Below are 57,258 nucleotides of genomic sequence, written 5' to 3' on the forward strand. Positions count from 1 at the left end.
AGCTCGGCGTCGGATTCCAACACCGTCTCCACCATGCGCACTGCTCGCTGCCGGAACTCCGGCGGGTACTGACGTGGCATAGCTCCATCCTCCTACAAAGAACGGAACAAAACCTGGGGTACTTCAATGCGGCGGGCGCGGGGAACGAGTGGGCTGGTGCCGCGCGGTGCGGGTGGTGGCGGGTTACCCGGTTTGTCTGAATCGCGCTGTCCGCCAGTGTTTTCAGGCCGTTCACCGGCTTCGGGCCCACCGCTGTCTGTGGGACCGTCGGTGCCATCGGGCCCGCCGTTGTCCTCGGAATGACCACTGTCTGCGGGACCGTCGGTGTCCGGGTCGTCGTCGTTCGGCCTGTCGATATCGCCGGTGGTGTTCTCTACTATGTCGCGGTTCTCGGCTGCGTCGTCGTCCGGTGTTCTGTCGTCGTCGACAGGCTCTTCCTTTTCGGGCTCGTGCACCTCGGATGCCTGCCCGGTGGGCTCCGGTTGTGCTGCAGCCGTTGCTGTTTCATCGCTATCGCTGTCGCTATCGCTGTCGCTATCGCTGTCGCTATCGCTGTCGCTATCGCTGTCGCTGTCGCCGTCGCTGTCGCTGTCACTGCCGTTGGTGGAGTTGTGGTGGGCGCGTGCGAGTTCGAGGGCCTCGGTAAGGAAGGCTTGCCAGTGTGCGTCGGTGGCGAGTAGGCGTGCGGTGTCGGCGTCGAGGACGGTGCCGTCGGAGAGGGTGGCGGGGGTGTCGGTGAGGCGTAGCAGGGTTTCGAGGTCGACGATGACCTGGATGAGTGGTTTCGGCCGGGCTGGGGTGCGGTCGGCGGTGGCTGCTGCGGGGCATTCGTCGGTGCGGCAGGTGCAGGCGAGGGCGTCTTCTTGGTGCATGAGCGCGACCAGGGCGTCGGCGCGGAGTTGCCGTTTGGTGCGGGGATCGCGGTCGCAGACGGTGGCGGCGAATTGGTCGAGGATGGCGTCGATTTCGGCGGCTTCGACGGCGGTGATCTTGGCGAACAGTGATGCGGTGCCGTCGGTGTTGCGGCGGATGTTGACCGAGCGTTCGTCGGCGTCGGCGCGGGCGCGTGCGGCGGTGGCTTCGTCGGGGTTGTGGTCGAACCAGTGTCGCCAGATGTTGTCGCGGAGTGAGCGTGGGGTGCAGCGGTGGGCGGCGGCGAGGATGTCGGGTTCGAGGGCGGCGACGGTGTCGTCGCCGGCGCGGGAGAGGGTGAGGGCGATGGTGCGGACGCGGGGGTAGTCGAGGTCTCCGGCGGTGAAGGCGGCGTCGATGGCGGGCAGTCGCTGGGCGAGTTCTTCGCCGGTGGTGATCATGTCGCGGGTGATCTGGCGGGAGAGTGAGAGTGCTACGGACGCTTCGGTTTCGGCGGCGAGGCGGGCTTTGTAGATGTCGGGTTCGGCGACGCCGTATTGCTGTGGTCCGGTGGGGGTGTCGTGTTCGAGGCCGTAGTCGTAGATCGCGGCTTCGGTGGAGATCCGTAGGTCGAGGAGGTCGTGCACTCGGTGCACGGTTGCGGCAGCGGCAATGTTCTCCTGGCGGCGCAGGTCGGTGAGGGTGGTGAGCATGTCGGATGCGGACGCGTCGGCGTCGCGTCTGATTTGTTCGAAGCCCCCCGGCATGTCCATGCCCACCATGATAGTCGAACGCATGTTCGAACGCAACCAAAACCGCGCATTCCAATTCTTCGAATCTTGCCGCGCCCCAACCGGTTACCACCGCGAGGTCGAGTATCGGTCGTGCGTGCGAATGTATAGCGGGCTATACATTCGCGCGCACGGGTAGGACCGGCCACAAGAAACGATTGTGGCTACACAACAGCAGGACCTCTACCGGGAATGCCCCTCGCCGACGACGGTGGAACCATGACCGCAGCCGTTCTCGCCGACGCGCCCCTGGGATTGTTCCGCGACCTCGACCGTCCTGGCCGCGTGCTGGAACACCTCACCCCGAACTGGTTCGCATCCATCATGGGGACCGGCATCGTCGCGAACGCCGCGTCTACGCTCCCCCTGCACTCTCCGATTCTGCATTCTTTCGCCACCGTGGTCTGGGGAGTCGCGGCAACCGCCCTCGTCGCGCTGACAATTGCCTTCACCGCGCACTGGATCCTGCATGTCGACAACGCTCGCGGTTACGTCGCGCATCCGGTCATCGGCCTGTTCTACGGCGCAATCCCGATGGCGCTGTTGACCGTCGGCAGCGGAACAATCCTTCTCGGCAAGGATCTACTCGGCATCACTGCGGCTCTCTGGATCGCCGGAACGCTCTGGACCATAGGAACTCTCGCAGGAATCGCGACCGTGCTGTGGATTCCGGTTCGCGCGCGGGGGCACCGTCTGCCCGCGTTGCTGATGCCCGTCGTGCCTCCGATGGTGTCGGCGACCGGGGGAGCAATTCTGGCGCAACACATCCCGAGCGGCACGGTCAGGACTGAATTCCTCGCCCTGTGCTATGTCCTGTTCGCGCTCAGCCTGATCCTCGGTGCGCGGATCATGGTCACGGTCTGCGGTGAGCTCGTGCATAGGAGAATGCCACCCGTGCAGGCGATTCCGACGATCTGGATCACGCTGGGCCTCGTCGGCCAGTCGGTCACCGCAGCCAATCTCTTGGCCGCCGATGCGGACAGCGACTGGCTCCACGACATCGGCATCGCCTACGGGATATGCGCAGGCGCGTTCGGCATCGTCATGTTCGCCGTTGCAACCTGTCTGACCGTGACAGCTGCCCGCAGCGGCCTCCGGTTCTCCATGGCCTGGTGGAGCTTCACGTTCCCGCTCGGCACCTGCGTCACAGGCGCGACCGCACTCGGGGTCACGTTCGGCGCACTCAACATCGTCGCAGTCGGCCTCTATGCACTGCTCGTCACGGCATGGGCAATCGTTGCCTGGGGCACCGTGCGCGGTACGGTCAGTGGCCGGATATTCCTACCGACGTGAGCACTGGGATACAGTCGAGCATCGACTCCCACCAGGCCATCACCCGCACCCTCCGCGCCGCCGGATGCGTGTACGCCGAGGACGAGGCCGCACTTCTCCTCCAGGCGTTCACCGGTGATCGGCTCCTCGAGATGGTGTCCCGACGCGTGGAGGGCACCCCCTTGGAGCAGATCCTCGGGTGGGCAGAATTTCGTGGACTCCGTATCGTCGTCGAACCCGGCGTCTTCGTGCCCCGACGTCGCACGGAACTCCTCGTCGAGGAGGCACTCGCGCTCCGGCCGACGACCGTCGTCGACATGTGTTGCGGATCCGGGGCAGTCGGGGCGGCGCTCGAACACGAGCTCGGGCACCTCGACCTCCACGCCACCGACATCGACCCCGTCGCCGTCCGGTGCGCTCGCCGCAACATCGGTGCGGGTCACGTCTACGAGAGCGATTTGTATTCTGCTCTGCCGCAACACCTTCGAGGCTACGTCGATGTCATCGTCGCCAATGCGCCCTACGTCCCCACCGACGCCATCGCCTCGATGCCGGCCGAAGCGCGTGATCACGAACCCCGCGTCGCGCTCGACGGCGGATTGGACGGACTGGACTGGCACCGCCGCATCGCCGACGACGCCCGGCAGTGGCTCACCGACCGCGGTCATCTCCTGATCGAGACCAGCGTCGGTAAGGCGAAGGTGACCGTGCAGATCATGCGCGGTGCGGGGTTCGACGCACGCATCGCCCATTCGGACGAACTCGACGGGACCGTTGTCGTGGGCGAGGTCAGGACTGCGCGAACCGGTCGAACATGAACCCTTGACCTCCACCTATGTCGAGGTTCTACGGTTTCAGGCATGAGCATGGAAGTCACTGCGTGGAATCAGCTGTACCGGACGATGCATGCGTCGTCCGGTACGGCCCGTTTCAATGCCGACACCGCCCGCAGAATCCTGGACTTCGCCCGTCCGCACAAGACGAAATTGTTCGGCTTCGTGCTGCTCAGCGTCGTGCTTGCGGTCCTCGCGGTCGCGACGCCGGTGCTGGCGGGACGCGTGGTCAATGCGATCGTCGACGGTGAATCCTTCGACATCGTCCTTCGGCTCGCGCTGCTCATCGCGCTCATCGCGGTGGTCGACGCCGGCTTCGGTCTGCTGAACCGGTGGCTGTCGTCGAACATCGGGGAAGGCTTGATCCTCGACCTGCGCACCGCCGTGTTCGACCACGTGCAGCGCATGCCGATCGCGTTCTTCACACGCACTCGCACGGGCGCACTCGTGAGTCGACTGAACAACGACGTCATCGGCGCGCAGCGTGCGTTCAGCGACACGTTGTCCGGCGTCGTCTCCAATCTCGTGACGCTGGCCCTGACGCTGGTCGTCATGATCGGAATCTCCTGGCAGGTAACACTTCTCGCGCTCCTGCTGTTGCCGGTCTTCGTGATCCCGGCGAGTCGGATGGGTCGTCGACTCGCACGCTTGCAGCGGGAGGCAGCCGCGCACGACTCGGCCATGAGCACGCAGATGACCGAGCGCTTCTCGGCGCCGGGCGCGACGCTGGTGAAACTGTTCGGGCAGCCCGAATTCGAGTCTCGCGAGTTCGCCGTCCGAGCGTCCCGGGTCCGCGACATCGGTGTGCGCAGTGCGATGGTGCAGACGGTGTTCGTCACCGCGTTGACGTTGGTCTCGGCACTGGCTCTGGCCGTCGTCTACGGGCTCGGCGGCTTCTACGCTCTGCGCGGCCAGCTCGACCCGGGATCCGTTGTGTCGCTGTCGCTTCTGCTCACTCGTCTGTACTCACCGCTCACGGAACTGGCGAGCGCACGCGTCGAGGTCATGAGCGCCCTGGTCAGCTTCGAGCGCGTCTTCGAGGTTCTCGATCTCGTGCCCCTCATCCAGGACAAGCCGGGCGCTGTCGCGTTGCCCGACGCGCCGGTGTCGGTCGAGTTGAAGGACGTGCGATTCGCGTACCCGTCGGCGGACAAGGTGTCGCTCGCGTCGTTGGAAGAAGTGGCGGCGTTGGACACGCGTGGCGGTGAGGAGGTTCTGCACGGGGTGTCGTTCCGGGCCGAGCCGGGACAGATGGTCGCTCTCGTCGGCACATCCGGAGCCGGAAAGTCGACCATCGCGCAATTGGTCGCTCGTCTCTACGACGTCGACGACGGCTCGGTGCGGTTGGCCGAGAACGATGTCCGTGATCTGACGGCCGAATCGATTCGCGACGCGGTCGGCATGGTGACCCAGGACGGGCACCTGTTCCACGACACGGTCCGCGCCAACATCGTGCTGTCGCGTCCCGACGCCACCGAGGACGAAGTCTGGAACGCGCTTCGACGGGCCCGGCTCAGCGATCTCGTGCAGTCCCTACCCGACGGGCTGGACACCGTCGTCGGCGAACGCGGTTACCGGCTGTCCGGTGGTGAGAGACAGCGTCTGACGATCGCCAGACTGTTGATCTCCCGGCCGAAGGTCGTCATTCTCGACGAGGCGACGGCGTCACTGGATTCGACGTCGGAAGCCGCGGTTCAGGCCGCCCTCGGTGAGGCGCTGGCAGGCAAGACGTCGGTGGTGATCGCACACCGGTTGTCGACCATCCGCGCTGCCGACACGATTCTGGTCGTCGAAGGCGGATCGATCGTCGAACGTGGAACGCACGAGGAGCTCCTCGCGGCGGGTGGCCGCTACGAGGAGCTCCATCGGACGCAGTTCAGGACGGATTCTCAGTTGGCCGGTGCGGGAACGACCGTCGACGGGTCGTTGTCGGACGCGGCTGCCAACATCGGTGCGAAGCCGTCGATCGCGTAGTTCAGCGACAGCGGGCTCGAGTAGCCGAGAGCCGACGGCAGGTCCTCGCTGAACGCACCGATGTAGGCGGTGCGATCCTGCGAGACGACGTTCAGTGCAGCGAACAGCGGATCGGCAAGCAGCTGTTCGCGACTGGCGCCCGCCATCACGAGAACGTCGGTATCGAGCTTGTTCAGATTCTCGGGACTGATCGTCTCGGTGACCGCGGGGATCTCGAAGCCGAGATCCTTGAAGAACAGAGCGCGGATGTCGTCCGCGCCGAGCACGAGGTAGGTGCCGTCGCCCATGTCGAAGCCCAGAGTCAGCGTCTTGCCTGCGAACTGCGGGTTCTCGTCCTGGGTCGTCTGGAACTTCGCCTCCAGCTCGGCGGTCTGGTCGGCGGCTTCCTGCTCCTTGCCGAGCGCCTTGCCGATGACCTCGAACTCCTGCTGCCACGTGGCCGCGGGGACGTCGTCGTAACCGCCGATGTCGGCAATCGTGGGTGCCATCTCGGACAGCTGGTCGTACTGGCCCTGCTCGATGAACGAGTACGGGCCGAGAATGAGGTCGGGCCCCGCGTTCGCGATCTGCTCGAGGTTCAGTTCCTCGGAGCCGACCTCGGGGATGTCGGTGCCACCGAGAGCTTCCTGCGCCCAGGGACGGTTCCGGTAGTCGTAGCTGAGGTTGCCGCGCGTCGCGACGGGCTTCACGCCGAGTGCGAGCACGAAGTCCTGCTCGTTGAAGCCGATGGTGACGATGCTCGACGGTTCGCTGTCGACGGTCGTCTCACCGAAGTGGTGGGTGATGGTGACGGGGAAAGCGCCGGACTCGTCGGAGTTGGTCGACGACGAGCTGTCGTCGGACGAACAGCCGGCGACGAGCGCGACTGCTGCAGCGCCTGCGGCGATGCGGAGGTAACTGGTGCGCACTGTGGGACTCCTCGCGTAAGTACGAAATGCGAGGTTAGCCTAACCGATCCCCGAGGTCATCGAAATTTCAAGGGCCGGAAGCGAGGGACGCCCTGGGTCACTTGGGGTGACCGAGGGCGTCCTTCGCTCGTGTGGTTGCCAGTTCAGCAGTTGCTCGGCGCAGGAACGCCGTTCAAGCGGGCGTCGATCCATTCGAGAGCCTGTGGGAGCCCGAGCACCGCGGCGGTGAGGTGATCGTTACTGGGCACCTGAACCTCGGTGACCGGGACACCTGCGGCGCAGTAGCGGCCGAGGGTGTTGGTGATGGACGAGACCGGGATGAGTGCGTCCGTCGGACTGTGCCACTCGAAGTAGGGAGCTTTCGGAACGCCCGGGTAGAGCTCGACGCTGTTCTCGTTGACCGCGTCGACCATCTCGGGGCTGTCGATGAGGCTGAGCGAGTCGGCGACGAGCGTCGCGCTCTTGCCTGCGCCGACCCGAATGATGTCGTTGGTGCACGCGTTCTGCACCTCGGCGGCCATCTGCCGGCCCAGCGGGTTCAGCTGCTCGCTGATCGGAATCCGAGTCGGATACTCCCGCTCGAGTCCGAGCGCCGCAGCGAATGCGAGGCCGAACACCGGATGCGGATTGAAGCCCAGATCGCGAGCCATGCGTTCGAGGTTCATCGGGGCACCGCCCGCAGCGCTGCCGACGATGTTCAGCTCGGGTGCGTAGTCGTTCTGCAGTGCGGCCGCCCACGCCGTCGCCATGCCGCCGCCCGAGTAGCCGGCGAGCGCGACTCGGCTCTGCTGCACCTGAAGCGGATCGAAGCGTTGCGTCGCACGGATGCTGTCGAGGACGATCTGGCCGCCCATCTTGGCTGCGCCGTACGCGCTGTTGGGGCCGAGGTGATCGGCGATCGCGACGGTCCATCCACGCTGAAGGGCAACGTTGAGTGCCGGAGCCTCACGGATCATCAGGTTGGGATCGGACGTCCAGAGTGCCTGTGAGGGAGCGCATTCCAAGCCCAGTGCATTGATGATGTGTTGGTACGACAGCAGAGGCCCGTTCGGTGCCTTGTTCTTCGGAGCCATGACCGTGTTGACCGCGGCGATCGGATCGCCTGCGGAGTTGGTCGACCGGAAGCGCAGCTGCCACACGTCGACGTCGAAGAAACCGGGAGGTGGCGGCATCGGCCTGCTGGAGATGATGTCACCGGGGTTCAGCGCATCCAGACCAGGAACCGGAGCGTAGAACACATCGGCAATGGGCGTGGGCTCCAGCGGAATCGCCGTAGCAGGTGCTGCGGTCATCAGAGTCGAACACATGACCGTGGCTGCGGACACGACCGCTGCCCCGATCAGTTTGTAAGCGCGCATGGCGTCAAATCCCTCCCGACAAAGCTTCGTTTTCCCGTGCGGGAGACACAGTCCGACCGCACCCCCCCCTGCAGCGCCCGATCGAGAGAACGCCGCACCAGGTGCGATATAGAAAAAGTGACCCCGCTCGTTACGCTCCCCCCGGAAACGATGTTCGAAAGGGTACGCAGCAAGAGATTTTATGGCAACCGCGAGAGGGCTCGAGCGCGCGCCTAGGAATTGTGCTCGATCACTACGTCTTCCGGCTTCTTGTCCTCACGAATACCGCGCCAACTCGGATGCCTCAGATGCATCGAGTCGGTCCATTCGAAGAACCGGACCTCACCGACGAGTAGCGGCGTCACCCACACCGCATCCTTTCGGTCGGCCGTCGGGAGGGTCTCTGCGAACGGCGAGCTGTCGGTCTGCAACGGAGACAACTCCGTGCTCAGACGGTCGAGTGCCTGTTCGCTGAAACCGGTTCCGACGCGGCCGAGATAACGCAGGCCACCCTCGTCGGGAACACCGACGAGCAGCGAGCCGATGCCGCCTCCCCGGCGCCCGCGGCCGCGTCGCCACCCGCCGATGACCACTTCCTGGGTGCGCCAATTCTTCGACTTGATCCAGGTTTTCGCGCGTTTCCCGGGTTGGTAGATCGAGTCGGACCGCTTGGCGACGACGCCTTCCAGTCCTCGCTCGATGCTCGCGGCCGCCGCCTCGGACGCCGTCGACGGCAGTAGTTCCGGCACGATGACCGATTCGAGGCCCGTCGTCAGCAGCTCCAGGAGTTTGCGTCGATCCGAATACTTCTTGCGCAGCAACGACGTTCCGTCGAGATGCAGCAGGTCGAACGCGATGAAGTCGACGTGCTTGCCGGTGCTGTTCTGCAGCAGTTCGAAACTGGAGATGCCGTCGGCGTCGAAGACGACTGCTTCACCGTCGACGATGGCCTCGTGGTCCTTCAGATCGTCTGCGAGAGCCTGAAATGCACGGAAGCGGTCGGTCAGGTCCTTCCCGGTCCGGGACGTCAGCTTCATCTCGCCGTACGAGAACTGTGCGACGACGCGAAAGCCGTCCCACTTTCCCTCGAAGGACCATTCGCCGTCGGGAAGGCCGAGGACGTCGCCCGCGGTCGCGAGCATCGGCGCAACATTCTTCGGGAGATTGCTTTCGGGTACGCCATTGTTCGACGGATGTTCATCGTCGGGCGACGGAGACTGCTCCTTCATCAGATGCATCAGCCATTGATCGCCCTTGGTCTTGATGAGAGCGAAACGGCCCTTCGCCTTGGCTCCCGACAGGACGACGATGACTTCGTCGTCGCGCCATTTCTCGAGTTCGTACGTACCGCTGTCCCAGATCGTCACCTCTCCGCCGCCGTACTCGCCCTTCGGGATGCTGCCCTCGAACGTCGCGTATTCGAGGGGGTGGTCCTCGGTGTGTACGGCGAGGCGGTTCTGCGTCGGGTCGTCGGGAATGTTCTTCGGCACGGCCCAGGAGACGAGGACGCCGTCGTGTTCGAGTCGGAAGTCGTAGTGCAGGCGTCGGGCGTGATGCTCCTGGATGACGAACGTGTCGTCGTTCCCGCGCGGTTCTCCTCCGGTCGGTATCGGCTCGGGCGTCTTCGTGCGGCTGCGCATGCTGCGGTACTTCGTGAGTTTGTCGGGCTCGGCGGGAGCGGTCTCGACGTCGTCCAGCGGTGGGTCCAGATCGGCGAGGAGGTCTCCCTGGTCCTGATAGCGCTCGAGCACTTCCTCGTACCGCAATTGTGTGAGGCCGGGGGATTCGAGTTCCTCCCACGTCCGGGGCGCGGCGACGGTCGGTTGCGATCGCGCACGCATCGAGTACGGCGCGACCGTCGTCTTCTTCCCGTTGTTCTGCGACCAGTCGACGAAGACTCGGCCGGTCCGCTTCGCTTTGGCCATCGTCGCCGTCACGCGGTCGGGTGAGCGCTCCTCGAGAATCGTCGCGACGTGCTTCGCGACGGTCGATGCTCCCGACGACGTCAGTGGCTTGTCGAGCGGAACGTAGAGGTGAATGCCCTTGCTGCCGCTGGTGACCGGATAGGCGGTGAACCCGATGTCGGTCATGAGGCCGCGGATTTCGCAGGCGATCTCGGCGCACCGGGCGAGGTCGACGTCGTCGCCCGGGTCGAGGTCGAAGACCATCCTCGTGGCCAGCCCCTGCGCATCGCCGTCGAAACGCCACTGCGGGACGTGTGCCTCGATGGCGGCCTGCTGCCCGAGCCACGCGAGATCCGCGGCTGTGGAGAACAGCGGATACACGACGACGCGATCGGAGTGCTGCATGTCGCGTCGTTCCAGCCAGTCCGGCGCCGACGATGCGAGATTCTTCTCGAAGAAGGACGGCTGATCCACCCCGTTCGGCCACCGCTTCCGCGTCACGGCACGGCCGGCCAAGTGCGGGAGCATCGCGGGTGCGATCGAGGTGTAGTACTCGATGACCTGGCTCTTCGTCGTGCCGGTCTCGGGGAACAGCACCTTGTCCAGATTGGTGACCGAGAGCTTTCGGCCTGCGATCTCGAGCGTCGCCATTTCCCCAGGCTAGTCACTGGTCAGGTTTGGCCGCGCGCGAGAAGTGCCAATCTCGGGGGTATGGCGACGATCCGAGTGACCGTGAACATGCCCGAAAATCCTCAGGGTGCCTGGGACAAGGCGTCCGCGCTGAACCGCTTCGACGAATGGATGACGATCCACGGTGGTTGGTGCAGCCCGCCTCCCGCGACGATCGAGAAGGGCACCGAGGTCGAGTCGATCGTGAAGGTCAAGGGCTTCCGGAACACCATCAAATGGACGTTCACCGAGTACAAGGAGCCCGAACTCATCGAGATGTCCGGCCGCGGAAAGGGTGGCATCAAGATCGCGATGACCATCCACGTGCGCGAGAACCACGAGGGCGGCTCCACTCTGACGCTCGACGCCTACTTCGGCGGCGGGGTCCTGTTCGGGCCCGTCGGCAAGGTCGTCGCCAAGGCCCTCGACACCGATGTCAAGCAGTCGGTGGACAATCTCGCTGCACTCGACACGTGAGTGCGAATACATAGCGTCTTGGGGTCGCTCCGCAGGCTCCTCTCCTGCCCGCTATACGTTCGCGCTCACAGGCGGCGGGTACGCCGTATCCACCAGAGCCCGGCGATCGGGAGCACCACGGGGATGAAGACGTATCCCTGACCGAAGTGCGACCACACGGTCGCGTCGGGGAAATCCTGAGGCTGGATGTAGCTGAGCGCACCGATGGCGAGGACGCCGACGAGCTCGATGATGCAGGACACCGTCACGACTCGGCGCGACGCCTCGGTCGCGCGTGCCAGCCCGACCGTCGCCACGATGTAGATGACCGCCGCGAGCGCCGACAGGATGTACGCGAGCGGGGCGACGTCGAAGCGTGTCGTCAACTGCACGATCGACCGTGAGGTGGCGGCGACGGCGAACACCGCATAGACGGCGATGAGGAAGCGACCGAAGCCGGTGCGGGTCGCCTCCTGAAGGCGGTCGGGAGTATCAGGCATATCCGGCCCATATCTGGCTGAGACGCAGCACCATCGCTGCGAGGGTGGTGACGGCGACGAGCAGCACTGCGGTGCCGCCGCGTGAACGATCACCCAGTGACCACCACGTACCGATCGGCAGCAGCAGGAGTAATCCGATCAGGTAGGCGCCGAACGTCAACCGGTGAATGTCGCGGTCGGAGGTGAACATCATGACGAATCCGATGATCGCCTGGAGCAGGACGACGGCCTCGGTTGCGGAGATCGTCCAGAACAGCGCGCGGTCCGATGCGTTCTTCAGGAGCACCGGCTTGCCCAGCACGAGCTTGACGAGAACCCAGAGGCCGACGGCCAGTGACATCACGTACAGCAAGCCGGTGACGGCGCCGATCATCGTTCCCTCTCGGTGGCCTCGGGTGGTGTGGACGCATCCCAGGGTATCGGGGTGCGCGTCGCCCCAGCGGTGAGGCCTTCGAAACAGTGCGTTATTCCGGGCGTGACCACTCGGAAATGGATGTCGCCTGTACTGGTCACATGGCCGAGGAGCACCTCCGACGCCGTCCTCTTCTCCTCACGCACACGACCCTCAGGAGCCGACGCAGTGTCCGACATCGACAAGACAATCGCCGAGAACATCCAGAAGTCGCTCGGAGAGATTCCGCACCCCTCGTTGCCCAAGGGCAGCAACATCTACGGTTCCACCAAGATCTTCCCGGACTACAAGGCAGAGAACGGCGAAAGCTACTTCACGTTGGTGCACGGCATCGCGCACGAGTCGTCGGTCAGCTTCGTCGCCGTGCTGCAGGCAACGCGCGCTCTGCGCAAGGGTTTCGAGTCGGCCATGTACTTCTACGGCCCCGGCGCGATCAATTGCCTTGCGACACGGGGATTCCCGACGACGGGCGATTCCGGCTTCCCGGGTGAGCAGAACATCAACGACTCGCTCGCGACGTTCATCGCCGAGGGCGGAACGGTGTTCTGCTGCCGCTTCGGTCTCGCACTGCACGGTGGCCGCGAAGAAGACCTGATCGAGGGCGTCATCCCGGCGCATCCGCTCGACGTTCAGGACGCGCTCATCCACTACGCACGCAAGGGCGCCATCATCAACTCGACGTACATGGTCTAGGAGCTTGTTATGTCTGTCGGTGTGCGAGTAGATCTGGCGCTCCTCGGGATTCGAGGTACGCCACCGGTCAACAGAACGGCCGGCGCCGGGCCCAGCGACGACGGGCATGTCCGAATCGATGGCCTCGGCGCGGCCATCCCTCGAAACCCGTCGAGCCCGTACGTTCTCGACGGAGACCGAATATTGTTCGACGGCAACGACATCGGAGTGGACATAGAGGCCGTCTCCCGGCCGAAATTCTACGATCTCGAGACCGCCGACGGGATTTCCTACGAGAAGATCGCCAAACTGCACGGCTCCAGCGTCCTCGCGACGACGGTCATGCAGACCTGCATCCGGTACGACCCCGAACAACGGTGCCGCTTCTGCTCCATCGAGGCGTCACTCGACGCGGGGGACACCATTGCCGTCAAGACGCCGGCGCAGCTGGCCGAGGTCGCCGAAGCCGCCGTCCGACTCGACGGCGTCACCCAGATGGTCATCACGACCGGCACGTCGGCGGCGAAAGACCGTGGTGCGCGGCACATTGCGCGTTGTGTCGCAGCGATCAAGGCAGCTGTTCCCGATCTGCCCATCCAGGTGCAGTGCGAGCCACCCGGCGATCTGCAGACCATCACCGATCTGCACGACGCGGGTGCCGAATCCATCGGGATCCACGTCGAATCGCTGGACGACGACGTTCGCCGAAAGTGGATGCCGGGCAAAGCAACAGTCCCGATGGACGAATACCGGGCGGCATGGGCCGAAGCCGTCCGCGTGTTCGGACGAAACCAGGTGTCGACCTACCTTCTCGTAGGCCTCGGCGAGGACCCGGACGAATTGGTTTCGGGTGCAGCCGAACTCATCGAGATGGGTGTCTACCCGTTCGTTGTTCCGTTCCGGCCGCTCGCAGGAACGTTGGCCGTCGACGTCGACCGTGCGGTCGCACCGAACCGTGACGTGTTGGAAGACGTGACGCGCCGCGTCGCCAAGGAACTTCAGGCCGCGTCGATGCTCGGTACGGACCAGAAGGCAGGCTGTGCTGCGTGCGGTGCCTGCAGTGTTCTCCAGAATGCGGGTGGCTGATGTACACCGACTTGGCCGGGACCGCGGTCGCGACGTCGCAGGCCCCGTTCCTGATCCACGAATGCGGTAACGCAACCGAACTCGACGCGTATCGACGCCTCAGACGCGACATCTTCGTCACCGAGCAGGGTCTGTTCACGGGTTCGGATCATGACGACGTCGACGACGACCCGCGTACCGTCGTCCTGATCGCCCGCAGCGCCGACGGCATCGTCCTGGGTGGTGTCCGCCTTGCGCCCTGCACGGCACGGGATCTGGGATGGTGGGCAGGCAGTCGTCTCGTCGTCTCGTCCGACGCCCGCGCATCCGGCGTCGGACCTGCATTGGTCCGAGCGGCGTGTGCGCACGCCGAGAGCCACGGCGTCCTGAGATTCGACGCGACGGTCCAGAGACAGCACGAGAAGCTGTTCACCAGGCTCGGCTGGGTCCGGCGCGGCGACCTCGACATCCACGGTGCACCGCACGTCTCGATGAACTGGCCGATCGACCGGATCGAACGACTGGTGTCGGCGACCAAGGCCATGCTCGCGGGGGTACTTGCGCCCCTGAAGGCGCAGCCACTGGGGCTGGGCGCCAGAGGCTTTCGCGGAGACGACGGGGTCCCGGTGCCCGGAAGCGACGTCATCGCCGCATGTGACGCGATCATCCCGTCGATGGTCGATCGGGATCCCGAGTGGGCCGGATGGTGTGCGGCGCTCGTCAACTTGAACGATCTGTCGGCCATGGGTGCCCGAGCCGTCGGCATGCTCGACTCGGTCGGAGCGCCCACACAGTCCAGGCTCACGCGCATCATCCGGGGTCTTGCCGATGCGTCGCAGGCGTGGCGGGTTCCGGTGCTCGGTGGCCACACCCAGGTCGGGGTTCCGTCGTCCCTGTCGGTCACGGCGCTCGGCAGCACGCCGTCGCCGGTCCGCGCCGGCGGTGCTGCTGCCGGCGACGTCCTCACCCTGACCGCGGACATCGAGGGCGGATGGCGTCGCGGATATCAGGGACAGCAATGGGATTCGACGTCGCGACGCACGTTCGGAGAGCTCGACGAGATGGCGTCCTTCGTCGCCCGCACCGCACCCAAGGCGGCCAAGGACGTGTCGATGGCCGGTCTCGCCGGTACGACGGGCATGCTCGCCGAAGCGTGCGGTACCGGAGCCGTACTGGATGTCGCCTCCATCCCCACGCCGACCACTGCCTCGATGGGCGAATGGATCACGTGCTTTCCAGGGTTCGCGATGATCACCGCGGACCGTCCCGACGCGTCGCTCGCGTCGTCGGGACCTGCAGTCTCCGCTCGCTGCGGAGAGCTCACCGACATTCCGGGCGTCGCGCTGCGATGGCCCGACGGAATCACCACTCGCGCAGTCGCATCGACTGTGACCGGATTGGGAGAAGCATGAACATCCACACGAACACCGTCACGATTTCCGTGGCCGCCGCCGAGTTCGGCCGCGACATGGAACAGGGCTACAGCACCATCGCGGCGCTACTCGAGGAAGCGCGTCACCGCGGAAGCCAACTCCTGGTACTTCCCGAGGCCTGCCTCGGTGGGTATCTGCCGAGTCTCGGGGGCGGGGACGAGTCGGAGGAATCGCGGCAGCGTCGGCTCCGAAGCTTGCCGCCCGCACTGGAACTCGACGGTCCCGAGTTGAAACGCGTCATCGACATGGCCGGTGACATGGTGGTCACCCTCGGGTTCTGCGAGAAGGACGGCGATACTCGCTACAACGCGGCCGTGACACTGAACGGCGACGGCATCCTCGGTTCGTACCGCAAGGTGCACCAGCCGCTCGGTGAAAACCTCTGCTACGACGCGGGCGACGCCTACGAGGCGTTCGACACTCCGGTCGGACGCATGGGCATGCAGATCTGTTACGACAAGGGATTTCCCGAAGCAGCACGGGAACTCGCACTCGACGGCGCCGAGATCATCACCTCCATCTCGGCTTGGCCGACCGCACGGACTGCGACGACGTCGAACATGGAGGACGATCGCTGGAAGCAGCGCTTCGACATCTACGACCGCGCCCGGGCATTGGAGAACCAGGTGATCTGGGTGGCCGCGAACCAGGCAGGCACGTTCGGTTCGCTTCGTTTCGTGTGCAGCGCGAAGATCGTCGGGCCGGGCGGTGAAATCCTCGCGGGCACAGGCGTCGAGCCGGGATTGGCAACGGCAACTGTCGACGTGGAGGGCCTTCTCGGTGCGGCGCGCGGAGGCGGTATGTACAACCTCCGCGATCGCCGTCCGTCGGTGTACAAGACGATAACGAAAGAGCCGGTCCATGCCTGAGATGAGATTCCAGGTCCGATGGCCGGATGGACGTGAACAGTCCTGCTACTCACCGTCGTTGGTGATGCACGACTACCTCGAACCAGGCGCGGAGTACCGGGTCGACGAGTTCGTCGAGCGGACGTCGGAAGCGCTCACGGTGGCCGGTGATCGCGTGCTGGCGAAGTTCGGGATGCGCTGTACGTCCGCCGCGCAGCAGATGGAGGAAATTCGCGACGTCGGTGCCGCATATACGGACGGCGGCGCCGTGAAAATCCTGAGTATGACGGGAGCTGAGTTGCTGTGAGAGAGACACATGAGGTGGTCGTCGTCGGCGGTGGGCAGGCCGGTCTGTCCATCAGCTGGCACCTGACACAGCGCGGAATCGAACACGTTGTGCTGGAGGCGAATACGATCGCACACGAGTGGAAGGATTCCCGCTGGGACAACTTCACGCTCGTGACACCCAACTGGCAGTGCGTGCTCCCCGGGTTCTCGTACGACGGTGACGATCCCGACGGTTTCATGAAGCGTGACGAGGTGTACGACTTCGTCCGGCGGTATGCACGAAGTTTCGACGCCCCCGTCCGTGAGCACGTCACCGTCACGTCGACGCGGCAGGGAATCGGGGGTGGCTTCGACATCGAGACCACCGCGGGGCCGATGCACGCGGACCAGATCGTCGTCGCCATCGGCGGATACCACGTCCCGACCATTCCGCGGTTCGCCGAAAAGCTCCCGAAGGACGTCCTTCAGATCCACTCGTCGCAGTATCGGGGTTCGCACCAGTTCCCCGACGGCGACGTACTCGTCGTCGGCACCGGACAGTCCGGCGCCCAGATCGCCGAGGACCTGCATCTCGACGGTCGCCGCGTGCACCTCGTTGCCGGTACCGCGCCACGCGTCGCACGCTTCTATCGTGGCCGTGATTGTGTCGCGTGGCTGCACGACATGGGCATCTATGATGTCTCCATCGAGGATCAGCCCGGTGGCGTCGGCAAACGCGAGAACACGAACCACTACGTGACGGGTCGCGACGGTGGTCGCGACATCGACCTGCGTGCGTTCGCGACCGAGGGCATGCAGCTGTACGGCAGGCTTCTCGGCGTCGACGACGGTGTCCTGCAGTTCGCGCCGACGCTGGAGGCGTCGCTCGATGCGGCCGACGCCGTGGCCGAGAGCATCAAGGACAACATCGACGCGTACATCGCGCGTGAGGGCATCTCCGCGCCCACCGAAGAGCGATACACGCCGGTATGGCGTCCGGAGGTCGAGACCACCGAACTTGATCTGGCCGACGCGGGTATCACTGCCGTCGTCTGGTCCGTCGGCTTCCGTACCGACTACCGCTGGCTCGAGGTCGGTGCGTTCGACGGCAAGGGACATCCCACGCACAATCGTGGCGTCAGCGCGGTGCGTGGCCTCTACTTCCTCGGGCTCCCGTGGCAGCACACGTGGGGATCGGGTCGGTTCGCGGCCGTCGCGCGTGATGCCGAGTTCCTGGCCGATCAGATCGGTCTGGAAATCAGTGCGGCACAACCGGACAAGTCGATGGTGTAGCTCGGTGACGTCCATCAGGATAGGCGCTCTGGCAGCACATTTCGGTCGCGATGTGCCTCGCGCGGTCTCGAAGATCACGACGATCGTCGAAAGCGCGAAGCGCGACGGAATCGACCTGCTCGTGCTGCCCGACGCCTCCCTCGGTGGATACATCGACAGCCTGCGCAACCCGGACGTGTCCGAGCTTCCGCCGACGCTCGACATCGACGGCCCGGAGATCGGCGCGATCATGGCAGCGGCCGGTGACCTCACGGTATGCATCGGATACACCGAACTGTCGAACGGGTTGCGCTACAACGCTGCTGCGTGTCTGACGGGTGACGGTGTACTCGGCAGTCACCGCAAGGTCCATCAGCCCGTGGGTGAGTCGCTGGCGTACGCGGCGGGCGATCGCTTCGAGGCCTTCGACACCCCTGTCGGTCGCATGGGCATGCTCATCGACTACGACAAGACGTTTCCGGAATCCGCTCGGGCACTTGCATTGGACGGTGCTCGCATCATCGCAGCGTTGTCCGCGTGGCCGGCGAGCGTCACCGACCGGGCGTCGAGTCTGCCGAACGACCGCCAGTCCCGCCTCTTCGACCTGTACGACGCGGCCCGCGCGGCCGAGAACCAGGTCGTGCTGGTGTCGTCGAACCAGACGGGCGTGATGGGGTCGTTGCGGTTCCTGGGGCAGGCGAAAATCGTCGGCCCGGGCGGTGACGTCCTCGCGAAGACATGGTCCAAAGGCGGACTTGCGGTGTGCGACATCGACGTCGACGCCGAAGTAGATCGTGCCCGGCGGGTGTTGCATCACCTGAAGGAGCGCCGGGTGGATGCGTACGGGGGCGCGTCGACATGCGAATAGCACTGCTCACGTACTCGTCGAAACCCCGCGGAGGCGTGGTGCACACGTTGCACCTTGCGGAAGCGTTGGCGCGCACCGGTGTCGACGTGACGGTCTGGTCCCTCGGACGCGGCGGCGACAACGCGTTCTTCCGGCGGGTCGACCCGTCGGTCTCGATCAGGATGGTTCCGTTCGAGGCGCGAGACGACGAGTCCGTCGGTGACCGTATTCTGCGGTCGATCGATGTTCTGGGACAAGCGTTCTCGAACTCCGATTACGACATCGTGCACGCGCAGGACTGTATCTCTGCCAACGCCGTCGGGCCGTGCATCCGGACCATTCACCACCTCGACACGTTCACGACGCCCGCGCTGGCGGCATGCCACGAACGTGCCGTCGTCGAACCGTACGCCCGCATCTGTGTCTCGGCAGCGGTGGCCGAGGAGGTCCACCGGGGGTGGGGCGTCGAGCCGACGGTCATCCCGAACGGTGTCGACGCGGGGCGGTTCGAAGCAGCGGCGGCGTCGGGCGGCACCGAGTGGCAGCAGAAGCTCGGCCGTTACGTGCTCGCGGTCGGCGGTATCGAGCCGCGCAAGGGATCGATCGACCTGCTCGACGCGTTCGCCCGCCTGAATCGTCCCGACCTGTCTCTCGTCTTCGCCGGCGGGGAGACGCTGTTCGACTACCGCGACTACCGTCGTCGATTCGACTCGTACGCAGCGCAGTTGGGCATCGAGCCGGTCATCCTCGGAACCGTCGACGACGACGAACTACCGCACCTCGTCGCACAGGCGTCGGTGCTGCCGTTCTTCTCGACGAAGGAGGGATTCGGACTCGCCGCGATGGAAGCGCTCGCAGCCGGGATTCCCGTCGTCGCACGGGATCTGCCGGTGTTGCGCGAGGTGTTCGGCGACGCGGTCAAGTACGCGTCGGAACCGAAGTCGATGGCCGATCAGCTCGCAGCAGCACTGGATCGGCCGCGTGACTCGCAGGCTGGACGGTTACTCGCCCGGAGTCTCACTTGGGACGCTGCGGCGCAGAAGCACCTCGACTTCTACCGGTCCTTCTTGTTGCGGCGCAACGCATGAGGCTTGAGCTTGTGGAAACCGCGCACACGTAGCGATCGAAGCGACTTGACATAGAATTCGGCGTCCTCCTGAAGAATCTCGGCCATCGTTGTGTCCACGAGGACGGTACCGGGGTGTGCCGAACTGGTCAGTCGCGCAGCGATGTTGACCGTGGAGCCGTACAGGTCGCCGTAGCGGGCGAGGACGGGCCCCCAGGCGAGCCCGACGCGCAACTCCGGCATGTCCTCTTTCGCCTCGTAGGCGTCCTGCAGGTCGAGCGCGATGTGCGCGGCGTCCTCGGCGGTCTGCGCGCTGAACATCACCTCGTCGCCGACGTTCTTGATGATCGAACCACGTCCGCGCGCAATGATGTTGGAGGCGATCGACTCGAATTCCTCGAGCAGTTCGGTCAGTTCGTCGACCCCGATGCGGCGCGTCAAGCTCGTGTACCCGACCATGTCCGCGAACCCGACGGCCACGGTGCGACTGGTAGTCTCCTCGCCCGGATCCGCGATGGACCGGCCCGCCGTCGCCGCGAGGTGGCGTCGCCACGTGTAGGACTGCAACGCTTCCAGCGTCGGGACGGTTTGTGCGGCAACCTCTCTGGCGTTCTTGCGCACTGCGTCGACGTCGGCGCCTTCGGTCGACCGGTCGTGGATATGGCTGTTGACGACGCCGACCTGCCACTCCGTCAAGCGCGACATGGCCTGCCCGAGCGTGCGCGCGATCGCGACTTCCATGTCGGGTTCGATTACGTTCTGCTCGGTCAACCCGGTCAGCAGGCGCAGGGCGTCGAGATCGGCGTCGGTGTAGACCACTGCCTCGGGATCGGTGTGCAAGGGAAATCCCATGGCCGTCCACAATTGGACGACGCGCTCGAGGGGAATTCCCGATTTCTCGACGATGTCCATTCGAGTGTATTTCGGTGTTCCCCCGAGGAGAGTCTTCTCGATCTCCCGCTGTACTACGAAACTGATGTCACTGTCAGGCATGTCCCAACGTTCTGTCGAAGAAGGATCGGACGTCGTCGATGTAGCTGTCGATCTTCTCGGGGACCCAGTCCTCGGTGGAGATGGGTTCCCCGACGGTTACTCTGACCGTACCCGAATGGGCGGTGAAGTCCTTCTTCCACATGACGTCACCTGCGTTGTGGATGACGATCGGGACGATGGGAACGCGCGCCTGCATCGCGAGGTGGAATCCGCCCTTCTTGAAGCGGCCGAGACGAGACGTCGGCATCCGTGTTCCCTCGGGAGCGATGGCGACGGAGATACCGGAGTGCAGCTTCTCGATGGCGGGCTTCATCGCTTCCCGTGCCTGCGCGGGGTCGCCGCGATCGATGTAGGCGACGTCGAACATCGCGCCCAGCAACGCGAACCGGATGTCATGCCCCAGTTCGCGTTTGGCGACGGCGGTGATGTCCTTGCGAAGGATCGACGCCACGATGACGGAGTCCGCGGTGCTCTGGTGGTTGAACATGAACACCGCCGGTCGGGCCGACCACGCGTTCTCGGTGCCGGTGACGTCGAGCTTGATGCCCGCGATCGTCAGGGCTATGTCCGGGGCGATCGTGGAGGTGATGTTGGCGCCGGTGCGTCTGCTGCGCGTCAGCAGGCCAAGTCCGAGGCCGAGACCTGCGCTCGCGAGCACCGATCCGAGCGCGGCCGTGCTGCGCACTGCCGACACGAGGTCGGTTCCCCGCTTCGGGTTCTGGAGCCGGAGGATCGGCCAACCGACCCGCGTGGCGTGCCGCGTCATCTCGTCGTCGGGATTGAGCGCGACGGGCAGGCCGACCTCGGACAGGAACGGAATGTCCTCGCCACCGTTGGAATAGCCGAAGCATCCGGCGAGGTCGAGGCCCTCCCCCGCGGCGTAGTCGGCCACCGCCTGTGCCTTGCGCGGACCCCACAGCGAACTGCCGACGAGCTCGCCCGTCAGAACGCCGTCGACGACGACCGGTGTGGTGCAGAGGAGTTCGTCGACCATGAGGTCTTCCTGGACCGGGATCGCCTGGTACGGCGTCGCCGACGTCGCCATCACCACGCGATGGCCTGCACGCCGATGAGCCTCGACGAGAATGCGAGCCTCGGGGTAGATCATCGGCGCGATGTCGTTGCGGAACAACGCGTATGCCTGTTCCATCAGGTCTGCTTCGCGACGGCCTTCCAATCCCCTGACGGCCTTGCCCATCAGATTGTCGACGGGCGAGCTCTTCATCCGCATCTCGACGACGGCACTCGAGATCTCCCACAGTTCGTGCACGGTGACGTCGAGCGTCTTGAGTCGTTCGAGAAACACCGCTTTCGCGGAGAACCCGTTGATCAAGGTGCCGTCGAGATCGAAGAACGCAGCGGTGTCGGGTCCGGTAGGTGCGTCGGCGATGGCGCGTAGTTGCTCGGCCAGATCGATCATCGAACCTCGTCCCCACTCTCGTCGGACACCGTGTCGTCGGCCATCGGGCCCGGAACGTTCAGCGGGTCGACGTCGTCGAGCATGCGGTGCGCCATGTCGCGGATGACGCGTGCCTTGCGTGCCCACTCGTTGATCTCGCGTGCGAAATCTCGTCGACGCTGCGCAAGGTTCTCCCCGCCGGGGTCGACGAGCTTACGGTTGTCGGCCAATTGCAGTGCGGTGTCGAACAATTCGCCCGAGATGGCCTCGCTGTGATCGAGTTGCTGTCGCAGTCGCCTGGCCTGAGCGGCACCGAGGCACTGCGCAATGAACGACGGCTTGTCGAGTTCGGCGTCCACCGGGAGGAGCAGGAGTTGGTCGGCGACGACCTGGTACGCCTCGAGAATGGGCTGCAGCACGCGGTGCGCGAGGTGTAGATCCTGCATCTCGATCTGGCGCGCCGCATACTCCGGATCGGCGAGATTGTCTCGCCAGTCGGGATCGATCAGCGCGACCTCCGCCTCCAGTCGCTGCCCGAAGTCCTTCTTGTCGCCGAAGAAGAACTCGAACTTCAGCAGATCCCGCAGTTCGAGCGCAGCCTTCCACATCGATTCCGGCGTCGACGCCTCGGTCTGATCTCGGTCGGGAAGCACGACGAGTTCGCCGATGGCACGCATGACGAAGTAGTGAATCGCGTTGTTGCGGAAGAACGCGGCGACGAGATGCTTGTCCTGCGCCAGGTAGAAGACCGGTTCGGGTCCGTCGTCGAAACGCTTCACGACGCCCGCGTTGACCTGGGCGACGACGGCACTACGCACGACGTCGACCTCGCTGATGTCGACGCCTCCAGCCGTCGGGAGGCCTCGTTTCTGCATGTAGCGTGCGAGCGGCGAGATGATCGCCCACATCTCGTGCACGTTGAGCGCACGATCCTCGATGCCCAGCAGCGCCATCGTGACGAGCGCAGCGGGCGTCACCGGAGTCGTGTCGTTGATGGCGTGGGCGACCGTCAGCGCGATCTTCTGGACCGCGACGCGTTTGTCGTCGTTCTCGGCGAGGATCGATCGCACCGAGATGGGTTCGGCGAACGTCAGATACACGTTGCCGCGCAGCTTGCCCTGCGCGCGGATGTACCCGATCAACATGCGGATGCCCTCGGCCTGCTTCTGTGCCCCGTGCGATTCGGCGGCCATCGCGCCGACCTCGTGCAGGCGGTCGTACGTGATGGACGTCGGGACGAGATAGACGTCCTCGGCGTCGCTGCTCTCGAGCGCGTCGACCAGATAGGTCAGCAGACCGAACCGCGGTGGTCGCAGTTTGCCCGTGCGGCTGCGTCCGCCTTCGATGTACCACTCGAGGTTGAAACGTTTGCCGAGCAGGAAGCTCATGTACTGCCGCAGTGTCCACTTGTAGATCTCGTCGGAGAACTTGCGCTGGATGAGTACGACGCCGCTGCGTTTGGCGATGGGTCCGAGCGGCCAGAAGCCGACGTTGATGCCGCCCATCACGTGGTTGAGGGGAAGGCCTTCGGTCAGCAACGCCGGACGCAACACGAGGGGGTCGAGGTACGAGCGGTGGTTCGGCAGAAACACCAACGGATAGTTCTTGTTGAGTTCGCGGACCTTCGCCAGGTCGGTGCGGTCGACGTCGACGCGGTACGCGCGGGAGAAGTAGGCCCCGAGCGTTCCCCACATCTCGACGGCTCGACGGGTTTCCGTGGCCACCATCTCGTGCAGGATCTCGTGCACTCGACGGTTGACGTCGGCGACGCTTTCGCCGACCTCGGCGGCGAGTTCCGCGATGCCGTCGTGAAACTTCTTCTGTTCCGTCATGTCCTCGACGACGAACCGAGGAATCTTGTACTCGGAGCCGATGACGTCGCGTTCGGCCTTGTCGAGTGCCAGCGTGGCCTGCCTGCAGATGAACGACGACAGCGACTTGCCGCCGGTGCGATCGAAGCGAGTCTCGAGTTCGGTGAGTGTTGCCGGAGCACCGATCAGCACCTCGGAACGGTCGGGGTCGTCGCCCTGCACCCAGCGTTGCCACACCCGCGTGGGCTTGGAGTTGCCGCGCGGCGCGAACATTCGACGCAGCAGCCCGTTGCGCTTCTTCTCCGTGAGCGTGACGCGCAACGGAACGAGAAGAGGATCGTCGCCGACGGTGCGAACCGTCTCGACGATCTGATGTGCGCTCTCTCCGAACAGAACTATCGACGGCGGCCGCGTCTCGCCGTCCGGAGTGGTCGAATCGATCCACTGATTCAAAGCCTGGACCTCGAGGGTCGATGCCGCGTCGAGAAGATAGACCGGCTGGCCCTCGTACGTTTTGCTCTGCGCGCCGGCATCGACGTGATACATCGAAATCCCTCCCGTTCCGCACCCCGTAAACAGGTACGCCGTCAGGTTACGCGTGACGCGGCCCACACGAAGGAGGTTCGTCGTTGATGCCGACGTGCGGCGAGTATGGGACAGTATTCGCAAACACTTTCGAGAGAGGTTCGCCCGATGCCACCGCGTAGACGTTCGACCGCGAACGAGTCCCTGACGCCCGAGAACCTCGAAACGCTGGCGAATGCGCTCGCCGCAGGCAAGCGGGCGACGGTGTATCTCATCGAGGCGACGCCGAGTCTCGGGCTGCCGGAAGGTACGTCGGCACGCGTGGTGTCGATCGCGGGCAACACCGTCACGATCAGTCCCAAGGGTGTCAACGACGAACTTCCGTTCGAGGCCGACGAACTCCGCATGACGCGCAACCCACCCGGCGGTGCTCCCAAGCCTGCTGCGCCCGCAGCGCCGAAGCCCGAGATCGCCGAATGGATCGAGCCCGCGACCGAACCCAAACCCAAGCCTGCAGCGAAGCCGGCGGCGCCGAAGCCGGCCACGCCGAAGCCGGCCGAGGTCTCCAAGCCCGCCGCGTCACCCAAACCCGCCGCGCAGTCCGCGCGGAAGGGGAAGAAGGGACCGGACAGCGTCAGCGTCACCATTCATGCAGGCGCCGACAACGACTGGTCCGTGACGGTCACGCATGGAGCGCGCAGGCCGGGCAAGGCGCAGCCGGTGTCGCCCGAGTCGGTCTCGCGCGCCGTTCGGGAGCTGGGTGACGACAGCGCTGTCCAGGCCGTCGAGGCCGTCATTTCCCATGCCAGGGAGGAAGCTGCGCAGCGAGTGGCCGAGCTGAGTCGTCAGCTGGAGGAAGCGCAGTCGATGCTCGCAGCCCTCGAAAGCGGCACACAGTAGAAGGCGCCGAACCGAACGAACCGGACGAATCGCTGCTCCGCGCCGGATAACGAGACGGACACCGATGCCCTAGTCGTGACGAGAACGTTGACCGACATGGTCGTCCCGAGGTCGCAGTTATTGCTAGGGTTCTGCGGACACCGCTGGAGAGGGAATTCATGTTGAAGAAGTTCATGCTCGTCGCCGTGGCCGCCGCAGCCGTCGCGGCAAGCGTCGGCGTCGGGACCGCATCTGCTGCAGCCCCGGCGGTCCTCGGAGGTGGATCCGGGATCATCGTCGACAGCGCCGCAGAGTGCACTCTGACGACCATCGGCAATGATTCGTCGGGTCGTCTCGTCGGCCTCACGGCAGGTCACTGCGGCAACGCAGGCGCGACCATCGTCCCCGAGTACGACCCGAGCGCAGGAGTCGTCGGACGCATCGCCTTCTCCAACCCGGAGTACGACTTCGCGGTCATCGAGTTCGACCGTTCGAAGGTCATCCCGACCAACCACGTCGGCAACGTGACCATCACACAGGTCGGTCCGCCCGCGCTGTTCCCGAACATCGTGTGCAAGGAAGGCCGCACCACCGGTAACACGTGCGGTATCGCCTACGGCGACATCCTGCAGTCGCAGGAAACCTGGTCGCAGCTGTGCGTCGTCGAAGGTGACTCGGGTAGCCCGGTCGTCGTCGGCACCACGCTCGTCGGAATGGTCAACGCATACCTGGGTGTTGCGTGCTTCGGCCCGCAGGTCGGTACCAACATCGATGCGATCCTGCGCCAGATCAACGCAGGCAACGCAGTGGGAGCCGGATTCGTCCCGATCCCGTAGCGGGTCTTTCGGCCGAAGGGGCCGTCGTGTTGGTACTCCAACGCGGCGGCCCCTTCGTCGTTGGTGGGCGGTTGTCGTGGGTGGGGCGGTGTCGTTGGTGGTTAAGTGTCGTTGTTTGTGATCGGTGACAAGAACGGGGCGTGAAATCCGCTGCGGCAGTGAGATGTAACCGCCCACTGTAATGGCCACCACACCGATTTGCACGCGTCGACGCGCCCTCCATAGGCTTCGTGCCTCTGAGCTTTCGGTGCTTCTGGGCTTTCGGTGCTTCTGGGGGGAAGACATGACTTTGCTTGCGATGACGCCTGTCCACGAGATGGAGAAGCCGTACGCCGGACGGTGGGCAGCGCTGGGCGTGTTGTGCCTGAGCCTGCTGGTCGTCGTCATGGCGAACACGTCCCTCCTCGTCGCGGCTCCGGCGATGACGGTGGATCTCGACCTCAGCAGTGCGGACCTCCAGTGGGTCATCGACGGATACACCGTCCCGTACGCGGCACTGATGCTGCTGTTCGGTGTGATCGGAGATCGGTACAGCCGACGCGGCGCACTGCTCATCGGGTTGATGATGTTCACCGCCGGATCGCTCGCGGGCGCATTGACGGAGGCGACGGCAGGTGTCGTACTCGCCCGCATCGTCATGGGCGTCGCTGCCGCCGTGGTCATGCCTGCCACGCTGTCGCTTCTGGTGGCCACGTTCCCGAAGCACGAGCGGGCGACGGCCGTGACCATCTGGGCGGCGACGTCGGGATTGGCGATCGCGATGGGTCCGTTGCTCGCCGGATGGCTCCTCGAAAGCTATTGGTGGGGTTCGAGTTTCCTGCTCAACGTGCCGATCACGGTCTTCGCGATCATCGCGGCCGTCCTCGTCGTTCCGCCGTCACGTGCCGCGGACACCGGTCGGATCGACTGGCTCGGCGGTGTCCTGTCGGTGCTCACCGTGTCGGCGACCGTCTACTCGATCATCGAGGGATTGCACTTCGGATGGAGCGTCGGGCCGGTCTATTTCGCCGTGATCGGCGTTCTCGGAGCGGCGGCGTTCGTCGCGTGGGAACTGCGACACCCAAACCCGCTGCTCGATGTCCGCGCGTTTCGCTCCCGCGTGCTCTCCGGCTCCGTCCTCGCGGTCCTGCTGTTCTTTCTCGTCACCTTCGGCGCGATCTACTATGTCGCACAACATCTTCAGTTCGTACTCGGCTTCGGGCCCGTGTCGACGGGAATTCACCTGCTCCCGCTTGCCCTCGCGGTGTTCGTGGGATCCGGTATCACCCGGTTGCTGACGCCCCGGCTCGGCATGAAGTACACCGTGACGGCAGGGATGGTGCTCGGCACTGTCGCCGTCTGCACGATGATCGGACTACGTTCCGACGCAACGTATGTCGACTTCCTCCCGGCGCTGACGATTCTCGGCCTCGCGATCGGGCTCAGCGTGTCCCCGTGCACGGACGCGATCATGGCGCAGTTTCCCGACGGTAAGCTCGGCGTTGCGGGCGGACTCAACGACACGGCACTGGAACTCGGGGGTTCGCTCGGAATCGCGATCCTCGGTTCGGTTCTGGCGACGACCTACCGCGATGGCGTCGTCGATTTCCTCGCGGACTTTCCTGGCCGCACGCCGAGCGGTGAGCCGACGGCACAGGCGGCCCAGGCGGTCGAGGTGTCAAGCGATTCGGTGGCCGGTGCCGTCATCGTCGCAGATATGTTGCGGGACAACCCATTTCTTACCGGTTACGCAGATTCGCTGGAGGACACCGCGGTCGAGGCCTATGCTGCCGCCGTCAGCCACACATCGGTGATCGCGACGGTGGTGTTCGGAGTCGGCGCAGTGCTGGTGGCAATCCTTCTACCGGCGCCGCGGAAGCGTCGGGTCGTGACGGTGACGCCGATCGTCGACGAGGGAGTCGCTCACGAGATCGCCGAGTTGGAGGAGATGCTGGGGCAACCGTCGGCACCGAGCCCGTCCGTGGCGGAATCGCTTGTCGACGACGAACTCTCACGCCCGAGCATCTACCAGCTCGCGGCGAAGGTGTTCGAGCTCGAAGCGGCGGAGAAGACAGAGGCGCGGCTCGCCGACCACAGCGACCGCGTCACTATCCACCAGCTGGCGCTTGCCGACATCGCCCGCAGGAGGCGCGAACTCGCGGAGGAGGAGCTCGACGCGGCACTCGACCTCGCCGAACTCCCCGTCATGCGTCGGGCGCCGAGACCCGTCAGCAGGCCTGGGCAGCTGAACATCTACCAGTACGCCGACTCTCGGCACCGTCACGACACCGAGATCCAGGAGCGGTCGAGCTCGATGTGGGCGATGCCGCTGTAGTTCCCTTTCCGGCATCGATGGCACGCGATAGCCGTTAGACAGTTGCCGCGGTCCATCGATGCAGAACCGCTTCCGGCATCGATGGCACGCGGTAACCGTTAGACAGTTGCCGCGGTCCATCGATGCCGACGAGCGGGAGCCGATGCCGACGAGCGGGAGCCCGCTAGATCAGCACAGCCCCGTTCGACGCCGAGCCCACGAGCTTGGAGTACTTCGCCAACACTCCTCGCGTGTAGCGCGGAGGAAGCGGAGCCCAACCCTGTTTGCGCGCTTCGAGTTCCGCGTCGTCGACGAGCACGTCGAGGGTTCCCTCGGCAACGTCGAGGCGGATTCGGTCACCGTCGCGAACGAACGCGATAGGCCCGGCGTCGACGGCTTCCGGCGCCACATGTCCGACGCACAGTCCCGTCGTTCCGCCGGAGAATCGGCCGTCGGTGAGAAGCAGGACATCCTTGCCCAGTCCGGCTCCCTTGATCGCGCCGGTGATGGCGAGCATCTCGCGCATACCGGGGCCGCCCTTGGGGCCTTCGTAGCGGATGACCACGACATCGCCCGCGGAGATGGTGCCGTCGGCGAGCGCGTCCATCGCGGCGCGTTCGCGCTCGAAAACCCGTGCGGTGCCGGTGAACACGTCGGAGTCGAACCCGGCCGACTTGACGACGGCTCCGCCGGGGGCGAGCGAACCCTTCAAGATGGTGATGCCGCCGGTCGGATGGATAGGTTCGTTCATGGCGCGCAACACCTTTCCGTCCGGGTCCGGCGGCGCGATGTGAGCGAGGTTCTCCGCGACGGTCTTTCCGGTGACGGTCAGGCAATCACCGTGCATCAGCCCCGCGTCGAGCAGCGCCTTCATGACGACGGGCACTCCGCCGATGGCGTCGACGTCGGTCATGACGTGCTTGCCGAACGGTTTGACGTCCGCGAGGTGCGGGACACGGGAGCCGACGCGGGTGAAGTCGTCGAGGCTCAGTTCGACCTCTGCTTCGTGAGCGATCGCGAGCAGGTGCAGCACCGCGTTGGTCGACCCGCCGAACGCCATGACGACCGCGATGGCGTTCTCGAATGCTTCCTTCGTCAAAATGTCTCGCGCCGTGATGCCGCGTCGGAGCAGTTCGACGACGGCCTCGCCGCTCGCGTGCGCGAACTGGTCACGTCGACGATCGGGTGCAGGAGGAGATGCGCTGCCGGGCAACGACATTCCGAGCGCTTCGGCCGCGCTGGCCATCGTGTTGGCGGTGTACATGCCGCCGCACGCGCCCTCGCCGGGGCAGATGGCGCGTTCGATCGTGTCGACGTCGGCGCGGGACATCAGGCCGCGCGAGCAAGCACCGACGGCTTCGAAGGCGTCGATGATCGTCACCTGGTGTTCGCTGCCGTCGGACAGGGTCGCGAAACCGGGCAGCGTGGATCCCGCGTACAGGAACACGCTCGCGAGGTCCAAACGAGCTGCGGCCATCAGCATTCCGGGCAGCGACTTGTCACACCCGGCGAGTAGAACCGAACCGTCGAGCCGTTCGGCGCTCATGACGGTCTCGACGCTGTCGGCGATCACCTCACGTGAGACAAGGGAGAAATGCATGCCCTCGTGGCCCATCGAGATGCCGTCGGACACCGAGATCGTGCCGAATTCCAGCGGGTACCCACCCGCCGCGTGCACGCCCTCCTTGACTGCTTTCGCGAGTCGTTCCAGCGACAGATTGCACGGGGTGATCTCGTTCCACGACGAGGCGACGCCGATCTGCGACTTGGTCCAGTCGTCGTCGCCCATTCCGACGGCGCGCAGCATGCCGCGGGCCGCGGTCTTCTCGAGGCCGTCGGTGACATCGCGGCTGCGCGGCTTGACGTCCGGTGACTCGTTCTCGGTCGACATGACTCTCCTGACCTATCGCGGATGGGCTGTATCCAGTCTTGACCCTAACGGTGTTCCGACGGGCTCACGGCCGGTGACGACATATCGCACCGCGCGTGGCATTCCATGGACTCGGGATCCGACCTGCGTTCGCCGCGGATCATGACGGCTGCAATCGCGGCACCGACGACGAGCAGGACCGCGCAGATGACCATCGCGGTGTGGAATCCGTTCGAGAACAGTGCCGGGTCGTCGTCGTCGACACCCGATATCCCCGCGAGACCGGGGAGCGCCGCGACGGCCAGCAGTTGGCTCGTCCGGGCGACGGCGTTGTTGACGCCGGACGCGATACCGGCACGGTCGGTCGAGACCGCGCCCAGCACTGCCCCGGTCAGCGGCGCGACGAGGAAGGACAGGCCGAGACCGAACACGACGACGGCAGGCAGGACGTCGAGGACGTACGACGCACCGGGCGAGATTCGCAGCATCAGCAGAAGCCCCGCGGCGGCAACGAGCGGACCGATCGTCATCGGGATGCGCGGGCCGATCCGCTGCGCGATGCGCCCGGTCCTCGCGGACAGCAACAACATCAGCACGGTGATCGGCAGTGTCGCGACGCCTGCCGCGATGGGCGAGTAACCCAGTGCCAACTGAAGTTGCAGCACGAGCAGGAAGAAGACACCGCCGAGCGCCGCGTAGACGGCGAGCGTCACGAGATTCGCGGCCAGGAACACGCGCGACGAGAAGAGCGACGGCGGCACGAGAGGGTTCCGCGATCTGGCCTCGACGACGAAGAACGCGGCGACCCCCACGACACCGAACCCGACGACGATCCACTCCGATGCGATGAACCCGTACGTCAGCAGCCCGAGCGCGACGGCCACCACCGCGGCCCCGAGGAGATCGAGACGGCCCTCGGCGTTCCGATCTCGGCTTTCCGGAACATGTTTCACGGCGACCCACACGACGGCGATCGCCAGCGGGATGTTGAGCAGGAACACCGATCGCCATCCCGCGACCTCGACGAGCCAGCCGCCCAGCAACGGCCCGATCGCCGACGCCACCCCACCGAGTCCGGACCACGCGCCGATGGCAGCGCCGCGATCGTCGGAGTCGATGGACGCGGAGATCAACGCGAGGCTGCCCGGCGTCAGCAGCGCCGCACCGACACCCTGCAGTACACGCGCGGCGACGAGCACTTCGATGCTGGGCGCGAGCCCACACAGGATGGAGGCGATCGCGAACCAGACGGTGCCCCAGACGAACACCCTGCGGCGGCCGAGCCGATCACCGAGCGATCCGCCGAGCAGGATCAGCGACGCGAGCGACAACGTGTAACCACTGACCGTCCACTGCAATCCGGCCACTCCGGATCCGAGATCGCGGCCGATCGCGGGCAGTGCGACATTGACGACGGTGGCGTCGAGCATCGCGAGCGACGAGCCCAGCACCGTGGCAGCGACGATCCAGCGCCCGCGCGCGGACGCAAGCGGTATCGACACTGCGCTGCTCACACCTGGTTACAACTCCTCGACACACACCATGAAGTTGCGATCCGAGTAAGCGTAACCACTGTCCGCCGGGTCGGAGCACTGGTTGACATCGGTGGTGTTCGGCAGAATCTCGACCACGCGCACCGTGTTGCTGCCGGGGCTGGTGCAGTCGGCGCGCAGCGGATCGTCACCGGAGAGCTCCATGCAACCGCCGATGACCCAGTCCACGTCCAGGCACAGCGCGCCCTGCTCGACGCCCCCGTACGTCTCGTAGTAGTACTGATCGGCGTCGGGCGAGCACTGGTCACCGGTCGGCACCTTGGCGATCACCTTGTAGTTGGATTCCCGGCTTCCGCACGTCGCGTTGTCGATCGTCGCGTCGGACATCGTTCCCCCGAGTTCGACGCAGTCGCCGATCTCGACGTCGATGTCGACGTCGCCACCGATGTCCTCACCCTGCTGTCCAGGAGGTGTGCTCGGGCGTTCGGACGTGGTGGACGTCGTCGACGTGGCGATCGCGCCGAGGTCGTCGGCCGGAACGGCACGGGGAGTGACGTCGGAACCGCAGGCGGTGAGAACCAGCAACGCACAGGCGGATGCGGCGAGGGCAGCACCACGAAGCGTTCGGCCGAAGTGAGTCATCGATCGTTCCTAGCTGTGAGTGCTTTCGTTGACGGGCGCAACAAAAATATCCGACCAACCGCCCGAAAGCATCACCGACGTCCAACCCGTCGGTTCGATTCCGTTTGCAGCGACGGTGTCGGAGCGATGGGGCAGTATTGAGATCGTGGACCTACCGGTGGAATGGCCTCTGCAACCGATGCTCGCGAAAGCCGCGAAAGCGGTGCCCCCGCAGCCCGCGGACGGCCCGGCCCAGTGGTCGTACGAGCCGAAGTGGGACGGCTTCCGCGCGATCGTGTTCCGCGACGGGGACGAGGTGATTCTCGGATCGCGCGGCGGCAAGGATCTGGCGCGCTACTTTCCCGAACTGGTGGCCGACATCAAGCGCGAACTTCCCGAACGGATCGTGGTCGACGGGGAGATCGTCGTGCCCCGTGAGATCGACGGCCGCACGCGTCTCGACTGGGACGCGTTGTCCGAGCGGATCCATCCCGCGGAGAGCCGCGTGAACATGTTGGCGGAGAAGACTCCGTCGATGTTCGTCGCGTTCGATCTCCTGGCTCTCGGGTCCGACGACCTGATGAACACACCGTTCGACGAACGCCGCAGGCGCATGCTCGACGCGGCCTCCGGCGGCGACCGATGCCAGGTCACCAGCGCGACCGACGACGCGGCCACCGGGGAGCGATGGCTGGAACAGTTCGAAGGCGCGGGCCTCGACGGTGTCGTCGCGAAGAAGCTCGACGGCGTCTACCTGCCGAACAAGCGCGAGATGATCAAGGTCAAGCATGCGCGGACGGCCGATTGCGCGCTCATCGGATATCGAGTGCACAAGTCCGGCAACGGAATCGGATCGCTGCTTCTCGGCCTGTACGACGGCGACCAACTTCGCATGATCGGAGGGGCGTCGGCGTTCACCGACAAGCGGCGCGTCGAACTGCTCGAAGAACTGCAGCCACTGCGCACCGGCGAGGACCCGAAGTCCGCCGAACCCAACCGGTGGACGTCGAACAAGGACCGCAGCTGGGTGCCGCTGCGTATCGAGCGCGTCGTCGAGGTGGCGTACGACCAGATGGAAGGGGAACGGCTGCGGCACGCGGCACGGTTCCTGCGCTGGCGTCCGGACCGTGAGCCGACGTCGTGCACCTACGACCAACTGGAAGTGCCGGCAAGTTACGACGTCGCGGACGTCATCGCGGGAGGACACTGATGCCGTCGAAGACTCCGCCCGCATACGTGGAGGCCGGTGGACGCGAGGTCCGAGTGTCGAGTCCGGACCGCGTCATCTACGAGGCCACCGAGCGCACTCCCGAGATCACGAAAGTTCAGGTGTGCGAGTACTTCGCGTCCGTCGGTGAACCGCTGATCCGTGCCATCGGAGACCGTCCGACGGCGATGGAACGCTGGCCCGACGGCTATCGGGAGGGCATGCGACTCGCCGTCGGACCGCAGGATCGTGAGGGCGACGGCTTCTATCAGAAGCGACTGCCGAATGGCGCTCCCGACTGGATCGAGACCGTCGGGATCAAGTTTCCCAGCGGCCGGTCCGCGGACGAGCTGTGCCCGCGCGAATCGGCGGCGTTGGTGTGGGCGGCACAGATGGGCACGTTGACGTTTCACCCGTGGCCGGTTCGACGCCCGGAGGTCGACAAGCCCGACGAACTGCGCCTCGACCTCGACCCGCAGCCCGGCACCACGTTCGCCGACGCCCAACGCGTGGCCGAGGTGACCCGCGAGCTTCTCGAGGAACTGGGACTACGCGGCTACCCGAAGACGAGCGGCAACAGAGGAATTCACATCTACGTCCGCATCAGGCCGGACTACACGTTCGAACAGGTGCGGCACGCGGCCATCGGACTCGGACGCGAACTCGAACGCCGCGACGACGGCGTCACGACGAAGTGGTGGAAAGAGGAACGCGGAGAACGTATCTTCCTCGACTTCAACCAGAACAACCGCGACCGCACCATCGCGAGTGCGTGGAGCCTTCGGGCCAAGTCGGGGGCGCCCGTCAGCACGCCGATGACGTGGGAGCACCTGAAGTCCGTCACCGATCCCCGCGACTACAACATCGTCACCGTGCGCGACTACCTGGCCGACGGGGATCCGTGGGAGGACATGGACGGCGAGTCCTACTCGCTGGAACCGCTTCTGCACCTGTGGGAGACGTTGCCCGGCGGAGAGCTCAACTTTCCGCCGGACTACCCCAAGATGCCCGGCGAACCTCCTCGCGTACAGCCGTCGAAGAAAGTCGCCGAGCATTGGGACGAACAGGGCAATCGCGTCGAGTAGCGGCTAGACCGTCCGCGCCACCTCCAACTCCCGGATGAGCGACGCGGCGTCGTACGGTCCCGTGTGCCGAATCAGATCCTTGTCGCCGATGCCGAGATAGAACGTGGGAGTTCCCTCGACGTCACTGGATTTGGCGTCGAGCTCGTCGTCCTCGACGCGGACCACGTAGTCGCCGGTGCGTAGGTCTTCTTCGAACCGTTCCATGTCGAGCCCGAGTTCTTCGGCGTAGCGGTCGATGTCCTCGGGCAACAGCGCGTCGCTGTTGGTGAACAGTACGTCGGCCATCTCCCAGAACTTTCCCTGCGCCGCAGCCGCTTCGCTCGCTTGAGCGGCGTACCGCGCATGCGGGTGGTAGTCGTCGAGCGGCAGATGGCGGAAGATGTAGCGCACGTCGTCACCGAAGTGTGCTCGCACTTCCTTGATGCTGCCGGTCGCCTTGCTGCAGAACGGGCATTCGAAGTCGCCGTACTCGACGATGGTCAGCGGTGCATCGACGGGGCCGCGAATGTGATCCCGTTTCGGGTCCACGCCTCGAAGAATCCTGTGTGACATCTCTTTACGCGGCGGGTGGACTCGTTCGTCGATACGGAACAGCAACCACCCCAGAGCGGCGGCGATGACCGACGCCGCCAGGACGCCCACGCGGGCCTCGTCGGCGAGCAGTTCGTCGTCGAGGGCCAGGTCGACGATGAACAGCGAGATCGTGAACCCGATTCCGGACAGCGCGGCGCCGCCCGCGATGTGCGACAACGTGAGTCCCGGTGCGAGGGCGTCGGGACGAATCTTCGAGAAGATCGCTGCGGCACCGGTGATGCCGATGAGCTTTCCGAGGACGAGACCGACGACGATTCCCCACGTCAACGGGGACGTGGCGGCAGCCCGGAGCGTCTCGCCGCTCAGTGGAACGCCTGCGTTGGCCAGCGCGAAGATCGGCACGATGATGAACGCGGTGTACGGCTGGTACAGCCGCATGAGACGTTCGTTGACCGAAACTGCTTGATCCAGGCCGAGTCTCGCGGCCCGCGCGTACTCCGGGTTCGGTGACTGACGGAACGCGCGGGTCAGATCTGCGGCGCGCTCGACCTCGCGTCGACGCGGCGGGTAGACCGGAAGAATCAATGCGATCATGACGCCGGCGAGCGTCGGGTGAACACCCGATTCGTAGAACGCGACCCAGGTGGCGACGGAAACGACGAAATAACTGATGCCGCGCCATACTTGGAGTTTGCGCAGCAGCGCGATCGCTGCGAGTCCGACGAATGCCAGTGCGAGCGCACCGATGTCGAGGTCGTCGGTGTAGAAGAACGCGATGATCGCGAGCGCGCCGACGTCGTCTGCGACGGCGAGCGTCAGCAGGAAGATGCGCAGGCGCGCCGCCTTCTTGGGTCCGACGACGGCGAGCGCGCCGAGAACGAATGCGGTGTCGGTCGAGATGACGACGCCCCACGCGCCTGCCGCTTCGCCGGACGGGTTCAGCAGCAGGAACAACACGGCGGGCACCGCGAGTCCGGCGAGGGCGGCGACGATCGGGATGCTCGCGCGCGAGCGGTCGGTCAGCTCGCCCATCGCGAATTCGCGTTTGACCTCGAGGCCGACCACGAAGAAGAACAGGGCCATCAAGCCGTCGTTGACCCAGTGGGCGAGGTCGAGGGAGATTCCGTGACCGCCGATCGAGATCGACAACTCGGTGTGCCAGAAAGTGTCGTAGGTGTCGCCGAACGGCGAGTTGGCCCACAGCAACGCCAGAAGTGTCGCTGCGAGAAGAAATCCGGCGGCCAAGGTTTCGCTGTTCCTGGCGCCGCGTGATTCGCCGAGCCGCTGAGCGAGCCTGCGAACCGGGGACATCGTCGGTGTCATGTCTGCCATCGGTGACGGTTTCCCCTCGATCGGTTTCGGTTACATGCAGTCCGGGAAAACCCGCGCAGACAACCCAACCGCCGCCACTCCGAATTGCTTCCACATCGGTATCGTGTGCGGGGCTGCCTGCAAGTATTCGTGTATTCGCAGGACAGCATAGATCGGTCGGAGGGTCTTGTTCATGCGTCGGCGCAGCGCCGTCGCGGGGGTCTGTGCGGAACGAAAGTCGGAAAGCATGCGTGATTTGATCTGCCGCAAGTGTGGTCAGAAGCTGTCGTTCGAGAACTCCTTGTGCCTGAGCTGCCAGAGTGCGCTCGGGTTCCACCTGCCGTCGAGAGCGATGCTCGTGCTGCCGGACAAGTCGGAGGACGGTGCAGCGGAAGTCGACGTCGACGGCACTACGTGGCGAGTCTGCGCCAACCTCGACACCGCTCGGTGCAACTGGCTCGTCGACACCTCCGAGGGCGAGGAGCTGTGTGTCTCGTGCAGGCTCACGCGGACACGGCCTGCCGACGACGACCTCGACGCGATGGTCGCGTACGCCGACGCCGAGACGAACAAGCGTCGCGTCGTTCTCGAACTGACCGAGCTCGGTCTACCGATCATCGGCCGTGACTCCGACCCCGAGACCGGACTTGCCTTCGATCTGTTGTCCAGCGCCGACCAGCAGGTGATGACGGGTCACGCCAACGGACTGATCACCCTCGACCTCGCCGAGGGCGACGACGTCCACCGCGAGCAGCTTCGCGTGTCGATGGCGGAACCGTATCGAACCCTCGTCGGTCACTTTCGACACGAGATCGGCCACTTCTACCAGATGGTGTTGGTCGGGACGGGTGAGCATCGCGCACGGTTCGAGGAACTGTTCGGCGACCCCGACACCGACTACCAGGCTGCGCTCGACCGGCATTACAGCGAGGGCGCGCCCGAGAACTGGGAAGACGACTACGTCTCGTCGTACGCGACGATGCATCCGGCCGAGGACTGGGCCGAAACGTTCGCGCACTATCTGCACATCCGCGACACCCTCGACACCGCGGCGGCGTTCGCGATGGCGCCCGCGGGATCGACGCTGGACAGCGCGCTGCCGGGCGACATCGGGTTCGAGCAGATCATCGAGTGGTGGCTCCCGCTGTCCTGGGCGCTCAACCAGATCAACCGGTCGATGGGCCACCAGGATCTGTACCCGTTCGTGCTGCCGCCCGCGGTCATGGAGAAGATGCGGTTCGTGCACCTGCTGATCGCACCGAACGTGGTGTAGCGGCGTCAGACGAGGCCTTCGGCGCGAGCGATCGACGAGGGCCTCGTCTCCGAGGGCTGTGTCTCCGTGGGCTGCCACGCGGTGAAGACTTCGAGGACGAAATCCTCGTCGACGTACCCGCCGAGACGCGAGAGTCCGACGGTGTCCGCGACGGCGTCGTGCACCTGGTCCCCGGTGAGCGGGTAGTCCGCCACAGGATGACGCCAATGCACGGCGACGAGCGTTCCGCCCGGTTCGAGGTGCCGGACGCACTCGTCGAGTGCGCGTCGTAGATCGGTCTCGTCGAGGTAGTAGCCCACCTCGCTGAGCACAATCAGGTCGAACCCCGTGCCGACGCTCTCCCAGCTGTCGGCCAGCGACCATGTCACGAACTGCACGTGCGGTGACGCGACGCGTGCCCTGGCCGTCCGAATCGGTGGATCGACGACGTCGGTGGACACCAGAACGTCGCACCTCGCGGCCAACCGTTCGGTGAGCACACCGACGGAGCATCCCGGTTCGAGGGCGCGGCGATAGCGCTGACGCGGTAACGACGCCATCGTGATCGTGTACTTGCGATCCTCGTACCAGCTCGAGCCGAGACCGAACGGGTCCTCGCCTTCGGCGTACACGCCGTCGAAGTAGGCCGGTGGCACGCTCACAGGAAGATCACCTCGTACGGTCGCAGAAGTCGGTCGAGTACGTGCGGTGGCAGCACCGCTCGATCGGCGGGGTGCTCCGAGAGCGGTGCGATCTGCGTCCGAAACTCCTGCACCGCAGCTTTTTTCGCGGCAAGAACGTGCGGCTCGAGAGCGACGGCGTGAGCTCGATCCCACGGCACGTCGGGATGGTCGGGACGAGCCCAGTGCCACATCCATACCGGATACTCGATGACGCGTACTCCGGTGCGCGACGCGGCCGTCAGGCAGGCTCGGGCGGTGGCCTCGTGGTCGGGATGGCGGTCCCCTCGCCACGTCGTGAGGCACCAACTTTCTGGTGTGAGGACGCGGGCCACTGCCTCTGCGACGTCGTTCTCGTGCGCGGCGACGTCGCCGTCCGGGATACCGAGGCGGATCGGTTCGACGTCGACACCCAGCTGCGTCAGCGCTCGACGCGACTCCTCGGGCCGTTCGGCGATCAGGTGTTCCCTCGTCACGGTGGGAGAACCCTCGTGCGAGCCGCCGCCGTCGGTGACCGCCACGATGCGTACGTCGATGCCTGCCGCCGACGCGGTGGACACGAGTCCGCCGACGCCGAGAATCTCGTCGTCGGGATGCGGTGCGACGACGACCATGTCGCGGCACCCCGCGAGATCCGCAGCCGGGTACGTGTGTTGCCATGCGCGCCAGACGGATTCGGGTGTGCCGGCTTCCGAACCGTCGAACGACTCCTCTACCACGGACTCTTCTCCTCGGCGACGTCCTCACCCAACGCGGCGAGGTCTCTCTCCGCGTGCGACTGGCGAAGGTAGACGGTCAGATCCGCCACGCGGCGTGCGTGCGCGGCGTCGATGCACAACGGTCCTGCGCCGAGCGCGCGGCCGACCCGATCGATGCAATCGGAGGCGGCGTTCTCCACGACCGCACGAACTGTCCTGGCGCGTAGCCTGCCTCGGCCGTCGTAGTCGAACGGGTCCGAATCGATCTCGGCTGCAGCAACTTTCAGAGTGCTCGATGCGGCGCTCAGTCCCGCGGCGACGGCACCCAGATGGGCCGCGGCATGGGCGTCGGCACCTGATCGGACCGCGGCGTGCAGGGTGTCGGCGACGCCGCAGGCGCTGCCGAACCAACAGGCGGCGACACCGATCGCGCCGTGCCAGAACCCGGGCCGTTCGAGATAGGCGCCCGGTTCACCCACGGGGTGTGCACGGGCGCCGTCGAATCGAACATGGCCGGAGTCGCTGTCCGCCATACCCACTGCGTGCCACGAATCCGGAATCGGCGAGCACGCAGGCTGAGTGAGATCGACGGCGAACAGCCTGCGTCGATCGCCGACGCGCGCCGTCACCAGGGCGTCGGTGCACAGGTGCGCTCCCGAGCACCACGGCTTGACCCCGGTCAGTGTCCACCCGTCCGACGTCTCGTCGGCCCCCAGAACCGGCGACGGTGGCTCGGCTGCCCAGACACCCCAGATCTGTTCGCGGCGCGGTTGCGGCCCGCCCAGCTCGGCGAGGATCGCGAGCGCGTCCGCATGAGCCTCGGCGAACCGTCCGAGCACGGTATCTTCGCGGCTCAGCGCCGCCAGCCGATCCCACCGCTCTTCGGTGCGCCCCGAGCCGGGGAGGGGAAGAGGGGCGTCGAAGAATTCTCGAAGGCGGTCGATCATCGCGGGACCGCCGCGTCGAGCGAACGAAGATGTGCCGCAAACCCGTCGGGAGCGCGCCCGAACAGCCGGTTCGACGTGGACACCGGTGAATCGCACGCGTACAGCACCGGAATCCCGGCCTGCTCCAGCCGTCGAACCAGGTCGACGTCCTCGTCGGTGCGCAGCGGCCCGAAGCCGCCGACGCGTCGGTACACATCGGCACGGACACCGAGGTTCGCGCCGTGCACGTGGCGGTGGCCTGCATGCTCGCGGTATCCGGACCGGTAGGCAGCGGCCACCGCGGCAGGCAGTCCGTCGAGGTCGACGCGGACCGTTCCGGCGACGGCCCCGGCTCCGCGCCGGGCATGGGCGATTTGTGACGCCAACCAATCGGGCCGAGTCACGCTGTCGGCATCGGTCGTCGCGAACCACGTGTCCGGCGACGCAGCTCGACCGTGGAAGCCGGCCGCGCGCGCGACACCGACATTGCATGCCGAGACGGACCTCACCGATCGGTCGCCCGACCCGTCCGCCCAGCGACGCGCGATCGACTCGGACCCGTCGGAACACGAATCCAGCACGACGACCGTGAATACGTCGAGGTCGGGGACCTGGGCCCGGCCGTCGGCGAGCGCGTCCAGACACGCCGGCAGTAGTTCTTCTTCGTCGTGAACCGGTACTACCACGACAACTCGGCGAATATCCGTCGAAGAATCGATCAATGCCATCCCTGTTCTGCGATGGAGCTCCGCCGGCTGCTCGACGGTTCGTACTTCTTCTGTCCGTAGACCCGGTATCTCATCCCCAGTAGTGGCAGAATCCAAACGCAAGGGACAACCGATGAGCAGCGGAAGGTTTGTCGTGGTGGGGATCGTCGGGGAATTCAAGCGGATGGCCGCGATGGCGGGTCCAGTTGCGGTGCTCGGAATCGCCGCGGCACTGCTGACGCCCGGTACCGCGTCGGCGACGGATCTCGTCTGTACACCGGGTGCACAGAGCACGGCGCTCGAGGGGAAGTCGGCGTGCGGAGTGCAGACCGACGGCACGTCGAACGCCTACGCCCGCGCACTCGACGGCGTCGCGTTCGCGCGCGCCGAACTCGGAGGCGCAGCCCTCGGACTGGCAGGCGGCGGTGGCGTCGCCGCAGCGGAAACCAAGTCGGGGACCGTCGCCGCGGTGTCGACCGGCGCCGATTCGGTGTCCATCGTCTCCCCCGACACGGGCGCTCTGGCCCTCGCCGTGTCGCTCGACCGTGGTCAGACTTTCGTCGGGACCGCAGACGAAGGGGTGCAGTGCCACGCGGGCGCAGGCCTTGCCGTCAACGTCACCACCGGACAGGTGTGCCTGTCCGACGGAGTTCGTTCCTGGAGTTCTGTCGTCGCTCTGCCCTAGTGGGAGGTAGGTGTTACCGATGTCAACACAGTTGCCGAACAACGAGGACGCTCTGCTACGTATTGCCAAGGATCTGTGGTGGGCCGTCCTGCTCCGCGGCATCCTGGCGATTGCGTTCGGCATCGTCGCGCTCGTGTGGCCCGTCGTCACCGTCTGGGCGATCGTCGTCGTCTTCGGTGTCTACGCCGTCGTCGACGGCATCTCCGCCATCGTCAGATCGATCCGAGCACGCAAGGTGCAGTCCGGCTGGGTGTGGTGGTTGCTCGGCGGAATCGTGTCGTTGGGTGCCGGAATCGTCGCATTCGTCTGGCCCGAGATAACGGCACTCGCCGCGGTATTCGTCATCGGAATTTGGGCGATAGTGGGCGGAATTCTCGAAATTGCGGGCTCGTTCCGGCTTCGTTCCCTGGAGGGCGCGACGCACTGGATGATGCTCCTCGTCGCAGGCGTCATCGAGGTGCTGTTCGGCCTCGTTCTGGTGTTCTTCCCGGTCAGCGGCATTCTCACGGTGGTGTGGCTCGTCGGTGTATTCGCGATCGTGTTCGGACTTCTGTTCGTCGTCTCGGCATTCCAGATTCGATCGGCCGCGAAGAAAGCAGGCCTCACCTCGGCCTGAGGAACCGATTAGCAATTCACTGCCTGGTGTGTGTTAATGGCAGTTGGTTCGCATGCCTTGTGGTCTCACTGGGCCGTATGCACGAGAAGAATGGAACTGACAGCCGATCATGAAGTCTTTCGTCTCGCGGATCGCACTGGTTGCGGTCGCCGCGTCCGCTGCCGTCGCACTCGCAGGACCCGCTCAGGCCGCTCCTCTGTGGCCCGGCGGCCCGGAAGTACCCGGCTTCCCCGGCTCGTCCGATCCGGCCCTCCCCGCACCCGAAATCCTGCCGCAACAGCTCGCACCCGCGAACTTCGCGGACCCGTCGATCACGCCCAACTCGGGTGAGGTCGTCGGCGTCGCGCAGCCGATCGCGATCCGGTTCGACGAGGCCATCGGAGACCGTGCCGCAGCCGAGCGCGCCATCCGCGTCACCACGTCGCCGTCGGTCGACGGCCACTTCTACTGGATCAACGACACCCAGGTTCGCTGGCTCCCGAACGAGTTCTATCCGGCGCACACGTCGGTGACCGTCGAAGCCGGTGGCGCTCGCGCCGATTTCTCGACCGGCGACTCGGTCATCACCACCGCGGACGACGCCACCAAGACCATCACGGTCACGCGCAACGGTGAGGTCGTGCGCACGATGCCGACGTCGATGGGCAAGCCGGGGCACGAAACCCCGAACGGCACCTACATCGTCGGCGAGAAGTTCCGCGACATGTACATGGATTCGTCGACGTACGGCGTCCCCGTCGACTCGCCGGAGGGGTACCGCACCTACGTCGAGTACGCGACGCGTATCTCCTACAGCGGCATCTTCGTTCACGCTGCGCCGTGGTCGGAATGGGCTCAGGGATCCGAGGACACCAGCCACGGATGCCTCAACGTCAGCACCGAGGACGGCCAGTGGTTCTTCGAGAACTCGCAGAAGGGTGACCCGGTCGTCGTCGTGAACACTTCGGGTGGAACCCTCAGCGGCGCCGACGGTCTGGGCGACTGGAACCGGTAAGCGGCTCCGCCGTACGTGCGCGCGAATGTGTAGTGCCTACGGGTCATTCCGCAGGCTCCACTCCCGCTGGCTGTACATTCGCGCGCACGACCGAGGTTTTGGTTTCAACGTTCAACTGAATTGGGGTCTCGTTCACCTACCGTTCGCGGTAGGTGAGCACAGTCCCCGCAGTGAGTACAACAACGGAACGAGTGCTGCCCACAGCACGCCGAAAGAGCTTTTTCGGCAGGCCGTGGAGTGATTACGCACTCTTCCTGATCCTCCTCGGACCCAACCTCGTGTTGCTGGCCGTGTTCACCTACCGGCCCCTCGTCGAGAATTTCCAGTTCTCGTTCTACGACTGGAACTTGTCCTCTCCCACATCGACTTTCATCGGTTTCGAGAACTACCGTGAGTGGTTCTCGCGTGACGACACGTGGACCATCGTGTCCAACACCGTCGTCTTCACGGTCGCGGCCGTCGTCGGAAGTCTCGTGCTCGGGCTCGTTCTCGCGATGCTGCTGGACCGAAAGTTGCGGGGCCGCAACTTCGTCCGGTCCGCCGTGTTCGCGCCGTTCGTCATCTCCGGCGCCGCCATCGGTATCGCCTTCCAGTTCGTGTTCGACCCTAACTTCGGCCTCGTGCAGGACCTGTTGCAGCGCATAGGGTTCTCGTCTCCCGACTTCTACCAGGATCCCACGTGGGCGCTGTTCATGGTGACGGTGACCTACCTGTGGAAGAACCTCGGCTACACGTTCGTCATCTACCTCGCTGCGCTGCAGGGCACCCGCAAGGAGTTGATGGAGGCGGCCGAAATCGATCGGGCGTCGAAGTGGACGACGTTCCGCAAAGTGCTTCTGCCGCAACTGCGTCCGACGACGTTCTTCCTGTCCATCACCGTGCTGCTCAACTCGTTGCAGGTCTTCGACATCATCAACGTCATGACCCGCGGTGGCCCCCTCGGAAACGGCACCACCACGATGGTCTTTCAGGTGTACGAGGAAACCTTCCGTAACTTCCGAGCCGGCTACGGCGCGACGGTGGCGACGATCATGTTCGTCATCCTGCTGATCATCACGCTCGTGCAGGTACGCATCATGGATCGGGACGACCAGCGATGACCATCACCCTGAAGAAAGACGTCACCGAGCCGACGCGCCGAGCTCCGCGAGATCCGCAGCGTCAGCGCAGCCTGTCGACGGTGCTCGGATACATCGCAATGGTGTTGGTGCTGCTCATGATCGGGCTGCCGCTGTTCTGGATCCTGATCACGTCGTTCAAGGAACGCGGTGACATCTACGTCCAGCCGGTCACGTGGTGGCCGAGTTCGTTCCGCCCCGAGAACTACAGCGAGGCGACGACGGAGGTGCCGTTCTTCACGTACCTGCGCAACTCGCTGATCATCACCACTGCGATCGCGTCGATCAAGTTCGTGCTCGGTGTGCTCAGCGCCTACGGTCTGGTGTTCCTGCGGTTCCCCGGCAAGAACATCGTCTTCCTCGTCATCATCGCAGCGCTGATGGTGCCCAACCAGATCACCGTGATCTCGAACTATTCGTTGATCTCGGAACTCGGGTGGCGAAATACGTTCCAGGGCATCATCATCCCGTTGGCAGGCGTCGCATTCGGTACGTTCCTGATGCGCAATCACTTCCTGTCCCTGCCCGCCGAGATCATCGAGGCTGCCCGCATGGACGGGGCGGGCTCGTTCCGTCTGCTGTTCCGTGTCGTGCTCCCACTGTCGGGACCGACGATGGTGGCCTTCGCGATCATCACCATCGTGAACGAATGGAACGAATACCTCTGGCCGTTCCTGATGTCCGACGACTCGTCCGTCGCACCGCTTCCGGTCGGCCTCACGCTGTTGCAGAACAGCGAGGGCTACACCAACTGGGGCGCGGTCATGGCGGCGACGGTCTTGACCATCCTTCCCATCCTCGTCGTCTTCCTCGCCCTGCAACGCCACATGATCAAGGGCCTCACCTCCGGTGCGGTCAAAGGCTGATCCGCTTCATTCACCAAGAGAGAGAACAGTTATGGCCAACATCAACCGCCGCGGATTCCTCACGCTCACCGGCGCAGCGGCAGCGGCTGCTGCACTCGCAGCCTGCAGCAGCCCCGGTACCAGTTCCGGCTCCGAGGCTTCCGGTGGCGACGCGAGCACCATCAACTTCTGGTCGAGCCACCCCGGTAAGTCGCAGGAATTCGAGAAGGAACTGATCTCGCGCTTCCAGGCCGAGAATCCTGGCTTGACGGTCAACCTGATCGACGGCGGCAAGAACTACGAAGAGGTCGCGCAGAAGTTCAACGCCTCGCTCTCCGGTAACGACGTTCCCGACGTCGTCGTCCTGTCCGACGTCTGGTGGTTCAACTTCGCGCTCACCGGCGCCATCGAGCCGCTCGACAAGCACTTCGATGCTGCAGGCGTCGACTCCAGCGACTACGTCGATTCGCTTCTCGCGGACTACGACTGGAACGGCAACCACTGGGCGCTTCCGTACGCTCGCTCGACCCCGCTCTTCTATTACAACAAGCAGGTCTGGGCGCAGGCAGGCCTTCCCGATCGCGGACCGGCCACGTGGCAGGAGTTCGACGAGTGGGGCCCGCGCATCCAGGCCGTCGTCGGAAACGGCAAGCTCGCCCACGGCTGGGGTAACGCGGTGGACTACCTCGGATGGACGTTCGAAGGCCCGATCTGGACGTTCGGTGGCGCGTACTCCGACGGCTTCGACCTGAAGTTCGACGACCCCAATACCATTGCGGCCGGCCAGTTCCTGAAGGACATGATCCACACGAAGAAATACGCGAACGTGTCCAACGACATCGCCAACGACTTCGCCGCGGGAATCATCGCGTCGACGATCGCCTCCACCGGCGACCTGTCCGGCGTCACCGCGAATGCGAACTTCGAGTTCGGCACCGCGTTCCTGCCCGCCGCCGACGGACAGCCCGGCTGCCCGACGGGTGGAGCCGGCCTCGCCGTTCCGTCAAAGATCTCGGAGGAGCGCAAGGTCAACGCGCTGAAGTTCATCGAGTTCTTCACCAACGCGTCGAGCACCGCGTACTTCTCGCAGAACACGGGCTACATGCCGGTCCGCAAGTCGGCGCAGCAGGATCCGAGCGAGATCGAGTTCCTCGCCGCGAACCCGAACGCGAAGACGGCCGTCGACCAGCTTGCACGCACGCGTTCGCAGGACTACGCGCGCGTGTTCGTTCCGGGCGGCGACAAGATCATCGGCACCGGCCTCGAGCAGATCGCGCTGCAGAATGCCGACGTCGCAACCACATTCGCCGGCGTCCAGGATCAGCTGCAGCAGATCATCGATCGCCAGATCACGCCGAACCTCCCGGCGTCGTAATGGCAGGCGTCCACTACGCGGGAGTCTCGCACCGGTATCCCGGTGCGGACACCCTTGCCGTCGACACCCTCGAACTCGACATCGCCGACGGGGAATTCATCGTGCTCGTCGGTCCGTCGGGCTGCGGTAAGTCCACCAGTCTCCGGATGCTGGCAGGGCTCGAGTCGGTCGAAAGCGGCCACATCGACATCGGCGGCGTCGACGTGACCTCGCTCGCCCCGCGCGAGCGGGACGTCGCGATGGTGTTCCAGAACTACGCGCTCTACCCGAACATGACCGTTGCGGACAACATGGGCTTCGCGCTGCGTAACGCAGGAATGAGCAAGTCCGACACGGCAGCTCGTGTGCTCGAAGCGGCGAAGATGCTGGAGTTGGAACCACTGCTGAACCGCAAGCCGGGCAAGTTGTCCGGCGGGCAGCGTCAACGCGTCGCGATGGGTCGCGCGATCGTGCGGCAGCCCAAGGTGTTCTGCATGGACGAGCCGCTGTCCAACCTCGACGCGAAGCTTCGGGTGTCGACGCGGGCACAGATCGCCGGTCTGCAGAAACGACTGGGTACGACGACGGTCTACGTCACGCACGATCAGGTCGAGGCCATGACGATGGGTGACCGCGTCGCGGTACTGAAAGCTGGGGTGCTGCAACAGATCGCGTCGCCGCGCGACCTGTACGACAGCCCGGTCAACACGTTCGTCGCCGGATTCATCGGTTCGCCCGGCATGAATCTGATCGACGCACCCGTCGTCGACGGTGCTGCGGTCGTCGGCGATGTGCGAATCCCGGTGCCGCGCACCGCGGAAGCCCGCGTCACCGTCGGAGTCCGACCGGAGAGCTGGAATCTCGTCGGCGAAGGCGTCGGCGCGGTGACGGCGACCGTCGAGCTCATCGAGGAGCTCGGCGCCGAGTCGTTCGTCTACGGTGCACCGCCGCTCGGCGCGGACTGGAACACCCAGTCCGGCCGTGTCGCAGTGCGGGTCGACCGGAAGCTGTCGATCGGTCTGGCCCAGACCGTCCGGCTCGTCCCCAAGCTCGACGAGGTGTTCTTCTTCTCGTCGACTACCGGGCAGCGCCTGTAGCTGCCGGTTGCCCGAGGTCGACGGGCAACGACGCCCAGCCGTGCAGGACTCGGGTGTCACGACGGATTCCCTCACCTGCCGCGTGCAGGTGAGGGAACCTGTCGAACAACGTCTTCAGACCGACCTCCGACTCGGCCTTCGCGAGCGAGGCGCCCAGACAGTAGTGCCGACCGCCCGAGAACGACAGGTGCTTGTTCGCGTTGGCGCGCGTGACGTCGAACCGGTACGGGTCGTCGAACACATCGGGATCCCGGTTGGCGCCCGCGAGTACGAGCACGACGAGGTCGCCCTGCGTCAGCGGAACGCCCTCGATCGTGACGTCGCGCTTGGCCAGACGCGCCGTCAACTGGACCGGCGATTCGAGCCGGAGCATCTCCTCGACCGCACTCGGCCACAGCGACGGATCCCGGTGCAGCAGCGCGAGCTGATCGGGGTGATCCAGCAGCAACCGAACCCCGCTGCCGAGCAGATTGACGGTCGTCTCGAATCCCGCGGCGAGCACGAGCCCCGCCGTCGCCCGGAGTTCTTCGTCGTTCAGGCCGACGCCGTCGTCCTCGGCGCGAATCAGTTGACTCATCAAATCGTCGCCCGGGTTCTGCCGTAGCTCCGCGAGGTGACCGGCGAGCCACGCGTCGAACTGCCGGAGGCCGTCCTCGACGCGGACGAACTGTTCCCAGGTGAGCCCGATGTCGAGACTCGGCGCTGCCATCTCACCGAACTCGAGCACGCGCTGGCGATCGGCGTCGGGTACGCCGAGGATGCTGCTGATCACGGCCACCGGCAGCTGCGAGCAGTACTGGGCGACGATATCGATCTCTCTCGCGCCGTGCGTCAACTCGTCGAGCAACTCGTCCGCCTTCTCCTGCACCATCTCACGCATCCTGGCGACGGCGCGTGGGGTGAAGACCGACGAGACGAGCTTGCGGTACCGCGTGTGCTCGGGCGGTTCCACCGACAGCAGCGACGGCGGCTTCAGCGGATGTAGCGACGACGGCCGGGTCCTGTTCTCGATCCAGCGCAGGGGAGCGGGAAGGTTGGCGCCGAGCTGCGTGACACGGAAGTCGTCGGAACGCAGCAGTTCGTGGACGACACCGTGGTCGACGCTGATGTGGCCGATCCGCGTCTTCACCAGAGGTCCGGTGGCGCGAATCCGTTCGAACACCGGCCGGGGATCGGCGCGGGTCACCGGATCGGCGACCAGCATGGCTTGCGGATCCCCGTGTGCCGCAGCTTTCTTCGCTCCGTAGCGCACCACCCCATGCGCCGCGAGCCAGCGGATTCTTGCCTTCATTTTCCACCCCTCCGTCGGGCTCGTGAGTGCGAATGTATAGCAGGGACTACATTCGCACTCACGAGCGGCGCAGCCGCCTACCAGATCCTGACGCGCTCGTCCGGATCCAAGTACAGCGCATCTCCCGGCTTCACGTCGAACGCTTCGTGAAAACTGTCCAGATTGCGAACGACGCCGTTGCAGCGGAACTCCGGCGGCGAGTGCGGATCGACCGCGAGGCGACGGATCGCCTCCTCGTCGCGCGCCTTGGTCCGCCATACCTGTGACCAGCCGAAGAACACACGCTGCAGACCGGTCAGCCCGTCGAGCACCGGTGCGTCCTTGCCTTCCAATGCGATCTCGTACGCGGTGACGGCGATGGACAGGCCACCGAGGTCGCCGATGTTCTCGCCGATCGTGAACTGACCGTTGACCTTGTGACCCGGCAGAGCCTTCGGCTCGAACTGGTCGTACTGCTCGATCAACGCTGTTGTGCGCTTGCCGAATTCGGTGCGGTCCGAGTCGGTCCACCAGTCGATCAGGTTTCCGTCACCGTCGTACTTGGCGCCCTGATCGTCGAACCCGTGGCCGATCTCGTGTCCGATGACCGCGCCGATCCCGCCGTAATTGGCGGCGTCGTCCGCGTCGGCATCGAAGAACGGTGGCTGCAGAATCGCTGCGGGAAAGACGATTTCGTTCATTCCCGGGTTGTAGTACGCGTTGACGGTCTGCGGCGTCATGAACCACTCGTCGCGATCGACCGGTCCGCCCAACTTGTCCAGGTCTCGCTGGTACTCCGCGACGTAACCGCGACGGTAGTTGCCGACGAGGTCGCTCCCGTCGATCTCCACCGCCGCGTAGTCGCGCCAACGGTCGGGGTAACCGATCTTCGGCGTGAACTTGTCGAGCTTCTCGAGCGCACGCTGCCGTGTCTCCGGGCTCATCCACTCGAGGTCGGTGATGTTACGACGGTATGCCTCTTGCAGATTCGCGACGAGGACCTGCATCCGCGCCTTCGCGTCGGCGGGGAAGTGTCGCTCGACGTAGAGCTTGCCGACGGCCTCGCCCAGCAGATCCTGTACCAGCGAGACGCCGCGCTTCCACCGCTCACGGTTTTCCTCGGTGCCGCTCAACGTCTTTCCGTAGAACGCGAAGTTCTCGTCGACCAGTGCTGCGGTCAGGTACGGGGCGCGCGAGTGCACGATGCGCCACGTGAGCCACGCCTTCCAGTCCTCGATGTCGGCGGAGACCCACAGACCGGTGAACGTCGACAGGAACGGAGGTTGGCGCACGACGATCTCGGCGAACTGCTCGGTGTTGCTTCCGAGGCCGGAAATCCATGCCGTCCAGTTGAATCCGGGCTCGTTCTGCACGAGGGTGTCGAAGTCGATCAGGTTGTAGCTCTTCTCCGCGTCACGACGCGCAACGACGTCCCAGTGCCCGGCGGCGAGCTTCGTCTCGAGCTCGAAGACGCGCTGTGCGTCGTACGAGACACCGGCGAGCTCGAACATCGTCGCGATGTGCGCGACGTACGCCTCGCGGATCTGCGCGTAGTTGTCCTCGCGGTAGTACGACTCGTCGGGAAGGCCGATGCCGGACTGCGTGAAGTGCATCAGATAGCGCGTCGAGTTCTTGGCGTCCGTGTCGACGTAGTGGCCGATGGCGCCGCCGACGCCGGTGCGCTGCAGCGATCCGAGAACCTCGGCGAGCGTGACGAGGTCCTCGGCGTCCGCGACGGAGGCCAGTTCGCTCGCGATGGGGGCGAGCCCGGATTCTTCGACCGCGTCGGCGTCGAGGAAGCTCGAGTACAGGTCGCCGATCTTCTGTGCGTCGGTCCCGACCGGCGGATTCGACGCGGCAGCTTCCTGGATGATCGTCCTGACGTCTTCCTCGGCCCTGTCGTACAGAGTCCGGAACGCGCCGTCGACCGCTCGGTCCGCCGGAATGGCGTACTCGTCGAGCCACTTGCCGTTGACGTGCACGAACAGGTCGTCCTGAACCCGTGTGCTGTCGTCGCGAAAGCTGAGGTCGATACCCGAATTCACCTGTCCAGAATCAACTGCTGTCATGCACCCCATCTTTACACTCTTTGCAAGTGTGTTTCCGTCCGAAGTGGCAGGGGAGCCATGAACACGGCGATCGAAGTGCATGACCTGAAGAAGTCGTTCGGCCACGTCACGGCACTCGACGGGCTGGAGTTGCGCGTCGACGCCGGCGAGGTGCACGGCTTCCTCGGGCCCAACGGCGCAGGCAAGTCGACGACGCTGCGGGTTCTGCTCGGGCTCATCCGCGCGACCTCGGGCGAGGTGCACTTGCTCGGCCACGATCCGTGGACCGACGCCGTCGCACTGCACCGGCGAATCGCGTACGTCCCGGGAGACGTCACGCTGTGGCCGTCACTCACCGGTGGTGAAGTGATCGACCTGCTCGGGCGGCTGCGCGGCGGTATCGACCAGGGTAAGCGCGACGCGTTGATCGACAGGTTCGCGCTCGATCCGAGGAAGAAGTCACGTACCTACTCGAAGGGAAACCGTCAGAAAGTTGCTCTGGTATCGGCCTTTTCGTCGAACGCGGAACTGATTCTGCTCGACGAACCGACGTCAGGTCTCGATCCGCTGATGGAACAGGTCTTCGACGACTGCGTGGCCGACGCATCCGCCCGGGGTGCGACGGTGCTGTTGTCGTCGCACATTCTGTCCGAGGTCGAGAAGCTCTGCGAGAGGGTCACGATCATCCGCGACGGCCGAACCGTCGACACCGGGTCGCTCGCCGAGATGCGACACCTGAGTCGGACGACGGTCACGGCCGAGGTGCAGCGCGTGCCCGACGGCCTCGATTCGTTGCCGGGCGTCGACGGCGTCCGTGTCGACGGGAGCCGGGTGAGCGTGCGCGTCGACCCGGCCGATCTGCCGAAGGTGATGCACGTGCTGGCCGACGCGGGCATCACAAGTCTGGTCAGTGCCCCGCCCACGCTGGAGGATCTGTTCCTGCGCTACTACGGGAGCGCGTCGTGACGGGCACGACACAGCTCGTTCGGCTCTTCCTGCGCCGCGATCGCGTGGTCGCCCCGCTGTGGATCCTCGCGATGGGGCTGGTCCCACTGCTGTACGCGGTGAGCTTCGAGGGCCTGTACCCGACGGCCGCCGACCGGCAGGCCTTCTATCAGGCGACGCTGCGCACTCCGGCGGAGTTGGCGCTGGTGTCGCCGATCTTCGGCAGCGACCTCGGTGCTCTCGTGACGTGGCGTGCCGGGTTGCTGCTGACGCTCGTTCCGCTCGCCGCGATTCTGACGGTGATTCGTCACACGAGGGCCGAGGAGGATGCTGGACGCACCGAACTGATCGGCGCGACGGCCGTCGGACATCATGCCGGTCTCGCCGCGGCGCTCGTCGTCACGATCGGCATGGTCGTGACGACTGGACTCGTCGGGACGGTATCGCTGCTGGCGACCGGGTTCGCTGTGGTCGGCAGCATCGCGTTCGGTGTAGCGATCGCCTCGGTCGGCACGGTGTTCGCCGGCGTCGGTGCAGTCGCTGCGCAGATCGGACCCCGCGCCCGCCTCGCGCGCGGATACGCGTTGACGGTCCTCGCCGTCGCGTTCGCGCTCCGGGCAGTCGGCGACGCGGGGTCCGGCACGCTGTCGTGGCTGTCGCCGATCGGGTGGTCCGCTCAGCTGCGGCCGTTCGCCGACGAGCGCTGGTGGGTGACGACGCTGTCCGCAGGTGCGGCCGCGGTGACGATCGCGACGGCCGTCGCACTCGCGCGAGCCCGCGACGTCGGTTCCGGCCTCGTTGCGGACCGGCTCGGGCCTGCATCGGCACCGGCGAGCCTGACCGGGGTGTACTCGCTTGCGTGGCGTCAGCATCGCGGGTCGCTCGCGGCCTGGACCGTCGGCCTCGGGGTGTTCGCGGCGATCCTGGGTAGCGCCGCGAACAGCGTCGGCGACCAGTTGGGCGGCAGCGAGGCGGTCGCCGACGCACTCGCGGCGTTCGGCGGCGACTCTCTCGTGCAGTCCTATGTCGCGGCGATCATCAGCATCATCGGCATCGCTGCGGCCGCGTACGCGGTATCGGCGGTGCTTCGGGCTCATACCGAGGAAGAGGATGCGCACGCCGAGTGGGTCGTCTCGGCGAGCGTCGGCAAGGTTCGGTGGCTGGCAAGCCACCTGACGTTCGCGATGGCCGGGCCGGCGCTGGCGATGCTCGTCGTCGGGCTCGCGGCGGGACTGACGTACGGGACAGGCGTCGGCGACGTGGGTTCGGTGCTGCCGGGCGTGCTCGGTGCCGCGCTGTCGCAGTTACCGGCGGTGTGGGTGCTCGTCGGCGTGGCCGTGGTGTTGTTCGGCGCCCTGCCGGCCTGGTCGACGGCCGTCTGGGCGGTCGTGGCCGGGGTCGTGCTGCTCGGCCAGGTGGGTGAGGTGATCGGGTTACCGCAGGTGATCCTCGACATCTCGCCGTTCACCCATGTGCCGCATCTGCCGGGCGGACACTTCTCCGCGGTTCCTCTGGCGTGGATGGTGTCGTTCGCCGTGGTCGCGGTCGCCGCGGGAGCGGCATTGTTCCGCAGACGGGACCTACGGGGGTGACGGGCGGTAGAGTGCCGAAAGCGACCAGGTGGTTTGGTCGGCGAAACAACGGCGTGGAGGCGCTCGAGTGACGTTTCTGCGCAGGTGGTGGGGGCAGTCGTACAGCTACGACTGGATGAGCCGATATTTCGAGTCGCACGGCGCGCTCAGTGCGTTCCGCGTCGTGGTGGGCGTGTGTTGCTTCTGCTACGGACTTGCCGCGATCACGACGTACCTGACCGCGAAGCCGCCGACGACGTGGATCGCGGACGTGTTCATCCTGGCCGGGACTGTGTCGTCGTTCGTCGTCGGAGCACTGTGGCTGCGTGGGCCGTGGCCGTCCGAGCGCGTCAGCCTGCTGTTCGTTCTGTACGCCGACGTCGGGACCACCCTGGCGCTGTTGTCCTACGGGTCGATCCAGATGTCGTTCCCCGGGTGCTCGTTGCTGGCGGCGACGGGCGTCTACGTGCAGGTGTTCCACAGCCCGAAGGTGCTGCTCGCCCATCTGGCCTGGTCGGGCGCCACGGTGACGACGATGTTCCTGCTGATTCTTCGCACGCCGACGTTCGATCACGGACTGGCCGTCTCGCAACTGGTCGTGTTGTTGCCGGTCATGTTCTCGACGCCGGTCTTCCTGCAGTCGATTTTGCTCAGTCTGCGTCTCGACGCGAACGGGGCGTTGATCGATCCACTGACCGGCCTTCGGAACAGGCGCGGCCTCGACGAAGATCTGCCGCACTTCCTGGGAGAGGAGTCGGAGGTCGCCGTCATGGTCATCGACGTCGACCGCTTCAAATCCATCAACGATCGGTTCGGGCACGAGGGCGGTGATCTGGCACTCCAGCTGATCGCGCGACGGCTCCTCGTCGACGACGTTCTCGTCGCTCGTACCGGCGGTGAAGAGTTCGCGCTCGTCGTACGGGTGTGCGCCGATCAGGCCGTCTCGGTGGCCGAATGGCTTCGATCGCGGTTGTATTCGCCGTACGACGTGTCGCCGCTGACCGTCAGCATCGGCGTCGCACATGCATCCAGCATCGAAGGCGACAGCGTGACGGCGGTGACCCGGCTGCTCCGTCGCGCCGACGTCGCCATGTACGAAGCGAAGCACCGCGGTGGCAACCAGGTGGTCGTCGCCGCGGTACGGAGTCAGGATTGACGCGTCCGGTCAGGTCGGCGGGATCGTGAAGTCGAAACGGTTCTCGAGGTCGCGCTGGAACTGATCGCGACACTGTTCCTGTGCACGCTGATTGTTGCCTGCCTTGCTGATGCAGTCGGCGAAGTCGTCACCTCCGGAACTGCGGAAGATCCCGATTCCGACGACGACGAGCACGATCGACAGAACGACCGCGATGATGCCGAGGACGATCGCGATCAGCGACATCGTGCCGTTCGTCGCAGTGCCCTTCTTGTACCTCGACCTGCCGACGAACCCGAGAACGACTGCCAGCAAGCCCAGGATGATGCCGCCGACGATGGTCCAGCTGGTCACGAACGCGAGAATCGCGACCACGATCGCGACGATCCCGACGACGTTCTGCGGGCCCGGCCGGTGCTCGGGCGGATAGTTGCCGGCCGGCGGATAACCACCGGGCGGCGGATAACCACCCTGCGGGTAACCGCCCTGGGGATAACCGGCCTGTGGCTGGCCACCGCCCTGTGGATATCCGGCGGGTGGTGTGTTTCCCTGCTGATATCGGCCCGGACGTGGTGACTCGCCGGGCGGTGGTTCTGACGGCGGTGGTTCTGACGGCGGGGGTCCTGGCGGCGGCTGATCCGACATGGCGACTACCTCCGATGCGTGCGGGGTCAGTCCTGCGAAGTGTAGGCCTGCACGCGGCGGTGTTCTGCGCTTATGACGACACCGTGATCATCTTTTCACCTGCTGCGCTCACCCTCCGAGACGCGAATGCATCTCCCAGACCAGGACCTCCGCGGGCTCGGACGACTGAATGCGTTGTCCGCCAGAAGAACTCAGTCGAACGGCGTCCCCCTCGTACAGTTCGCCCACGCCTTCCATCTGCACCGTGCCCGACGCGACGAACACGTGCAGGAACGGCGCCTCGGGAATGGTCACGGGTCGACCCGGTTGCAATCGCGCTGCGTGCAGCGCTGCAGCCGATTGCGAGATCGAAATCGCCGATTGCCCCGCATGTTTCTTCATGCCCGACGCCACGGGAACCAGTCCGCCGCGCAGCAGCTCGTCGTCGATCTCGAGTTGTTCGTAGCCCGGGTCGATTCCCGGGCTGTCGGGCACGACCCACATCTGGACGAAACGGACGGGCTCGTCGTGTGTTTCGCCCCCGATGCGCCACGAATCGTTCTTCTCCGAATGCATGATTCCTCGACCCGCACTCATGCGCTGCGCGAGCCCGGGATAGATCACGCCGGAGTGACCGATCGAATCCTGGTGTACCAGCGAGCCCTTCATGACCCACGTCACGATTTCCATGTCACGGTGCGGGTGTGTCTCGAAACCCTGCCCGGGAGAGACGATGTCGTCGTTGTTGACGAGAAGCAGACCGTGATGTGTGTTGTCCGGGTCGTAATGCTGGCCGAACGAGAACGAATGCTTCGAGTCGAGCCACGCCACACGGGTTTTCGGACGATCGCCCGCCCGATGGACATCGATGTGCGGAATTGGAGGGGGCATGGGACCACTGTACGAGTCACCTCATCCACACACAGCGCGGTCCGCATAACTTTCCCGCGACAGGTGTGTCTCCGGATCGTTCCGGGTAGAAACGTCCCCATGACCGACAGAGCGCACGTCAGTACCGACTCTCTCGAAGATGCCCTGCTGCCGTGGCTTCCGCAGCAACGATGGTTCGCGGCCAAGGGGTCGCCCATCGCGTCGCTGCGTGTCGCATCGCGCGTCGACGTCGGCTCGCGATCCGACGTGCAGGTCGAGCACCTGCTCGTCGACGTCGAACTGGGTGACGGCACGGTACAGCGGTATCAGGTTCCGCTGGGATTTCGCGACGCCGCGGTCGACGATCTGGCGGCATGGCGGCTGCCGATCCAGGATGGTCCGTTCGTCTACGACGGCCTTCGAGATCCCACGGTGATCGCCCTGTATTCCGACGCGATCGCCGCGGCCGATTCGATCGGGCCCCTCGACTTCCGGCTCGTCGCCGGGGCCGCCGTCGACGCCGGGATGTCGGGTCGCGTACTCGGTGCCGAGCAGTCGAACACGTCGGTGATTCTCGGTGAAGTGCTGCTGCTCAAGCTGTTTCGGCAGGTCGCGTCGGGCATCAATCCGGACATCGAACTGCATCGTGTCCTCGCCGAGACCGACTGCACGTACGTGGCGCCGCTGCGGGCATGGATCGAAACCGAATCCGACGGCGAACTGTCGATGCTCGGCATGGCACAGGACTTCGCCTCGGATTCCGCCGAAGGATGGACGACGGCGCTCACCAGCGTGCGTGACCTGCTGGCCTCCGATCGGTCGCCGGAGGACATGGATTCGGACTTCGCGTCGGAAGCGCGTGGTCTCGGTGCGGCGGTCGCGCACGTCCACGCGGATCTGGCCCGCGGACTCGGAACCGACGAGCGCGACGCGTCGTCGACGGTCGCCGAAATCCTCGGACGCGTCGAAGGTGCTGTGGCCGTCGTTCCCGAACTCGCCGAGCACCTCCCCTCGGCACGCGATCTGGTCGCCAGGGCCGAGGCGGGCGGAACCGCGACGGTGCAACGCATCCACGGTGACCTGCACCTGGGCCAGGTGCTGCGGACGCCGTCGACGTGGCTGTTGATCGACTTCGAGGGTGAGCCGGCGAAGTCCCTCGAGGAACGACGTCGGATGGACAGTCCGCTGCGTGACGTCGCGGGCATGCTCCGCTCGTTCGACTACGCCGCGCACCATCTACTCCTCGGCGACGCCGACGTGACCGACGAGACGTATGCCCGCGCGTCGGCCTGGGCTGCCCGCAATTCGTCGGCATTCTGCGACGGCTATGCCGAGGTCGCGGGCTACGATCCGCGTGATCACGCGGCGCTGCTCGGCGCCTACGAACTCGACAAGGCCGTCTACGAAGCGGTGTACGAGGCGCGCAATCGACCGACCTGGTTGGATCTGCCGATGCGCGCCGTCGGGCGGCTGGCGCCACCCGTGCGCGGATAGTTGGAATCTGCTCCGACTATGTGCGCACGGGCGCCGTAGGCGCACCGAAGCGGCCGGACTGGTAGTCCTCGAACGCCTCGATCACCTCGGCCTT

Annotated in this window: 51 protein-coding genes (1 of these 51 only partly in view); 29 read left to right on the top strand and 22 right to left on the bottom strand. The window is 65.4% G+C overall.

Annotation, left to right across the window (positions count from 1 at the left end):
- Positions 1 to 92: 92 nt before the first annotated feature.
- Positions 93 to 1,625, bottom strand: coding sequence for a DUF222 domain-containing protein (locus HQ354_RS15235; protein ID WP_222635155.1), 1,533 nt, complete (start codon positions 1,623 to 1,625; stop codon positions 93 to 95).
- A gap of 237 nt (positions 1,626 to 1,862) precedes the next feature.
- Here HQ354_RS15235 and HQ354_RS15240 point away from each other — a divergent pair, with 237 nt between their 5' ends.
- Genes HQ354_RS15240 through HQ354_RS15250 form a run of 3 tightly spaced genes read left to right on the top strand, consistent with a single transcriptional unit; the run spans position 1,863 to position 5,722 of the window.
- Positions 1,863 to 2,936, top strand: coding sequence for a TDT family transporter (locus HQ354_RS15240; protein WP_222635154.1), 1,074 nt, complete (start codon positions 1,863 to 1,865; stop codon positions 2,934 to 2,936).
- Positions 2,933 to 3,733 (top strand): putative protein N(5)-glutamine methyltransferase, encoded by an 801-nt coding sequence (locus HQ354_RS15245; RefSeq protein ID WP_308115241.1) that lies wholly within the window; start codon positions 2,933 to 2,935, stop codon positions 3,731 to 3,733. Before HQ354_RS15240 ends, HQ354_RS15245 begins: the two co-directional genes overlap by 4 nt.
- A gap of 42 nt (positions 3,734 to 3,775) precedes the next feature.
- Positions 3,776 to 5,722, top strand: a complete 1,947-nt coding sequence (locus HQ354_RS15250; RefSeq protein WP_222635152.1) for an ABC transporter ATP-binding protein — start codon at positions 3,776 to 3,778, stop codon at positions 5,720 to 5,722.
- On the opposite strand, the gene HQ354_RS15255 is transcribed toward HQ354_RS15250, so the two are convergent.
- From HQ354_RS15255 to HQ354_RS15265, 3 genes are all read right to left on the bottom strand, one after another.
- Complete coding sequence (locus tag HQ354_RS15255; RefSeq protein WP_222635151.1) at positions 5,638 to 6,630, bottom strand: ABC transporter substrate-binding protein; 993 nt, start codon at positions 6,628 to 6,630, stop codon at positions 5,638 to 5,640. The genes HQ354_RS15250 and HQ354_RS15255 overlap by 85 nt on opposite strands.
- 143 nt (positions 6,631 to 6,773) lie before the next feature.
- Positions 6,774 to 7,988: a lipase family protein gene (locus HQ354_RS15260; protein ID WP_222635150.1), complete on the bottom strand. Its 1,215-nt coding sequence runs from the start codon at positions 7,986 to 7,988 to the stop codon at positions 6,774 to 6,776.
- 212 nt (positions 7,989 to 8,200) lie between these two features.
- Positions 8,201 to 10,522, bottom strand: coding sequence for an ATP-dependent DNA ligase (locus HQ354_RS15265; RefSeq protein WP_222635149.1), 2,322 nt, complete (start codon positions 10,520 to 10,522; stop codon positions 8,201 to 8,203).
- A 60-nt stretch (positions 10,523 to 10,582) separates the two neighbouring features.
- On the opposite strand from HQ354_RS15265, the gene HQ354_RS15270 reads away from it, so the two are divergent.
- Complete coding sequence (locus tag HQ354_RS15270) at positions 10,583 to 11,017, top strand: SRPBCC family protein (protein ID WP_222635148.1); 435 nt, start codon at positions 10,583 to 10,585, stop codon at positions 11,015 to 11,017.
- A 65-nt stretch (positions 11,018 to 11,082) separates the two neighbouring features.
- Here HQ354_RS15270 and HQ354_RS15275 read toward each other — a convergent pair whose 3' ends face one another.
- Together HQ354_RS15275 and HQ354_RS15280 are read right to left on the bottom strand one after the other, a co-directional pair.
- Positions 11,083 to 11,496, bottom strand: coding sequence for a hypothetical protein (locus tag HQ354_RS15275; protein ID WP_114332432.1), 414 nt, complete (start codon positions 11,494 to 11,496; stop codon positions 11,083 to 11,085).
- Positions 11,489 to 11,869, bottom strand: coding sequence for a hypothetical protein (locus HQ354_RS15280; RefSeq protein ID WP_222635147.1), 381 nt, complete (start codon positions 11,867 to 11,869; stop codon positions 11,489 to 11,491). Before HQ354_RS15280 ends, HQ354_RS15275 begins: the two co-directional genes overlap by 8 nt.
- 207 nt (positions 11,870 to 12,076) lie before the next feature.
- Between HQ354_RS15280 and HQ354_RS15285 the strand changes: the two genes are divergently transcribed.
- From HQ354_RS15285 to HQ354_RS15320, 8 genes are read left to right on the top strand one after another with little or no spacing between them, the layout of a single operon-like run.
- Positions 12,077 to 12,601, top strand: a complete 525-nt coding sequence (locus HQ354_RS15285; RefSeq protein ID WP_068427316.1) for an MSMEG_0572/Sll0783 family nitrogen starvation response protein — start codon at positions 12,077 to 12,079, stop codon at positions 12,599 to 12,601.
- A 9-nt stretch (positions 12,602 to 12,610) separates the two neighbouring features.
- On the top strand, positions 12,611 to 13,666 hold the full coding sequence (locus HQ354_RS15290) for an MSMEG_0568 family radical SAM protein (RefSeq protein ID WP_222635146.1): 1,056 nt from the start codon (positions 12,611 to 12,613) through the stop codon (positions 13,664 to 13,666).
- Positions 13,666 to 15,057 carry an MSMEG_0567/sll0787 family protein gene (locus HQ354_RS15295; RefSeq protein WP_222635145.1) on the top strand — a complete coding sequence of 464 codons (1,392 nt, stop codon included), beginning with the start codon at positions 13,666 to 13,668 and terminating at the stop codon, positions 15,055 to 15,057. The genes HQ354_RS15290 and HQ354_RS15295 overlap by 1 nt, the downstream gene beginning before the upstream one ends.
- On the top strand, positions 15,054 to 15,947 hold the full coding sequence (locus tag HQ354_RS15300) for a carbon-nitrogen hydrolase family protein (RefSeq protein WP_068427310.1): 894 nt from the start codon (positions 15,054 to 15,056) through the stop codon (positions 15,945 to 15,947). The genes HQ354_RS15295 and HQ354_RS15300 overlap by 4 nt, the downstream gene beginning before the upstream one ends.
- Positions 15,940 to 16,233, top strand: a complete 294-nt coding sequence (locus HQ354_RS15305) for an MSMEG_0570 family nitrogen starvation response protein (protein WP_068427308.1) — start codon at positions 15,940 to 15,942, stop codon at positions 16,231 to 16,233. Before HQ354_RS15300 ends, HQ354_RS15305 begins: the two co-directional genes overlap by 8 nt.
- Positions 16,230 to 17,486, top strand: coding sequence for an MSMEG_0569 family flavin-dependent oxidoreductase (locus HQ354_RS15310; protein WP_167677212.1), 1,257 nt, complete (start codon positions 16,230 to 16,232; stop codon positions 17,484 to 17,486). The genes HQ354_RS15305 and HQ354_RS15310 overlap by 4 nt, the downstream gene beginning before the upstream one ends.
- Before the next feature lie 4 nt (positions 17,487 to 17,490).
- A complete protein-coding gene (locus tag HQ354_RS15315; protein WP_167677210.1) occupies positions 17,491 to 18,333 on the top strand; it encodes a carbon-nitrogen hydrolase family protein in 843 nt (280 codons plus the stop codon).
- A complete protein-coding gene (locus HQ354_RS15320; RefSeq protein WP_222635144.1) occupies positions 18,324 to 19,400 on the top strand; it encodes an MSMEG_0565 family glycosyltransferase in 1,077 nt (358 codons plus the stop codon). Before HQ354_RS15315 ends, HQ354_RS15320 begins: the two co-directional genes overlap by 10 nt.
- On the opposite strand, the gene HQ354_RS15325 is transcribed toward HQ354_RS15320, so the two are convergent.
- The 3 genes from HQ354_RS15325 to HQ354_RS15335 are packed head-to-tail and all read right to left on the bottom strand — an operon-like array spanning position 19,367 to position 24,127.
- Positions 19,367 to 20,371: an adenylate/guanylate cyclase domain-containing protein gene (locus tag HQ354_RS15325; RefSeq protein WP_167677206.1), complete on the bottom strand. Its 1,005-nt coding sequence runs from the start codon at positions 20,369 to 20,371 to the stop codon at positions 19,367 to 19,369. The two genes, HQ354_RS15320 and HQ354_RS15325, sit on opposite strands and share 34 nt — an antisense overlap.
- The gene (locus tag HQ354_RS15330; protein WP_222635143.1) at positions 20,364 to 21,791 is read right to left on the bottom strand and encodes an HAD-IB family hydrolase; all 1,428 of its coding nucleotides are present in this window, start codon (positions 21,789 to 21,791) and stop codon (positions 20,364 to 20,366) included. The genes HQ354_RS15325 and HQ354_RS15330 overlap by 8 nt, the downstream gene beginning before the upstream one ends.
- A complete protein-coding gene (locus tag HQ354_RS15335) occupies positions 21,788 to 24,127 on the bottom strand; it encodes a glycerol-3-phosphate 1-O-acyltransferase (protein WP_068427297.1) in 2,340 nt (779 codons plus the stop codon). The genes HQ354_RS15330 and HQ354_RS15335 overlap by 4 nt, the downstream gene beginning before the upstream one ends.
- Before the next feature lie 147 nt (positions 24,128 to 24,274).
- Between HQ354_RS15335 and HQ354_RS15340 the strand changes: the two genes are divergently transcribed.
- From HQ354_RS15340 to HQ354_RS15350, 3 genes are all read left to right on the top strand, one after another.
- Positions 24,275 to 25,006 carry a DUF6319 family protein gene (locus tag HQ354_RS15340; protein ID WP_068427295.1) on the top strand — a complete coding sequence of 244 codons (732 nt, stop codon included), beginning with the start codon at positions 24,275 to 24,277 and terminating at the stop codon, positions 25,004 to 25,006.
- 158 nt (positions 25,007 to 25,164) lie between these two features.
- Complete coding sequence (locus tag HQ354_RS15345; RefSeq protein WP_068427293.1) at positions 25,165 to 25,821, top strand: peptidase S1 family protein; 657 nt, start codon at positions 25,165 to 25,167, stop codon at positions 25,819 to 25,821.
- A 283-nt stretch (positions 25,822 to 26,104) separates the two neighbouring features.
- Positions 26,105 to 28,135, top strand: a complete 2,031-nt coding sequence (locus tag HQ354_RS15350) for an MFS transporter (RefSeq protein ID WP_084423811.1) — start codon at positions 26,105 to 26,107, stop codon at positions 28,133 to 28,135.
- Between the two features lie 163 nt (positions 28,136 to 28,298).
- On the opposite strand, the gene ilvD is transcribed toward HQ354_RS15350, so the two are convergent.
- Genes ilvD through HQ354_RS15365 form a run of 3 tightly spaced genes read right to left on the bottom strand, consistent with a single transcriptional unit; the run spans position 28,299 to position 32,119 of the window.
- Positions 28,299 to 30,005: a dihydroxy-acid dehydratase gene (gene ilvD, locus HQ354_RS15355; RefSeq protein ID WP_068427291.1), complete on the bottom strand. Its 1,707-nt coding sequence runs from the start codon at positions 30,003 to 30,005 to the stop codon at positions 28,299 to 28,301.
- Positions 30,006 to 30,049: 44 nt separating this feature from the next.
- Positions 30,050 to 31,498, bottom strand: coding sequence for an MFS transporter (locus HQ354_RS15360; protein ID WP_222635142.1), 1,449 nt, complete (start codon positions 31,496 to 31,498; stop codon positions 30,050 to 30,052).
- Positions 31,499 to 31,504: 6 nt separating this feature from the next.
- Positions 31,505 to 32,119, bottom strand: a complete 615-nt coding sequence (locus tag HQ354_RS15365; RefSeq protein ID WP_222635141.1) for a hypothetical protein — start codon at positions 32,117 to 32,119, stop codon at positions 31,505 to 31,507.
- 145 nt (positions 32,120 to 32,264) lie between these two features.
- On the opposite strand from HQ354_RS15365, the gene HQ354_RS15370 reads away from it, so the two are divergent.
- Both HQ354_RS15370 and HQ354_RS15375 read left to right on the top strand, forming a co-directional pair.
- Positions 32,265 to 33,308 (top strand): ATP-dependent DNA ligase, encoded by a 1,044-nt coding sequence (locus HQ354_RS15370; protein ID WP_167677194.1) that lies wholly within the window; start codon positions 32,265 to 32,267, stop codon positions 33,306 to 33,308.
- Positions 33,308 to 34,390 (top strand): DNA polymerase domain-containing protein, encoded by a 1,083-nt coding sequence (locus HQ354_RS15375; RefSeq protein WP_222635140.1) that lies wholly within the window; start codon positions 33,308 to 33,310, stop codon positions 34,388 to 34,390. Before HQ354_RS15370 ends, HQ354_RS15375 begins: the two co-directional genes overlap by 1 nt.
- Positions 34,391 to 34,393: 3 nt before the next feature.
- Here the strand turns inward: HQ354_RS15375 and nhaA are convergent, their stop codons facing one another.
- Positions 34,394 to 36,256: a Na+/H+ antiporter NhaA gene (gene nhaA, locus HQ354_RS15380; RefSeq protein WP_222635139.1), complete on the bottom strand. Its 1,863-nt coding sequence runs from the start codon at positions 36,254 to 36,256 to the stop codon at positions 34,394 to 34,396.
- Between the two features lie 226 nt (positions 36,257 to 36,482).
- Between nhaA and HQ354_RS15385 the strand changes: the two genes are divergently transcribed.
- Positions 36,483 to 37,508 (top strand): putative zinc-binding metallopeptidase, encoded by a 1,026-nt coding sequence (locus HQ354_RS15385; protein ID WP_222635138.1) that lies wholly within the window; start codon positions 36,483 to 36,485, stop codon positions 37,506 to 37,508.
- A 5-nt stretch (positions 37,509 to 37,513) separates the two neighbouring features.
- On the opposite strand, the gene HQ354_RS15390 is transcribed toward HQ354_RS15385, so the two are convergent.
- The 4 genes from HQ354_RS15390 to HQ354_RS15400 are packed head-to-tail and all read right to left on the bottom strand — an operon-like array spanning position 37,514 to position 40,519.
- On the bottom strand, positions 37,514 to 38,149 hold the full coding sequence (locus tag HQ354_RS15390) for an SAM-dependent methyltransferase (protein WP_308115242.1): 636 nt from the start codon (positions 38,147 to 38,149) through the stop codon (positions 37,514 to 37,516).
- Entirely contained in the window at positions 38,146 to 38,886 is a 741-nt protein-coding gene (locus HQ354_RS25600) for a PIG-L family deacetylase (RefSeq protein ID WP_308115243.1), read from the bottom strand. The genes HQ354_RS15390 and HQ354_RS25600 overlap by 4 nt, the downstream gene beginning before the upstream one ends.
- Positions 38,880 to 39,812 (bottom strand): acyl-CoA dehydrogenase family protein, encoded by a 933-nt coding sequence (locus tag HQ354_RS15395; RefSeq protein WP_222635136.1) that lies wholly within the window; start codon positions 39,810 to 39,812, stop codon positions 38,880 to 38,882. The genes HQ354_RS25600 and HQ354_RS15395 overlap by 7 nt, the downstream gene beginning before the upstream one ends.
- Positions 39,809 to 40,519, bottom strand: a complete 711-nt coding sequence (locus tag HQ354_RS15400; RefSeq protein ID WP_167677184.1) for a glycosyltransferase family 2 protein — start codon at positions 40,517 to 40,519, stop codon at positions 39,809 to 39,811. Before HQ354_RS15400 ends, HQ354_RS15395 begins: the two co-directional genes overlap by 4 nt.
- Positions 40,520 to 40,631: 112 nt before the next feature.
- Here HQ354_RS15400 and HQ354_RS15405 point away from each other — a divergent pair, with 112 nt between their 5' ends.
- The 7 genes from HQ354_RS15405 (at position 40,632) to HQ354_RS15435 (ending at position 47,207) form a co-directional block, all read left to right on the top strand.
- Positions 40,632 to 41,183, top strand: coding sequence for a DUF6764 family protein (locus HQ354_RS15405; RefSeq protein ID WP_084423816.1), 552 nt, complete (start codon positions 40,632 to 40,634; stop codon positions 41,181 to 41,183).
- A 19-nt stretch (positions 41,184 to 41,202) separates the two neighbouring features.
- Positions 41,203 to 41,799, top strand: a complete 597-nt coding sequence (locus HQ354_RS15410) for an HdeD family acid-resistance protein (RefSeq protein WP_222635135.1) — start codon at positions 41,203 to 41,205, stop codon at positions 41,797 to 41,799.
- Between the two features lie 109 nt (positions 41,800 to 41,908).
- Positions 41,909 to 42,793 (top strand): Ig-like domain-containing protein, encoded by an 885-nt coding sequence (locus tag HQ354_RS15415; RefSeq protein ID WP_167677182.1) that lies wholly within the window; start codon positions 41,909 to 41,911, stop codon positions 42,791 to 42,793.
- Positions 42,794 to 42,984: 191 nt separating this feature from the next.
- Entirely contained in the window at positions 42,985 to 43,893 is a 909-nt protein-coding gene (locus HQ354_RS15420) for a carbohydrate ABC transporter permease (protein WP_114332451.1), read from the top strand.
- Positions 43,890 to 44,777, top strand: coding sequence for a carbohydrate ABC transporter permease (locus HQ354_RS15425; RefSeq protein ID WP_068427274.1), 888 nt, complete (start codon positions 43,890 to 43,892; stop codon positions 44,775 to 44,777). Before HQ354_RS15420 ends, HQ354_RS15425 begins: the two co-directional genes overlap by 4 nt.
- A 31-nt stretch (positions 44,778 to 44,808) precedes the next feature.
- On the top strand, positions 44,809 to 46,131 hold the full coding sequence (locus tag HQ354_RS15430; RefSeq protein WP_068427272.1) for an ABC transporter substrate-binding protein: 1,323 nt from the start codon (positions 44,809 to 44,811) through the stop codon (positions 46,129 to 46,131).
- Positions 46,131 to 47,207 carry an ABC transporter ATP-binding protein gene (locus HQ354_RS15435; RefSeq protein ID WP_068427270.1) on the top strand — a complete coding sequence of 359 codons (1,077 nt, stop codon included), beginning with the start codon at positions 46,131 to 46,133 and terminating at the stop codon, positions 47,205 to 47,207. The genes HQ354_RS15430 and HQ354_RS15435 overlap by 1 nt, the downstream gene beginning before the upstream one ends.
- On the opposite strand, the gene HQ354_RS15440 is transcribed toward HQ354_RS15435, so the two are convergent.
- Positions 47,188 to 48,498 (bottom strand): cytochrome P450, encoded by a 1,311-nt coding sequence (locus HQ354_RS15440; RefSeq protein WP_068427268.1) that lies wholly within the window; start codon positions 48,496 to 48,498, stop codon positions 47,188 to 47,190. The two genes, HQ354_RS15435 and HQ354_RS15440, sit on opposite strands and share 20 nt — an antisense overlap.
- A 77-nt stretch (positions 48,499 to 48,575) precedes the next feature.
- Positions 48,576 to 50,555, bottom strand: coding sequence for a M13 family metallopeptidase (locus HQ354_RS15445; RefSeq protein WP_374107343.1), 1,980 nt, complete (start codon positions 50,553 to 50,555; stop codon positions 48,576 to 48,578).
- Between the two features lie 48 nt (positions 50,556 to 50,603).
- Here HQ354_RS15445 and HQ354_RS15450 point away from each other — a divergent pair, with 48 nt between their 5' ends.
- From HQ354_RS15450 to HQ354_RS15460, 3 genes are all read left to right on the top strand, one after another.
- The gene (locus HQ354_RS15450; protein WP_068427266.1) at positions 50,604 to 51,491 is read left to right on the top strand and encodes an ABC transporter ATP-binding protein; all 888 of its coding nucleotides are present in this window, start codon (positions 50,604 to 50,606) and stop codon (positions 51,489 to 51,491) included.
- On the top strand, positions 51,488 to 53,062 hold the full coding sequence (locus tag HQ354_RS15455) for an ABC transporter permease (protein WP_167677178.1): 1,575 nt from the start codon (positions 51,488 to 51,490) through the stop codon (positions 53,060 to 53,062). Before HQ354_RS15450 ends, HQ354_RS15455 begins: the two co-directional genes overlap by 4 nt.
- A 67-nt stretch (positions 53,063 to 53,129) precedes the next feature.
- Positions 53,130 to 54,197: a GGDEF domain-containing protein gene (locus HQ354_RS15460; RefSeq protein ID WP_254303540.1), complete on the top strand. Its 1,068-nt coding sequence runs from the start codon at positions 53,130 to 53,132 to the stop codon at positions 54,195 to 54,197.
- Positions 54,198 to 54,206: 9 nt separating this feature from the next.
- On the opposite strand, the gene HQ354_RS15465 is transcribed toward HQ354_RS15460, so the two are convergent.
- Entirely contained in the window at positions 54,207 to 54,821 is a 615-nt protein-coding gene (locus tag HQ354_RS15465; RefSeq protein ID WP_157105352.1) for a DUF4190 domain-containing protein, read from the bottom strand.
- 108 nt (positions 54,822 to 54,929) lie between these two features.
- Positions 54,930 to 55,691, bottom strand: a complete 762-nt coding sequence (locus HQ354_RS15470; RefSeq protein WP_068427261.1) for a pirin-like bicupin family protein — start codon at positions 55,689 to 55,691, stop codon at positions 54,930 to 54,932.
- Positions 55,692 to 55,790: 99 nt separating this feature from the next.
- On the opposite strand from HQ354_RS15470, the gene HQ354_RS15475 reads away from it, so the two are divergent.
- The gene (locus tag HQ354_RS15475; protein WP_222635134.1) at positions 55,791 to 57,164 is read left to right on the top strand and encodes a hypothetical protein; all 1,374 of its coding nucleotides are present in this window, start codon (positions 55,791 to 55,793) and stop codon (positions 57,162 to 57,164) included.
- A 16-nt stretch (positions 57,165 to 57,180) separates the two neighbouring features.
- On the opposite strand, the gene HQ354_RS15480 is transcribed toward HQ354_RS15475, so the two are convergent.
- On the bottom strand, positions 57,181 to 57,258 hold the 3' portion of the coding sequence (locus tag HQ354_RS15480) for a pirin family protein (RefSeq protein WP_068427258.1). Its footprint extends 882 nt past the window's final position; the window shows 78 of its 960 coding nt (coding positions 883-960); its start codon lies off the right edge, out of view; it ends in the stop codon at positions 57,181 to 57,183.

The organism is Rhodococcus sp. BP-261 (assembly GCF_019835205.1).
In the GTDB taxonomy this organism is placed as follows: Bacteria; Actinomycetota; Actinomycetes; order Mycobacteriales; family Mycobacteriaceae; genus Rhodococcoides; species Rhodococcoides kyotonensis_B.

Coding starts and splice junctions, on each gene's coding strand:
- HQ354_RS15235 (WP_222635155.1), bottom strand. CDS start 1,625: ATGGACATGCCGGGGGGCTTCGAACAAATCAGACGCGACGCCGACGCG.
- HQ354_RS15240 (WP_222635154.1), top strand. CDS start 1,863: ATGACCGCAGCCGTTCTCGCCGACGCGCCCCTGGGATTGTTCCGCGAC.
- HQ354_RS15250 (WP_222635152.1), top strand. CDS start 3,776: ATGAGCATGGAAGTCACTGCGTGGAATCAGCTGTACCGGACGATGCAT.
- HQ354_RS15260 (WP_222635150.1), bottom strand. CDS start 7,988: ATGCGCGCTTACAAACTGATCGGGGCAGCGGTCGTGTCCGCAGCCACG.
- HQ354_RS15265 (WP_222635149.1), bottom strand. CDS start 10,522: ATGGCGACGCTCGAGATCGCAGGCCGAAAGCTCTCGGTCACCAATCTG.
- HQ354_RS15270 (WP_222635148.1), top strand. CDS start 10,583: ATGGCGACGATCCGAGTGACCGTGAACATGCCCGAAAATCCTCAGGGT.
- HQ354_RS15275 (WP_114332432.1), bottom strand. CDS start 11,496: ATGCCTGATACTCCCGACCGCCTTCAGGAGGCGACCCGCACCGGCTTC.
- HQ354_RS15280 (WP_222635147.1), bottom strand. CDS start 11,869: ATGATCGGCGCCGTCACCGGCTTGCTGTACGTGATGTCACTGGCCGTC.
- HQ354_RS15290 (WP_222635146.1), top strand. CDS start 12,611: ATGTCTGTCGGTGTGCGAGTAGATCTGGCGCTCCTCGGGATTCGAGGT.
- HQ354_RS15295 (WP_222635145.1), top strand. CDS start 13,666: ATGTACACCGACTTGGCCGGGACCGCGGTCGCGACGTCGCAGGCCCCG.
- HQ354_RS15300 (WP_068427310.1), top strand. CDS start 15,054: ATGAACATCCACACGAACACCGTCACGATTTCCGTGGCCGCCGCCGAG.
- HQ354_RS15305 (WP_068427308.1), top strand. CDS start 15,940: ATGCCTGAGATGAGATTCCAGGTCCGATGGCCGGATGGACGTGAACAG.
- HQ354_RS15320 (WP_222635144.1), top strand. CDS start 18,324: ATGCGAATAGCACTGCTCACGTACTCGTCGAAACCCCGCGGAGGCGTG.
- HQ354_RS15325 (WP_167677206.1), bottom strand. CDS start 20,371: ATGCCTGACAGTGACATCAGTTTCGTAGTACAGCGGGAGATCGAGAAG.
- HQ354_RS15330 (WP_222635143.1), bottom strand. CDS start 21,791: ATGATCGATCTGGCCGAGCAACTACGCGCCATCGCCGACGCACCTACC.
- HQ354_RS15335 (WP_068427297.1), bottom strand. CDS start 24,127: ATGTATCACGTCGATGCCGGCGCGCAGAGCAAAACGTACGAGGGCCAG.
- HQ354_RS15340 (WP_068427295.1), top strand. CDS start 24,275: ATGCCACCGCGTAGACGTTCGACCGCGAACGAGTCCCTGACGCCCGAG.
- HQ354_RS15345 (WP_068427293.1), top strand. CDS start 25,165: ATGTTGAAGAAGTTCATGCTCGTCGCCGTGGCCGCCGCAGCCGTCGCG.
- HQ354_RS15350 (WP_084423811.1), top strand. CDS start 26,105: ATGACTTTGCTTGCGATGACGCCTGTCCACGAGATGGAGAAGCCGTAC.
- ilvD (WP_068427291.1), bottom strand. CDS start 30,005: ATGTCGACCGAGAACGAGTCACCGGACGTCAAGCCGCGCAGCCGCGAT.
- HQ354_RS15365 (WP_222635141.1), bottom strand. CDS start 32,119: ATGACTCACTTCGGCCGAACGCTTCGTGGTGCTGCCCTCGCCGCATCC.
- HQ354_RS15375 (WP_222635140.1), top strand. CDS start 33,308: ATGCCGTCGAAGACTCCGCCCGCATACGTGGAGGCCGGTGGACGCGAG.
- nhaA (WP_222635139.1), bottom strand. CDS start 36,256: ATGGCAGACATGACACCGACGATGTCCCCGGTTCGCAGGCTCGCTCAG.
- HQ354_RS15385 (WP_222635138.1), top strand. CDS start 36,483: ATGCGTGATTTGATCTGCCGCAAGTGTGGTCAGAAGCTGTCGTTCGAG.
- HQ354_RS15395 (WP_222635136.1), bottom strand. CDS start 39,812: ATGATCGACCGCCTTCGAGAATTCTTCGACGCCCCTCTTCCCCTCCCC.
- HQ354_RS15400 (WP_167677184.1), bottom strand. CDS start 40,519: ATGGCATTGATCGATTCTTCGACGGATATTCGCCGAGTTGTCGTGGTA.
- HQ354_RS15405 (WP_084423816.1), top strand. CDS start 40,632: ATGAGCAGCGGAAGGTTTGTCGTGGTGGGGATCGTCGGGGAATTCAAG.
- HQ354_RS15410 (WP_222635135.1), top strand. CDS start 41,203: ATGTCAACACAGTTGCCGAACAACGAGGACGCTCTGCTACGTATTGCC.
- HQ354_RS15415 (WP_167677182.1), top strand. CDS start 41,909: ATGAAGTCTTTCGTCTCGCGGATCGCACTGGTTGCGGTCGCCGCGTCC.
- HQ354_RS15425 (WP_068427274.1), top strand. CDS start 43,890: ATGACCATCACCCTGAAGAAAGACGTCACCGAGCCGACGCGCCGAGCT.
- HQ354_RS15430 (WP_068427272.1), top strand. CDS start 44,809: ATGGCCAACATCAACCGCCGCGGATTCCTCACGCTCACCGGCGCAGCG.
- HQ354_RS15435 (WP_068427270.1), top strand. CDS start 46,131: ATGGCAGGCGTCCACTACGCGGGAGTCTCGCACCGGTATCCCGGTGCG.
- HQ354_RS15440 (WP_068427268.1), bottom strand. CDS start 48,498: ATGAAGGCAAGAATCCGCTGGCTCGCGGCGCATGGGGTGGTGCGCTAC.
- HQ354_RS15445 (WP_374107343.1), bottom strand. CDS start 50,555: ATGGGGTGCATGACAGCAGTTGATTCTGGACAGGTGAATTCGGGTATC.
- HQ354_RS15450 (WP_068427266.1), top strand. CDS start 50,604: ATGAACACGGCGATCGAAGTGCATGACCTGAAGAAGTCGTTCGGCCAC.
- HQ354_RS15465 (WP_157105352.1), bottom strand. CDS start 54,821: ATGTCGGATCAGCCGCCGCCAGGACCCCCGCCGTCAGAACCACCGCCG.
- HQ354_RS15470 (WP_068427261.1), bottom strand. CDS start 55,691: ATGCCCCCTCCAATTCCGCACATCGATGTCCATCGGGCGGGCGATCGT.
- HQ354_RS15475 (WP_222635134.1), top strand. CDS start 55,791: ATGACCGACAGAGCGCACGTCAGTACCGACTCTCTCGAAGATGCCCTG.